The sequence below is a fragment of the Microbacterium oleivorans genome (assembly GCF_001691565.1).
Taxonomy (GTDB): domain Bacteria; phylum Actinomycetota; class Actinomycetes; order Actinomycetales; family Microbacteriaceae; genus Microbacterium; species Microbacterium oleivorans_B.
The window spans coordinates 1-54,785 of the sequence record NZ_MAYO01000001.1 but is presented as its reverse complement, the minus strand read 5'-3'; the positions used below and the strand labels follow the sequence as shown (position 1 = coordinate 54,785).

Annotated in this window: 61 protein-coding genes (1 of these 61 running past the window's edge); 15 read left to right on the top strand and 46 right to left on the bottom strand. The window is 66.9% G+C overall.

Translation table 11 applies throughout. The features are described 5' to 3' along the window. From BBA86_RS00290 to BBA86_RS00140, 31 genes are all read right to left on the bottom strand, one after another. Window positions 1-1,514: the 5' portion of an ATP-binding protein gene (locus BBA86_RS00290; protein WP_065569707.1), read on the bottom strand. It extends 211 nt beyond the left edge of the window; only the first 1,514 of its 1,725 coding nucleotides appear in the window; its start codon is at window positions 1,512-1,514; its stop codon lies off the left edge, out of view. 4 nt (window positions 1,515-1,518) lie between these two features. Continuing rightward, window positions 1,519-1,710: a hypothetical protein gene (locus BBA86_RS00285; RefSeq protein WP_141677809.1), complete on the bottom strand. Its 192-nt coding sequence runs from the start codon at window positions 1,708-1,710 to the stop codon at window positions 1,519-1,521. Further along, entirely contained in the window at window positions 1,707-2,426 is a 720-nt protein-coding gene (locus tag BBA86_RS00280; protein WP_065569705.1) for a hypothetical protein, read from the bottom strand. The genes BBA86_RS00285 and BBA86_RS00280 overlap by 4 nt, the downstream gene beginning before the upstream one ends. A gap of 74 nt (window positions 2,427-2,500) precedes the next feature. After that, entirely contained in the window at window positions 2,501-2,839 is a 339-nt protein-coding gene (locus BBA86_RS00275; protein ID WP_065569704.1) for a hypothetical protein, read from the bottom strand. A gap of 107 nt (window positions 2,840-2,946) precedes the next feature. Further along, window positions 2,947-3,522 (bottom strand): helix-turn-helix domain-containing protein, encoded by a 576-nt coding sequence (locus BBA86_RS00270; protein WP_065569703.1) that lies wholly within the window; start codon window positions 3,520-3,522, stop codon window positions 2,947-2,949. Then, window positions 3,522-8,582: a CHC2 zinc finger domain-containing protein gene (locus BBA86_RS00265; RefSeq protein ID WP_065569702.1), complete on the bottom strand. Its 5,061-nt coding sequence runs from the start codon at window positions 8,580-8,582 to the stop codon at window positions 3,522-3,524. Before BBA86_RS00265 ends, BBA86_RS00270 begins: the two co-directional genes overlap by 1 nt. A gap of 213 nt (window positions 8,583-8,795) precedes the next feature. Beyond that, window positions 8,796-9,071 (bottom strand): hypothetical protein, encoded by a 276-nt coding sequence (locus BBA86_RS00260; RefSeq protein ID WP_141677808.1) that lies wholly within the window; start codon window positions 9,069-9,071, stop codon window positions 8,796-8,798. Window positions 9,072-9,555: 484 nt separating this feature from the next. Further along, complete coding sequence (locus BBA86_RS00255) at window positions 9,556-10,602, bottom strand: ATP-binding protein (RefSeq protein WP_065569700.1); 1,047 nt, start codon at window positions 10,600-10,602, stop codon at window positions 9,556-9,558. A gap of 2 nt (window positions 10,603-10,604) precedes the next feature. Then, window positions 10,605-11,036: a hypothetical protein gene (locus BBA86_RS00250; RefSeq protein WP_065569699.1), complete on the bottom strand. Its 432-nt coding sequence runs from the start codon at window positions 11,034-11,036 to the stop codon at window positions 10,605-10,607. Window positions 11,037-11,094: 58 nt separating this feature from the next. Beyond that, window positions 11,095-11,454 (bottom strand): ribbon-helix-helix protein, CopG family, encoded by a 360-nt coding sequence (locus BBA86_RS00245; RefSeq protein WP_065569698.1) that lies wholly within the window; start codon window positions 11,452-11,454, stop codon window positions 11,095-11,097. Between the two features lie 3 nt (window positions 11,455-11,457). Further along, window positions 11,458-11,712: a hypothetical protein gene (locus tag BBA86_RS00240; protein WP_083199379.1), complete on the bottom strand. Its 255-nt coding sequence runs from the start codon at window positions 11,710-11,712 to the stop codon at window positions 11,458-11,460. A gap of 118 nt (window positions 11,713-11,830) precedes the next feature. Then, a complete protein-coding gene (locus BBA86_RS00235) occupies window positions 11,831-12,709 on the bottom strand; it encodes a hypothetical protein (RefSeq protein ID WP_065569696.1) in 879 nt (292 codons plus the stop codon). 39 nt (window positions 12,710-12,748) lie between these two features. Then, window positions 12,749-13,246: a hypothetical protein gene (locus tag BBA86_RS00230; RefSeq protein WP_065569695.1), complete on the bottom strand. Its 498-nt coding sequence runs from the start codon at window positions 13,244-13,246 to the stop codon at window positions 12,749-12,751. 20 nt (window positions 13,247-13,266) lie between these two features. Then, complete coding sequence (locus BBA86_RS14360; protein WP_141677807.1) at window positions 13,267-14,031, bottom strand: hypothetical protein; 765 nt, start codon at window positions 14,029-14,031, stop codon at window positions 13,267-13,269. A 23-nt stretch (window positions 14,032-14,054) separates the two neighbouring features. After that, the gene (locus BBA86_RS00220; RefSeq protein ID WP_065569693.1) at window positions 14,055-14,660 is read right to left on the bottom strand and encodes an A24 family peptidase; all 606 of its coding nucleotides are present in this window, start codon (window positions 14,658-14,660) and stop codon (window positions 14,055-14,057) included. Next, complete coding sequence (locus BBA86_RS00215) at window positions 14,657-15,133, bottom strand: macro domain-containing protein (RefSeq protein ID WP_065569692.1); 477 nt, start codon at window positions 15,131-15,133, stop codon at window positions 14,657-14,659. The genes BBA86_RS00220 and BBA86_RS00215 overlap by 4 nt, the downstream gene beginning before the upstream one ends. Window positions 15,134-15,144: 11 nt before the next feature. Beyond that, the gene (locus BBA86_RS00210; RefSeq protein WP_065569691.1) at window positions 15,145-18,426 is read right to left on the bottom strand and encodes a LysM peptidoglycan-binding domain-containing protein; all 3,282 of its coding nucleotides are present in this window, start codon (window positions 18,424-18,426) and stop codon (window positions 15,145-15,147) included. A 16-nt stretch (window positions 18,427-18,442) separates the two neighbouring features. Beyond that, window positions 18,443-19,438, bottom strand: a complete 996-nt coding sequence (locus BBA86_RS14645) for a hypothetical protein (protein ID WP_223246983.1) — start codon at window positions 19,436-19,438, stop codon at window positions 18,443-18,445. A gap of 17 nt (window positions 19,439-19,455) precedes the next feature. Further along, a complete protein-coding gene (locus tag BBA86_RS00200; RefSeq protein WP_065569690.1) occupies window positions 19,456-20,073 on the bottom strand; it encodes a hypothetical protein in 618 nt (205 codons plus the stop codon). A gap of 8 nt (window positions 20,074-20,081) precedes the next feature. Next, window positions 20,082-20,492, bottom strand: coding sequence for a pilus assembly protein TadG-related protein (locus BBA86_RS00195; protein ID WP_083199377.1), 411 nt, complete (start codon window positions 20,490-20,492; stop codon window positions 20,082-20,084). Beyond that, window positions 20,489-20,938, bottom strand: coding sequence for a hypothetical protein (locus BBA86_RS00190; protein WP_065569689.1), 450 nt, complete (start codon window positions 20,936-20,938; stop codon window positions 20,489-20,491). The genes BBA86_RS00195 and BBA86_RS00190 overlap by 4 nt, the downstream gene beginning before the upstream one ends. After that, window positions 20,938-21,348, bottom strand: coding sequence for a TadE/TadG family type IV pilus assembly protein (locus BBA86_RS00185; RefSeq protein WP_083199374.1), 411 nt, complete (start codon window positions 21,346-21,348; stop codon window positions 20,938-20,940). Before BBA86_RS00185 ends, BBA86_RS00190 begins: the two co-directional genes overlap by 1 nt. A 14-nt stretch (window positions 21,349-21,362) precedes the next feature. Beyond that, a complete protein-coding gene (locus BBA86_RS00180) occupies window positions 21,363-21,557 on the bottom strand; it encodes a hypothetical protein (RefSeq protein ID WP_065569688.1) in 195 nt (64 codons plus the stop codon). Between the two features lie 104 nt (window positions 21,558-21,661). Continuing rightward, window positions 21,662-22,543 carry a type II secretion system F family protein gene (locus tag BBA86_RS00175; protein ID WP_065569687.1) on the bottom strand — a complete coding sequence of 294 codons (882 nt, stop codon included), beginning with the start codon at window positions 22,541-22,543 and terminating at the stop codon, window positions 21,662-21,664. Continuing rightward, a complete protein-coding gene (locus BBA86_RS00170; RefSeq protein WP_083199373.1) occupies window positions 22,540-23,409 on the bottom strand; it encodes a type II secretion system F family protein in 870 nt (289 codons plus the stop codon). The genes BBA86_RS00175 and BBA86_RS00170 overlap by 4 nt, the downstream gene beginning before the upstream one ends. A 1-nt stretch (window position 23,410) precedes the next feature. After that, window positions 23,411-24,979, bottom strand: coding sequence for a CpaF family protein (locus tag BBA86_RS00165; RefSeq protein ID WP_065569686.1), 1,569 nt, complete (start codon window positions 24,977-24,979; stop codon window positions 23,411-23,413). Beyond that, on the bottom strand, window positions 24,976-25,806 hold the full coding sequence (locus tag BBA86_RS00160) for a hypothetical protein (protein ID WP_065569685.1): 831 nt from the start codon (window positions 25,804-25,806) through the stop codon (window positions 24,976-24,978). Before BBA86_RS00160 ends, BBA86_RS00165 begins: the two co-directional genes overlap by 4 nt. A gap of 6 nt (window positions 25,807-25,812) precedes the next feature. Continuing rightward, complete coding sequence (locus tag BBA86_RS00155; RefSeq protein ID WP_065569684.1) at window positions 25,813-26,505, bottom strand: SAF domain-containing protein; 693 nt, start codon at window positions 26,503-26,505, stop codon at window positions 25,813-25,815. 5 nt (window positions 26,506-26,510) lie between these two features. Further along, window positions 26,511-27,122 (bottom strand): hypothetical protein, encoded by a 612-nt coding sequence (locus BBA86_RS00150; RefSeq protein WP_141677806.1) that lies wholly within the window; start codon window positions 27,120-27,122, stop codon window positions 26,511-26,513. A 2-nt stretch (window positions 27,123-27,124) separates the two neighbouring features. After that, window positions 27,125-27,799, bottom strand: coding sequence for a ParA family protein (locus tag BBA86_RS00145; protein ID WP_083199371.1), 675 nt, complete (start codon window positions 27,797-27,799; stop codon window positions 27,125-27,127). A 724-nt stretch (window positions 27,800-28,523) separates the two neighbouring features. After that, window positions 28,524-29,288, bottom strand: coding sequence for a hypothetical protein (locus BBA86_RS00140; RefSeq protein ID WP_065569682.1), 765 nt, complete (start codon window positions 29,286-29,288; stop codon window positions 28,524-28,526). A gap of 309 nt (window positions 29,289-29,597) precedes the next feature. Here BBA86_RS00140 and BBA86_RS00135 point away from each other — a divergent pair, with 309 nt between their 5' ends. From BBA86_RS00135 to nrdH, 13 genes are all read left to right on the top strand, one after another. Further along, entirely contained in the window at window positions 29,598-29,825 is a 228-nt protein-coding gene (locus BBA86_RS00135) for a hypothetical protein (RefSeq protein ID WP_141677805.1), read from the top strand. Then, window positions 29,825-30,826: a conjugal transfer protein gene (locus tag BBA86_RS00130; protein ID WP_065569680.1), complete on the top strand. Its 1,002-nt coding sequence runs from the start codon at window positions 29,825-29,827 to the stop codon at window positions 30,824-30,826. The genes BBA86_RS00135 and BBA86_RS00130 overlap by 1 nt, the downstream gene beginning before the upstream one ends. A gap of 16 nt (window positions 30,827-30,842) precedes the next feature. Continuing rightward, on the top strand, window positions 30,843-31,103 hold the full coding sequence (locus BBA86_RS00125) for a hypothetical protein (protein ID WP_065569679.1): 261 nt from the start codon (window positions 30,843-30,845) through the stop codon (window positions 31,101-31,103). 9 nt (window positions 31,104-31,112) lie between these two features. Next, the gene (locus BBA86_RS00120; RefSeq protein WP_065569678.1) at window positions 31,113-31,688 is read left to right on the top strand and encodes a hypothetical protein; all 576 of its coding nucleotides are present in this window, start codon (window positions 31,113-31,115) and stop codon (window positions 31,686-31,688) included. Between the two features lie 2 nt (window positions 31,689-31,690). Next, window positions 31,691-31,870: a hypothetical protein gene (locus BBA86_RS00115; RefSeq protein ID WP_065569677.1), complete on the top strand. Its 180-nt coding sequence runs from the start codon at window positions 31,691-31,693 to the stop codon at window positions 31,868-31,870. A gap of 32 nt (window positions 31,871-31,902) precedes the next feature. Further along, window positions 31,903-34,413, top strand: a complete 2,511-nt coding sequence (locus BBA86_RS00110) for an ATP-binding protein (RefSeq protein ID WP_223246982.1) — start codon at window positions 31,903-31,905, stop codon at window positions 34,411-34,413. Then, entirely contained in the window at window positions 34,410-36,455 is a 2,046-nt protein-coding gene (locus BBA86_RS00105; protein WP_065569675.1) for a hypothetical protein, read from the top strand. Before BBA86_RS00110 ends, BBA86_RS00105 begins: the two co-directional genes overlap by 4 nt. Before the next feature lie 8 nt (window positions 36,456-36,463). Beyond that, window positions 36,464-37,717, top strand: a complete 1,254-nt coding sequence (locus BBA86_RS00100; RefSeq protein ID WP_065569674.1) for a M23 family metallopeptidase — start codon at window positions 36,464-36,466, stop codon at window positions 37,715-37,717. A 123-nt stretch (window positions 37,718-37,840) separates the two neighbouring features. Then, complete coding sequence (locus BBA86_RS14355) at window positions 37,841-38,446, top strand: hypothetical protein (protein ID WP_141677804.1); 606 nt, start codon at window positions 37,841-37,843, stop codon at window positions 38,444-38,446. A 580-nt stretch (window positions 38,447-39,026) separates the two neighbouring features. Further along, window positions 39,027-41,009 (top strand): FtsK/SpoIIIE domain-containing protein, encoded by a 1,983-nt coding sequence (locus BBA86_RS00095; RefSeq protein ID WP_065569673.1) that lies wholly within the window; start codon window positions 39,027-39,029, stop codon window positions 41,007-41,009. Between the two features lie 20 nt (window positions 41,010-41,029). Next, window positions 41,030-41,680, top strand: coding sequence for a hypothetical protein (locus tag BBA86_RS00090; protein ID WP_065569672.1), 651 nt, complete (start codon window positions 41,030-41,032; stop codon window positions 41,678-41,680). After that, complete coding sequence (locus BBA86_RS00085; protein WP_065569671.1) at window positions 41,673-41,954, top strand: hypothetical protein; 282 nt, start codon at window positions 41,673-41,675, stop codon at window positions 41,952-41,954. The genes BBA86_RS00090 and BBA86_RS00085 overlap by 8 nt, the downstream gene beginning before the upstream one ends. A gap of 50 nt (window positions 41,955-42,004) precedes the next feature. Beyond that, on the top strand, window positions 42,005-42,265 hold the full coding sequence (gene nrdH / locus BBA86_RS00080) for a glutaredoxin-like protein NrdH (protein WP_065569670.1): 261 nt from the start codon (window positions 42,005-42,007) through the stop codon (window positions 42,263-42,265). A 64-nt stretch (window positions 42,266-42,329) separates the two neighbouring features. Here the strand turns inward: nrdH and BBA86_RS00075 are convergent, their stop codons facing one another. From BBA86_RS00075 to BBA86_RS00045, 9 genes are all read right to left on the bottom strand, one after another. Continuing rightward, window positions 42,330-42,512, bottom strand: coding sequence for a hypothetical protein (locus BBA86_RS00075; RefSeq protein ID WP_223246981.1), 183 nt, complete (start codon window positions 42,510-42,512; stop codon window positions 42,330-42,332). Between the two features lie 54 nt (window positions 42,513-42,566). Further along, entirely contained in the window at window positions 42,567-42,800 is a 234-nt protein-coding gene (locus BBA86_RS00070) for a hypothetical protein (RefSeq protein ID WP_065569668.1), read from the bottom strand. After that, on the bottom strand, window positions 42,797-43,753 hold the full coding sequence (locus BBA86_RS00065) for a DUF3560 domain-containing protein (protein ID WP_065569667.1): 957 nt from the start codon (window positions 43,751-43,753) through the stop codon (window positions 42,797-42,799). Before BBA86_RS00065 ends, BBA86_RS00070 begins: the two co-directional genes overlap by 4 nt. Window positions 43,754-43,764: 11 nt before the next feature. After that, window positions 43,765-44,262: a hypothetical protein gene (locus BBA86_RS00060; protein WP_065569666.1), complete on the bottom strand. Its 498-nt coding sequence runs from the start codon at window positions 44,260-44,262 to the stop codon at window positions 43,765-43,767. A 124-nt stretch (window positions 44,263-44,386) separates the two neighbouring features. Beyond that, window positions 44,387-44,656, bottom strand: coding sequence for a hypothetical protein (locus BBA86_RS00055; protein ID WP_141677803.1), 270 nt, complete (start codon window positions 44,654-44,656; stop codon window positions 44,387-44,389). A gap of 216 nt (window positions 44,657-44,872) precedes the next feature. Beyond that, window positions 44,873-45,034, bottom strand: a complete 162-nt coding sequence (locus tag BBA86_RS14485; RefSeq protein WP_189318392.1) for a hypothetical protein — start codon at window positions 45,032-45,034, stop codon at window positions 44,873-44,875. After that, the gene (locus BBA86_RS14350; RefSeq protein ID WP_141677802.1) at window positions 45,031-45,612 is read right to left on the bottom strand and encodes a hypothetical protein; all 582 of its coding nucleotides are present in this window, start codon (window positions 45,610-45,612) and stop codon (window positions 45,031-45,033) included. Before BBA86_RS14350 ends, BBA86_RS14485 begins: the two co-directional genes overlap by 4 nt. Window positions 45,613-45,618: 6 nt before the next feature. After that, a complete protein-coding gene (locus BBA86_RS00050) occupies window positions 45,619-46,029 on the bottom strand; it encodes a hypothetical protein (RefSeq protein WP_065569664.1) in 411 nt (136 codons plus the stop codon). 15 nt (window positions 46,030-46,044) lie between these two features. After that, on the bottom strand, window positions 46,045-46,773 hold the full coding sequence (locus tag BBA86_RS00045) for an HNH endonuclease family protein (RefSeq protein WP_065569663.1): 729 nt from the start codon (window positions 46,771-46,773) through the stop codon (window positions 46,045-46,047). Window positions 46,774-46,980: 207 nt separating this feature from the next. Between BBA86_RS00045 and BBA86_RS00040 the strand changes: the two genes are divergently transcribed. Beyond that, a complete protein-coding gene (locus tag BBA86_RS00040) occupies window positions 46,981-47,718 on the top strand; it encodes a hypothetical protein (RefSeq protein WP_065569662.1) in 738 nt (245 codons plus the stop codon). Window positions 47,719-47,738: 20 nt separating this feature from the next. Here BBA86_RS00040 and BBA86_RS00035 read toward each other — a convergent pair whose 3' ends face one another. The 6 genes from BBA86_RS00035 to BBA86_RS00010 all read right to left on the bottom strand — a co-directional run bounded on the left by BBA86_RS00035 (window position 47,739) and on the right by BBA86_RS00010 (window position 53,544). Next, window positions 47,739-49,142 (bottom strand): hypothetical protein, encoded by a 1,404-nt coding sequence (locus BBA86_RS00035; RefSeq protein ID WP_065569661.1) that lies wholly within the window; start codon window positions 49,140-49,142, stop codon window positions 47,739-47,741. Between the two features lie 386 nt (window positions 49,143-49,528). Next, window positions 49,529-49,750, bottom strand: coding sequence for a hypothetical protein (locus BBA86_RS00030; RefSeq protein ID WP_065569660.1), 222 nt, complete (start codon window positions 49,748-49,750; stop codon window positions 49,529-49,531). Window positions 49,751-49,817: 67 nt separating this feature from the next. Beyond that, the gene (locus BBA86_RS00025; RefSeq protein WP_141677801.1) at window positions 49,818-50,120 is read right to left on the bottom strand and encodes a hypothetical protein; all 303 of its coding nucleotides are present in this window, start codon (window positions 50,118-50,120) and stop codon (window positions 49,818-49,820) included. Window positions 50,121-50,254: 134 nt separating this feature from the next. Further along, window positions 50,255-52,114: a DNA cytosine methyltransferase gene (locus BBA86_RS00020; protein ID WP_065569658.1), complete on the bottom strand. Its 1,860-nt coding sequence runs from the start codon at window positions 52,112-52,114 to the stop codon at window positions 50,255-50,257. A 207-nt stretch (window positions 52,115-52,321) separates the two neighbouring features. After that, window positions 52,322-52,762 carry a hypothetical protein gene (locus tag BBA86_RS00015; RefSeq protein WP_141677800.1) on the bottom strand — a complete coding sequence of 147 codons (441 nt, stop codon included), beginning with the start codon at window positions 52,760-52,762 and terminating at the stop codon, window positions 52,322-52,324. 11 nt (window positions 52,763-52,773) lie between these two features. Next, entirely contained in the window at window positions 52,774-53,544 is a 771-nt protein-coding gene (locus BBA86_RS00010; protein ID WP_065569656.1) for a hypothetical protein, read from the bottom strand. A gap of 430 nt (window positions 53,545-53,974) precedes the next feature. Between BBA86_RS00010 and BBA86_RS00005 the strand changes: the two genes are divergently transcribed. After that, window positions 53,975-54,481: a hypothetical protein gene (locus tag BBA86_RS00005; RefSeq protein WP_065569655.1), complete on the top strand. Its 507-nt coding sequence runs from the start codon at window positions 53,975-53,977 to the stop codon at window positions 54,479-54,481. Window positions 54,482-54,785: the final 304 nt, after the last annotated feature.

Below are 54,785 nucleotides of genomic sequence, written 5' to 3'. Positions count from 1 at the left end.
AGGCGTGAGAGCCAGTAGTCGACGAGCTGGGATCCGGTGGGTAGCGGGTCGTAGGCGCCAAGTGCGTCGACGCCTACGGGCGTGATCTCGAGTGCGTCCTTGCTGCCGGCGATCCGACCGGCGCTGCGGAGCTTGCCGAGGGCGTTGGCGAACCCGCCGCCCTTGCTGCTGTAGCCGGTGAGGAGAGCGATCTGCGTGCTGCTCTTCGTGCCGTGGGTGGCCAGGGCTGCGAGGATAGCGCGCTCGGCCTTTCCCACCGCGCCTGTCGAGGCGCCGGCGGCCTTGGGTGCTGAGGAGGCTTCGGCGGGCCGTGGTGTCGCAGTCATGGAAGGTGTCCGAATTGCGGGGGTCTCAGGCTGCGTCGGAGTGGTCTGGATGTGCTTGAGTTCGGCGAAGGCATGGGCGACGTCGTCGGCCGTGCTGGTGAGGAGCGTGTGTGTGCGCTCGAGAAGAGCGTGCACCTGATCGAGGCGTTCTCGGTCCTCGGCGGTCAACGTGGGTACGGGGACCTCAACACGGACCTCGACGGGATTGGTCGTGGTCTTGGCTGTGAGCTGTGCACGCAGTCGCGAGATCTCCGCGCGCAGCGCGGCGGGGTTCTCGGCCGCGGCTTTCTCGATTGTGGTCGCGATCGCGGCGCCGAGCTCGGCGAGGTCGATCGTGCTGCGCGCCTGTGGGATGAGCCGGTCGACCTGCCCGACCTTCGGTGTGGCGGAGGAGTCGAAGGTGTCCCGGGCCCGGACGTTGACGAGCTCGAGGATCTCAAGCCAGGAGGGTGACCATACCCAGGCGCGTCCGGTGGGGAGGCTGGCGAGGGTCTTCTTGACCTTCGCGGCCTGGTCCGTGTCCGCGTGAAGGCGTACCCACTCGTCGATCGCGGCGACGTCGCGGGGGCCGGTGAGGCCGTGCGCGATGAGGACTTCGATCTGGGTGAGGACGTCCTTGTTGAGCACGGCGGGACGCTGCGTGACGAGGGTGCATCCGAGTCCGCGGGCGCGGCCGCGGCGCACGAAGTCTTCCATCGCTCCCAGCAGTGGTGCGCCCTCGGCACGCGGGTTCTGGGGTGCGAGCTCGTCGGCCTCGTCGAAGACGACGTGCATGGGCTGCCGGTTGCGGTGGTACAGCTCGGTGACGAACGCGGTGAGGAAGCGGCGAGCAGCTGCTTTGGAGAGCAGGGAGGTGTCGATGATGGCGGAGATCCGGCGATCGACGATGACCTCGGCGATGACGCGGCCGGCGCCTTCCTCGAGGGGGACGTCGGCGTGGGATCCGCCGAAGACCACGACGGGCAGCCCCGGGCCGTCGCCCGCACTGTTGGAGCGGAGGCCCCACCACACCCCGACCGTGTCGACGACGCAGACGGGTACGCCGAGCTTGACGAACTCTTCGACGATGACGCCGGCGGTGTTGGTCTTGCCCTTGCCGCGGCGGCCGAGGATCGCGATCGCCTCGGTGACCAGGTCGACCGGGAGGGAGAGCTCGTCCCCGAGGCGAATGGGTGTGGTGATGGTCATGGCGTCACTCGTTGAGGCCGTCCGTGAGCGCATCGAAGTGGAGTTTCTCGAACCGAGCGGCGATCGCGAAATGCTGCCCCGCGCGGGCGGCGAGAGCGGCCTTCTCGGTGAGGTCGTCGGTGGTCACCGCGGTCCCGAGGAGGGTGTCGCCAGCGGCTCGCTGGAGGTGAGCCTCAGCGTTGTAGTCCATGGTCATCGGGGATCCTTCGTGGTCTTGCGGACGCTGGTGCGGGCCCGCTTCCTGTAGGAGGAGAGAGGTTTGCGGGGGGCGTCGTCGAGGAAGGCTTTGCCGGCGCCGCTGGCGAGCTTGGTGTTGCGCAGCTGGACTCGGTAGGGGTAGACGTCCTCGAGGAGTTCGCAGCGGGCGACGATGGCGGCCCAGTAGTTCGGGAAGGTGACGATCTCGACGATCTCGCCGCCGGCGGCGAGGCGACGGGTGGCGGCTTTGTCGCGGTCGGTGCGGGCCATACGGACGGTCTGCACGGGCATGTTCCGGATGTTGATGACGGTGAGATCCCACTTCTCGAGGTAGCCCTTGTATCCCCACAGTGCAGTTGCGTTGGTGGGGTCTTCGGCGATCTTCTTGACCGCGCCGCGGGCGTAGACGAGATCCTTGGTCTCTTGGTCGAAAGCGCCCTGCGGGGGGCGGACGAGGGCGATGACGCGGGCGAACCGGGTGGGAGGGACGCCGTTGCGGATCCAGCGTCGGATGGTGCCTTCGGAGACGCCGAGTGCCTGCGCTGCGGTGATGGCGTCGACGTGGCCGAGTCGGTTGTAACTGCTGAGCGTGGCGGCGAGGACCTGGCCGAGCTTCCGTGCTCCCCAGGCCTGCTCGAGGGCTTCGATGTCTGCGCTCTCGGGTGTGAACCACAGCGGTGCTGTGGTGTCCTCGAACTGTTCGATCGCGTCCATGACCCTCGAGCCTCGTTAGTGAATGTGACATTCACAGCATAGCGGCGGACAGGCATCGCCGTCCATCGCTGCGCCTACTTCTTGGGCTTGCTCGCTCGCTTCTCTGCAGCTGCAGACACCGCGGCTTCGGTAGTGCCCTTCCGATCGGTGGTGGGGCGCTTGGTGGCGATCTCGGGACGGTTGGCGTTCAGCCGGGCGGGAGCCTTGCTCTCGGCGATCCGGCGCTCGATGAACGCGTCCGCCTCCTCTTTCACGAACAAAGGGCTCCGGGACGTCTCGGGGGCGACGGACTTGGGGAAGCCCTCCTTGCGCTGGCTGCCCTTGGCCGTGGCGTAGACCCGCACGGTCTGCGCGGTGACATTGAGCTTCTCGGCGATGTAGGTGTAATCGACGAGCTCGGGCATGGTTGCCATCCGAGGTAGTCCTTTCGTTGACTCGAGTCGCGCCGCATAACAGCGTGACATTCACTGAGGTTATGGTAGCTAGTCGCGCTGGCGCGGTGCGATCCGGCTCGGCAGGTTCAGCGCCATTCGACGCCCTTGATGCCGTGGAACTGCCAGCCGTCGACGTAGCGGGAGTCGTAGAGAGCGGTGAGGAAATCGGTGGCGCCGGCGTCGCCGCCCCGGGTCCAGGCTTCGTAGAGCTGCTGCTGCTCGAACGGGGACATGTCGAGGTTGCTGTACCGCTCCGACACGTACTTCTTGTCGTTGGGGTCGGAGGACGGCCCCTGCAGCGCGTTGACGCGGATGGTGCGTTGCCGGGTGGGCTGCTGGGCCTGGATCCGCTTGGCGAGCTGCCCGCGGCCGCGCTGCGTGGTCACGGACTGCCGGACCCGCTTGGTGATCTCTTTCACCATGGCGGCGCGGGGGTTCTGCACGCCCTTAGCCCACTTCTGGATGGTGCGAGTGCTGACCCCGAGCTTCTCCGCGGCGAGCTTGGTTGCGATCGGGAAGCGGTCGCTGCTGCCGGGGAACAGGAACCGGAGCATCGCACGAGTGTCGGGGTGCTCCGCGCCGTAGTCGGGAATCTTCTGCCCGGTGAGGCCCTCGAACATCGCCTTCATCTGCCGGGCCTGAGCCTGCTTGCTGAGTGCCATCAGATCACCTCATCCAGGTGCTTCTTGCCCTTGTAGGTTCCGTCTCCGGTGAGGAACTGGGCGTGGTGCTCGAGGGAGTCGGACCCTTCGTACTTGTACTGGCCGAGGCCGCGGCCGAACCACTTCGCGTCCCCGGGCCACGCCTCGGCGGCTTCGACGGTGTCGCTGGTGTAGACGATCGTGTCCTTCTCGATCGCGACAGGCCACCGGCCGGTGCTCTCGGCGTTGCGCAGGACGCGTCGGATGATGTTCGCCCGGGACTTCGCGACGATCATGTCGTGGCGGTGGGGAGCCCATACGGCGAGGGTGTCGTGGTCGCCGCGGAAGTCGAGCATGCCGATCGCGGCGGCGTACATGATCTTGAGCAGGTCGCGCGCGGCCTGGTCGTCGGGGTCGTCGGTGTCCAGGGCGGTGCGGGCATCGCGGACCCGCTTGTACCAGGACTCGAACACCTTGCCGTGCTGATCCCACAGCCAGGCCTCGTGGATCTCGACCTCGATATCCATCTCGGCGGCGAGCTCCAGCGTGGGTGTGCTGACCCACATCTGGGATCCGGCGACACCTTCGCGGACGTTGCCGCCGGCGGCGAAGATGTGCGGGATCTGCCAGTTGTCGGATTCGGGGACGGTGATCAGCCAGTAGCCGGGCTTGTTCGTGGTCTTGGTGAACTGCAGGGGCCCGGCGTAGTGGGTGGGTGCGCCGATTCCGACGTCGGTGCTCGTGGCGGCGAGGTAGGAGCCGCCTCGGTCGAACCCGTGCACCCACTGGTGCTCGAGCTCGTCGCTGCTGAGGCGCCGCTGCCAGTTGAAGTCACCCTCGGCGATCATCTGATCCTTGACGGGCGCGGGCCGGTCCTGGGGGTAGTAGATCTCGTCGCGCTTGTCCTTGGGCAGCAGGGCGGTCATCAGCTTGGTGCCGGTGGTGCCGGCGCTGCTGCGGTAGGGGAACTTGAGTGCGGCGGTGAACTTGCCCAGGCGGCGGGCAATGGTGGCGGGGTCAGGGTCGCCGTCGAGGATCGTGCCCACGAAGGCGTAGTTCTGGGCGGCGAGGAGGGTGATGTGCGCTCCGACGCTGCGGTCGTCCTCGCGCCAGATGTCGATGCTGCCGGCCATGGATCCGTCGCCGGTCATGGTGAAGCCTGCCTCGGTGGCCTTCGCGACGAACGGGTGGCCCTTGGTGGCTTCGCGCAGCATCTTGGGGAAGTCGGAGTCGGTGCCGTCGGGGAGTGTGTCCAGCGGCAGGCCCAGAGCGATCGCCGCGTCGGTGGTGAGGTAGATCTGGCCCCGCTCGGTCTTGCGTGCCCCGTTGGTGCCCTGGTTGATGCGGGTGCCGAGGTTGATGTCGGTGGCCAGACGGGCGAGCTGCCCGGCGTGCTCGAGCTGCCCGTTGATGCGAATGAGCTCGCCGTTGGACAGCCACAGCCCGTCCGTGTGGAGGACACCCAGCGGGGCCCGGAAGGACTCGTCCCGGTTGGCCGGTGCGGCCGCGGAAGCAGCCGGAACCGTGTCCGCGGGCTGCGAACGAGTGGATGCCTCGGCCGCGGCAGGCGCCGCCGCCGGAACCACTGCCGCGGCAGCGGGTGCGGGCGCTTCGGGTGCCGCGGCGGGGTCTTCGATGGGGATCTCGGGGGCATCCGTGGGGAGGAGCTGGTCCGAGTTGTCGCCGTCGAACAGGGCGGGGAAGCCGCCTTCGGGGCTCTCCGGGTCTCCCCCATCGACGCCGCCGTTGCTGGGGCCGTTGTCGTCGGGGTTCTCGCCGAGCAGTGCGGAGAGCGGGATGTCCCAGACGCGCTGCTGCACGGTGCGTCCGATGCGGCGGTTGACGCTGCGCTTGCCGGCGCCGTCCGTGACGAGCCAGCCGTGCGACTGCAGTGAGGAGGCGAGGGACACCTTCGTCTCGCTGAACGCCTCGTCAGCACGCTGCGACATCTGGTTGGCGACGCTGACGACGGTGGTGGGCAGCAGGTAGAGCCGGTCGCCGTCGTGGCTGATGATACCGATGCGTTGCCCGTTCGCACGCCACTGCGAGTGCATGCCGGTGGATTGGTCGACCCAGCCGAGAGCGGCGGCGTCTTCGGGGACTGTGCCGTCGATGCCCGACAGGTGGGCGTTGCCGTTGGCGATCGCCTCGCGCAGGTAGTCCATCAGCTGCTCGGCGGGGTCGGATGCCGAGGAGTCCTGCAGGCTGATCGCGTCAGCGATGCCGTCGCGAGCCCAGCTGTAGAAGTCCTTGGCTTCGTCGGGGCTGATGACGTCGAGGTCGCGGAGCATCATCAGCATGATCACGATGCCGCGGTCCAGGGTCACGGCGGACTGGACGAGGCGGTCGTGGAGACCGTTGTGGCCGCTCTGACGGGGGATGCGGTTACGCCAGTACGTCTGGGTGCACAGGCGGTGGTCGACGTCTTCTTCTGCCTGGGTGAAGTCGTCGATGAGCTGCTCACGTCGACCGGCGATCCACTGCAGAAGCGCAGCGCCGATGGTGGCGCGGGCGTGCCGGTTGTGGCGTGACTCGAGGCGGCCGAATATCTCGCCACCGTTCTTGACGGTCGCGGGGTCCAGGGGCAGGTTCACGATGCGGGAGTCGGCGGAGCCCTGAGCGGACAGCTCGCCGGAGGTGATGATGCTCGCCACGATCGGCCGGTCTGCTTCGGCACCACCGCGCTGCTTGCCGCGCAGGCGTCCGATGCCGTTGAACACGGTGCGGCCCAGGGCGCTGATGCGTCGGATGGCTCCCTTCGCGTCTCCGTCCGGGGCGAAGTCATCGACGATGACGGGCATGTAGTTGATCGAGCTGAGGGTGCGCTGCAGACCGATCGTGGTGGCACCGCCGGCGGCGCCAGAGATCAGACCCTTGGTCATGTAGGTCAGATTCGGTGCGAAGTACTGCACCGCGAGGCGGCTGTGCGAACTCTTGTATGAGGCGAACCCGCCCACCAGGTGCAGGATGATCGGTCCCGGCACGACCGGGGCTGTCCAGGAGTGACCCAGCAGGGGTGCGACCACACGAGCGGGGAGCTCGGATTCGCGCAGCGACACCGTCCCGTCGATCCACGCCTGACGCAGCACGTCACGGTCGGTGGTCGGTTCGGGCATGGCGTAGATCTCGGAGGTCTTCTCGACATCCACCTCGACGTCGAGCGCACCGCCCTTGGCGATCGCGCCGGCGGCGTGGACGAAGTACGGACCGGTCTCCGCATCACGCCACCCAACCGTGGTGTGGACGATGCTGTTGTCCTGCGGCGGGGAGATGGAGCTCATCGCGTCCCACGCCTGGTCGCGGCCGCGGCGGCTCTGCGACTCGAGGAACCCGGGCCAGGGAAGTGCGGTTGCCCAGGATCCGTCGCGGATCTGGTCTTCGGTGTACTTGAGGGTCTTCGTCTCGGTTTTGATCTGACCGGTTTCGGCGTCACGCACCGGGTAGCCGCGCTGGTTGAGCACCCACCGGAAGAACTGGATGACGTACAGGTGCGGGGAACGGGCGATCTCCGAGTCGGTGCCGTCGTCCTCGATCGCGACGCTCTGCACCTCGGCCCAGCCGCGCATGACCCGGTAGTACTTCTCGGTGTAGCCCTCGCCGCTGTCGGCGGGAACGTACTTCACGAGCACGGTCTGTCCGTTGACGACGGCGTAGTCGTTGCCGTGGATGTGGGGGCGCTTCTCGGGCTGACCCTCCTCCTCGTTGCCGAAGAACACGCCACCGTTACCGCCCCCCGAGCTGCTGCTGGTGGGCGGGGTCGGGGTGACGTCGACGACCTCGGAAGGTTCGACGGGAGCCTCAACCTCGGGCCGCAGCGCAGTCAGGGCGCTGACGATGGTCTGTGGGACGTCGAGGCCTGCGGTGATGTAGGTGTCCCGGGCGATCTGGGCGCCTTCGACCAGCAGCGACTTGTAGCTGGCCAGCGCGTCGCGCCCTCGCTCGCTCAGCGTTTCCGGGTCCAGGTCAGGGTCGATCGCCCGGATGCGCTCGAGGCGGTTCAGCGACTCCCGAGCCCACGCCTCGGCGTGCTGTTCGGAGGTGCCCCGATCCTGCTGGGTCTGTTCGAGCTGCGCGATCGCTTCCTTGAGGCAGACGGCGATGCCGGTGCGGCCGGTGACGAGCTTTTCGGCCTCGGAGGCTGCGACCATGGCGCGGGCATCGTCAACGGAGATCTCGACGAGCGTGTCGACTCTGCCGCCGGCGTCCATGTGGTCGGTGAAGTCGGCTTTCCGGTCTGCGAGGTTGGGCAGCAGGATCCGGGCGGGAATGGTGAGATCGGCCAGCTGTGCGCCGACGGCGGCCGCGCGCTGCGCGCCGGCCGCATCGTTGTCGACGACCAGGTTGACGCGGCTGCCGCGGAATCGTTCGAGCAGCTCCGCGGGGAACGCTGTGGCACCGCCCGCATTGGTCGTCGCGGCCAGGCCCTCCTCGATAGCGCTGTCGGCGTCCTTCTCCCCCTCGAGCAGCCACACATCCTCTCCTGCAGCGACCGCGGTACGGACGGCGTCGAGGTTGTAGAGCAGTGGCGAGAAGTCAGCGGGCTTGCGCTTGACCCAACGGCCGTTGGCGCCGCGGTAGCTCTGCGTGAAGCGCTTGTGCCGCTTCCCGTCGACGGTGGTCTCTTCGCGGTGGACCCGCTGGCGGACGACGCCGTTGTCGTCGACGTACTCGTAGACCTTCACCTGGGTCCAGGTCGCACCGGTCAGATCCGGGGCCGTGGGCGCGAGCTCGTCCTTCGTGAGCCGTGGCGGGAGCGAGGGTCGCTTGGGTCGGGGCGTGGTCGACCGACGGCGGTCTGTGGGCAGAGGCGCGTCGAACAGGTCGCTGATGGTGAGCCCGAGAGCACCGCAGACGTCGTGGAGGTTGAACGCATCGCCGCAGCCGAAGCAGTGCATCATCACCTTGCCGGCGACCGAGTCGTACCGGATGCTCAGTGACGGCTGCGCGTCGCCGTGCACCGGGCACAACGCCTTGAACTGGTTGCCGCGGCGTGCAGGCTTCCACCCGCCCCGATCCAGCGCCTCCCAGACGCGATCGAGGGATGTCCGAGCCGCCGCGGCCGGCGTGTACTCAAGCGTCATCGCTGCAGCACACCTCCCCGGCGTGCGCAGCGGAGCATAGCGGGTGCGGCGAGTCGCCGTTCACCAACGCTAGACATCCGCAATAAAGCGGCTACAATCATGCACATACCCGGATTCTCAATAAGGGTTTCGCGATACGAGGTCTCTTGCCGGAGACCAAGACTCAGCACTTTTCACCCCCGCAGGTTTGCCGACCAGCGGGGGTTGTGCTTTCTACGCCGACTTGGGCATGTCGAGCATGTCGAGCTCCTGTTCTGTCTCTCGGGCAGCGCGCTCTCGCTCCGCCTTCTTGAGTTCGTCCTTGACGTAGTCGGGGATTTCGAGCCCAGCTTGCTGGGAGACAGCCAGCGCGAGCCAGCTGCTGAGGGGAAGTCCGGCGTCCGCTGCGATGCGCTCGAGGATCGGGTCGTAGTCCTTCGGATACCGCACAGTCCTGACCGCACGAGGGCCGTACGAGCGGCGTCCCGGCTTCTTTTCTGATGCAGGCATGCCCCTGTTCTAGCACGAAGCTGAATCAGAATCACGGATTCGCTTGGTGCGTCGCAGCTGCGGCGTGTTTCTCCCATGCAGGTATAGGCCCAGCCTCAGACACTTCGCGGACATCCCGATCGCAAGAAAGTTTCGACGCCCGCTGATACACCTTTTCCGCCCTCGCGCGCGTACGCATGTGTGAGGACTATTTTCCAAAAGGTGTAACAGGTGGTGGCGTCGAAGAAAACCCCAGTTCAAACGCCACTAACACGCCACCACCTCGGGAGAGCCAAGGTGGTGGCATCCAAAAAAACCCCAGGTCATGGCTGTTACACCTTTCCGGAGAGGTGGTGAGATTTGCGCCATGAGGGGCCCGAAAGTGTAGTCACGGGCGTGGGTGTAACGGCCGACCTGACGTGTGAGCGGCGTCGGGGTGCCGCTGTTCGAGCGAAGGTTCGTCGTCGATCGACGTCACACGCTGCGTGTCGGCTCGGCGTGTCGCCTAGTCGAGGATGCCGTGGGAGATCCGCCAGGTGCGGACGGAGCGGCCCTCTACGCGGATCGGGGTGGTGCCGGTCTCCGTGGTGAGCAGGCGTGCGCGGCGGAGCGCGGCCGCGATCGCACGGATGCTGAGCGTCTCGGTGCCGTGGGCTGCTCGGATGAACGAGAGGGCTTCTGCTGGGCGGAGGTAGATGTGGTCGGCGTTGATGCGGCCTATCGGCCAGGCGGCGCTTTCGTCGGATCCGGTGGTGAGCTGTCCCCCGCTTTCGAGGAGGTAGCGAATCGCGGAGCGCACGGCCCAGACGACCTGGTCGTCGGTGTGGAGCCAGGAGAGCTTGGGGGTGGTGGCGTTCTCGAGCTCAAGGGCGCGAAGGACCTCGTCGCCGACGTACAGGGCGGCGCCGAGGCGTCGGAGGTTGTCGAGTTCGCGGTGGCCGGCGAGACGTAGCGCTCGGGTGTCGACCTCGACGCTTCGGGCCCGCTGGCGGAGGTAGCTGGCGACGTATCGTCGCGCGGCGATCGCCGGTTCGCTCGAGACGCTGCGGAGGCGTTGAAGGCTCCGTGGCTTGGCCGGAAGTTCGATCGTGATGATCCGGGACGCGCTGAGCTCCCCGATGGGCTGACTGCCGGTGGCGACGAAGATCGACGCCTCATGCAGCCGGGAGTAGAAGGGCACGTAGGTCGCGCTCTCGAGTTCGTCGAACATGCGCGGATGCCGGGGAAGCCCCAGGGGTGCGGCGTCGTCGACGATCAGCGGTACGCCGGGGTGGACGGCCTTCTCGAACGCAGCGACGGTCGACTTCTCAACCAGGGGTCGCGTGGTCTCCCCCGCGAGATCTCCGATCGCTCTGGCGAGCGTGGTCTTGCCCGAGCTGGGCCCGCCGATGATGAAGACCGGCACCGGAAGCGGAGCAACGAAGGAGAAAGCGATCGCTCGCAGCAGCTGATCGACGTGGCGCGGGAACGCCTCGCGCAGCGGCTCGATCCCCGCGGCCCAGGCGCTTTGCGCGTGAGAGGCGGGGATGAGGTCGCTGGAGGGCGTGGTCACGGTCAGGTGGTCAGCTGCGGGAGTCGCTCACGGATGACGTTGACCGCGGTCAGGAGCGAGTCGGGTTCGTGACGGAGATCCTCGAGGTCGCTCAGCAGGGGGATGAGGCGGTCGTGCGGGGTCAGATCCCACGCCGGCCGGTTGTTGAGCTCGTCCGGGATGCGGCCAAGGAGCCAGACCGGTCCGTCGAAGGTGTACTCCCGGGCGAGCGGCAGCCGGCGCAGGACGGCGTAGATTTCGCCGGCAACGATGGAGATCCGCCACTCAGACTCTGGAGCACCAGGTATCTGTGTCTCGGCGAGGCGGAACCCGTCGGCGACATCCCAACCGGCGAGGTTGTCGTCGCCGATGCCGTGGCGAGCTTCTCGGTCGGGGTTCTCCGCCACGAAGGCGATCGGGTTCTCGTAGGCCGTGACGCCAACGGGCGGGGTCATGTAGCGAGGCTGGATCAATGTGTTCCCTCTCGATCGACGCGAATGATGGCGAGTGCGCTCAGGCGTTGGTGCGCGCGCGGGCGTACTCGAGGACGGCCGCGCGGATCAGGGCACTGCGGCTTCGTCCTTCATGGTCGGCGAGTTGGGTGACGATCAGGTCGAGGTCGCCGGTCGCGCGAACACGCCACGTCACGGTCTCGGCCCGGTTTTCGCCTAGCCGGGGGCGTCCGAGAGCGATCTGGGTGGCATCTTCGATCGTGCTCGCCCCGGTGGCTGCCAGGAGCATCGCGCGACCGGCGGCGGCAGCATCCTCTCCGTGGAGAGCAGTACCGGGGATCGGTGCCAGTTCGCCGGCCTCCGCGGCCGCGGCGAACTGGTCCCAGTCGTCGACCTTGCTGCGGTCATCTGTGCGGGTCATGGTTCACTCCTTGGTCTCGATCAGGTGGCGGTACAGGTCGCTCAGTGGCATCGCGTGGAAGATCACAAACTCGTCGCCTTTCATTGCGACGATGACCTCGATGTAGCGATCGGTCTGAGCGTGGGGGTGTCCGACCCATACCCGAGTCAGCCAGCCCGGACGGCCGGAGACGTTTTCCTGTCCTTCTGCGTGGGAGATGGCCCACAGGATGTCCTCGCGGGGAATCCCGTGCTTCGCTGCGCTCTTCTTCCACTCCACTCCCACAAGAAAAGAGTACTACAAAAAGGGTGCTACAAAAAGAGTGCTACAGGGCTTCGGTGTGAGTTCGACGCTCTGGGGTTACCGATGTCCATGCCTCTGCCTGGTGACAGGGGTGTTACTCCGATGGTGTGACGTCTATGAAGCGGGGCGTGACTGCGGGGGGTGCTGGTGTAAGCGGGTGCGGGTCGAAGACGGCCGGGTCAGCTGTCTGCCACACGATTAGCCGGTCGTCACACCACGAGCATTCTCCTGACCAGACGTACGGGTCTGCTGCATGCAACCGGGAACGCAGCGGCTGCGCGTGTTGGCTGACGAGGTCCGATGACCACCGGGTGCGGGGATGGAACGCCGCTGCGGCGAGGTAGAGACGTCGGCCGATGCCGAGGCCGACGTATCGCTCCCAACCCTGGCCTTGGTGGTCTGGGTCATCCGGGTCGATCGAAGCGATCGCGTATGGCTTCGAGAAGACCACTCCGCGCCCGTCGAGCGCACGGACAGTGAACCGCGCGCGAAGGCCGCTGGCTGCGTGCTGCACCACAGTCATCGGATCGCCCTCATTCGTGCCGTGACGGATGTAGATCTTGGGGTCGGTGACCACCTTCTGGATCTCGGCGACCTTGTGCGTCGCGATGGCCGTCACCGCTTGCTGGGTCAGGTGGCGTTGCACGAGGGTGTCCACGTTGGGCCGTTCGGATGCGGCTGCCACCACGGCTGGCGCAAGCTGGGGAAGGTGTGACAGCAATCGCGGGTGCCAGGCGTTGGCGCCCGGCGAAGTCTGCGCCCAAGCGCGCTCGAGCTCTTCGTAGATCAAGATCCGAGCCCACTCCTCCGCAGCTGCGGCGAGCCCGTCTGTTTCCTCGAGTTCACGGAGGGCCGCGGCCGCGCGTTTCCGCGACCACCATCCCCACGCCCGCTCAGCCTCGCGCTCGGCGTAGCGCCGGTCCTCTCGGATACGCACGTAGGTACCCTCCGTGCTGTAGTACTCGTCAGACATCCGACACCCTCAGTCGTCGCGGCCCGCGGAAGCTCCCGATCAGTTGTCGCCCTGGACGATGGTGATGGGGACCATCTTCATCTGATCCGGTGCGCCCGGCTGGGTCATCTTGATCCAGAAGTACCCGTCTTGCCGGAGAGGGATGGGCCCTGCCGGCTTGGTGCAGCTGGTGGGGACCGCGATGACATCCGCGACCCGGACAAGCTGGCGCGCCCCGGCTGGGCGGGAGGTGTCTGCAGGGATGACCACGGTCTGCTCAAGGCCGTCCACGGTGGGCTGTCCTGGTGAGTAGCAGCGGAGCCCGAAGGAGATCGTGACCTCGGCCGGTGTGGCGTTGGAGTTGTTGCCGAGGGCTGCGCTGACCGGGGTGATCATCCCCGGGGAGACGATGGCCGGCGCGAGGAAGAAGTGAGGCTCGTTCAACGCGAATGATCCCGCCGCTTGGGCAGGCGCGGCGAAGAGCAGCGAACTGCCGGTCAGGGCGAGTGCTGCCGTCGCTGTGGCGAGCAGCCGTCGACGTCGGGAGGACGAGGTCACAGGAATCCTTTCGAGGTCGACTACGAGTTCAGGCCGGCAATGTCGCTCGCTAAGACCCAAGCGACAGCGGTGTGCGGCGAGGTGAGCATCTGCGTCCGCTCCTCATGGGTCTGCGTGTGGTGCAGCAGGAGTCTCTCACTCGCCGCATGAGTCACTATCAGCAGCACTCCCCCTACGCGCCGGATCATGTTCGCGACACCGTAGGTGCCGGCGGTGCCGTCTGGGGGCTCTTCCACCCAGTAGGTCTTGGTGCCGTCGATGGTGACACTGAACCTCGGATTTGCCCACTGGGCTGTGACGGTGGAGGGGGTGGTGCCAGAAGCAAACGTCATGGGGTCGAAGCTGGTGAAGCCCTCCAGAAGCAGGTCTTGGACCGGACTGCGCCAGCCACCAGCGGCTGATCGAGACAGGTAGAAGACATCGCACGTCGGACTGATCACCAGGCAAGGCACGTACGTCTGTGACGTCGTTGTCCCCTTTCGCCCCCACCACCTCCGTCGAGTGCGTTCCTCCACGCTCTCGAGACCAATTACTTCCGCGTGCCAGCTCTGATCCGGGAAACTGGTGAAAATGCCTCGCCTGAGTTCCAGCGGCCCGCATGCGGCATGAGTGGCAGCGATCACCGCACTGTCTGGCAATTCCTCGAAAGACCAGCGAAGCGCCCCAGATCCGAGTGAGTTGCCGCACTTAGCGCACTCCCCTTCCGGGAGTACAGCGTCTTCCAGGGTGGACAACAGGTCGGCGCCGACCTCACGGGCGATCGCAGGGTCTTCGACGAAGTGCATGTGTAGGGAGAGTCTTTCTCGAGTCAGAGGGAGAGGGCAGCTGCAGCTACCGCCGCGGCGGCGCCGCCGGCGAGCATGTAGGGCCCGAAGGGCAGGTCGTGGATGTCTCGGCCGCGTGTTCTGAGGATTGCTGCGGTGATCGCGTGCGGGAGTGCGAGGACGTACGCGATCGTGATCGCCAGGAGCGGGAGGGACCAGGTGTGCCACCCGGTGAGGAGGCCGATGCTGAGGGCGAGTTTCACGTCGCCGAAGCCGACTTGGCCAGCGAGGCCGATGCAGCCCATCACCACGGCGAGGCCCAGCCCGCCGGCGATCGCGGTGACCGCGGCCACGCCTTCACCAGTGGTCAGTGCGAGGGCGAGGACAGCGCCGGTGAGGATGGCGGCGAGGGTGAGGTTCAGGGCGTCGGGGAGCCGCTTGTAGCGGATGTCGTGGCGGGCCAGGAGCACACCGTAGGCGGCGTAGACGGCGAGCATCGCCCACTCGCCCACGGCTGGGCGCAGATCGGCGCTGAGGGGCGCTGTGAGCGCCAGGAGAGCGCCGAACCCGCCGATGAGGGCGGTCAGGTAGCGCAGAGCCGCCCGCGGCCGCGTAGGCGCGTTCTCGAGAGCGGTGGCAGGGGCGGTCACGCTGTGTGCTCCACCAGGAGGACGTGCAGCGGTGCGGTCGGGTCCAGGGCGTTCAGGATCGTGGTTCGTGACGCTTCTGAGCTCATCCCGCCGTGGCCGGCGCCGATCAGCGGGATGGCGAGGCTTGCGAAACCATGGGCGCGTGCTTCGGCTACGGCGTTCACTGTGGACAGTCGGACGCTCTCTGTCGTCGCGGTCCATCTCAGGGTCAGGCCGGCGACGTGGATGAGCGCCTTCGCCGTAGGGAGGTCGCCGGCAGAGGTAGTGACGGCTTGGCCGAGCTCGAGGATCCCGTGTCGGGCGAGTTCCTTCCATGGTCCCGGACCGGTCTTGCGCTTGAGCGCTCCGCTGACTCCTCCGGGCACGAGGAGCCACCGTGGCACGACGTTGCGGTTCCACGGGTTCACGATCGCGTCGACGGGGATCGAGGTGATGTCCCGGTCGACCTCCGAGACGGTCAACGCGCTCTGCATGGGTTCGGGGGTCAGCTCGCGATCGCGTGCCGGCGGCGCAGCTGCGCGATGAGCGCCTGGGTCTCAGGCTCGGGCTCGTAGTCCTCGTCGATGGCGGCGAGGTTCTGCTCGAGCTGGGTGATGAGCCGTTCGACGCCGGCGAGATCTCCAGCCTGGTGTTCGGCGCGGAGGCCGTCACGCCAGTAGATCTCGTTGACGGGGTCGACCATGCGCCCGATGGCGGATGCCATGCGTGCCTGCCGGACCTGCCCCGCCGTGAGGCCGCGGGTGGCGGCTTCGTGGGCGACGTCGCCGATGAGCGCGATCATCTCGTGACGGAGACGGTCGGCGAACACGTACCGCTTGTCCTGGACGCCGGTGATCGGCGGGCCCTTGACGAGGTCGAGGGCACCGAGGAGGCGGTCGGTAGGTGCAGCGGAGAGGTCGTCGCCGACGAGCTCGAGGAAGTCCTGCCAGTCGGTGCGGACGTCTTCGTGGAGGCGGTACTCGCCGGTGGTGATGAGTGGGAGGTACCACTCCCCCTCATCGTTCTGACCGAGCCAGCGCCGCGTCTTGGACGCCAGTCCGTTGCGGTCGCTGGCTGCCTTCTTGCCGCTGGCGGGCTGTCCGGGCCAGAACACGGCGTGGACCTGCTCCGCGGTGGCGTTGGGTGTGACGGACAGGAACGCGACGAGCTCGGTCCCTCGACGGATCGCCGAGCGCCACTGCGCTGCGGTGTTGGGGTTGACGGGGGCTTCGCCGCGGGCGCCGCGGACCTCGACGGTGCCGAGCATCTGCAGGTACGGGCCACGGTGCAGAGGCACGACCGACGCCACCGCGGCATCCGCCTCATCGTCGGCTGCGACGTCGGGGATCGGTGCGCCTTCCTCGTCGACGACGTCGCCAGCGATCGTCTCGTCGCCGTCGATCGTTCCGTCGATCGCGTCCGCCTCATCAGCCACCAGCGCAGGGATGTCTTCGGCTGCGGCCGGTGTCGGCTCGTCGATCACAGTGGTGTCGCTCTCGGCGGCGGCCGCGGGGATGTCGTCGAGAGCGAGCTCGTCGTCAAGAGCTGTGCCGGTGGCTTCTCCCTCGGTCGCGACGTCAAACAGCGCGAGGATCTCGTTGTACTCCTTCGCGCCGATCGTCTGCGGCGTGATCGGGATCGCGATGTCGGTGCCGGGGACTTCCAGCTCGGCGCGACGGCCGTCACGGAGGGCGAGGTTCCAGCTGCCGGTGAGGTGGCCGGCGCTGACGGCGGCGATCCCGACCCGGGGAAGACGAGTCACGAGTTCGCTGATCGCCTCGCGGGTCGCGTCGTCAGGGTTGTCGCCGAGGATGATGATCTCCGGCGACCAGGCCTCGGCGTAGGCGCCGGTGGTGCGGGCCTGCTCAAGACCGTCGACACCGAGCTCCTCCAACGCCTGCTCGACCTCTGCCGCCTGCCCGCGCAGATTACGCAGCAGGGTCTGGGTGTCGCTGACGTGACGGACGCGGCCGCTGCCGAGCGCGAGCGGCAACCGGTCCCCGACGCCCACGAGGGTGACCTGCACGTCCTCCGACCAGGTGTTGGCCGCGAGTTCGATGGCGATCGCCGTCAGCACGCCGCGGCGCATGTCGCTGTCAGCGCCCACAACGTTGAGAGCGCCGAGACGCTCGAGGTCGACGAAGATGTGGCCGTTGTTGTCGTCGTGGCCGAGCATCACCAGCGCGGGGTACGGCGCCGAAGGGATGCGCTCGAGCGGTTCGATATCGGTGAGGGCGACCATCCATGCGAGCTTGTCGTCGGGGTCGTACTGGGTGAACGGTGCCGGTAGGTCCGTGGGCTCGTCGAGGTAGACCGCGACCGAGTTCTCGTCCAGGCGCAGCGCGTACAAGGCGGGGAGTCGGCTGCCGGTGTCCTGCGCCCACACGGCCAGGTGGCGCAGCGCGGCGTCAACGGCTTCGGCGCCGACCGGGTTCTCGACGGCTCGCAGCTCGAGCTCCACGCTCGACACCGTCTCGTCGGGCATTGCGATCCGCTGGCGGGGCTTGCGCTCACGCCGCTGCCGCAGACGTCGCCACCCCAGCAGGGTCAGCAGACCAGCGGCGAGCGTGGCGCCGATGCCGCCGACCGTGGCCACGTTGAAGTAATCCTCAATGCCGGTTTCGTCGACCGAGTCGTCAGCGGCATCAGCTGCTGCGGGTGCCGGAGCCTGCGCCTCGGGCGCCGCCGGGGCTTGAGTGGTGAACCCGAGTCCAGCGCTCGTGGAGTCCTCGGGGGTCTCCGCATGTGCGCCGCCGGCCTCGGCCTGGTCTGCTCCTCCCCCAGCACCCGTCTCGGCAGCAATTGCGCCCTCGTCGACGTTGGGCGCGGCGCTGGTCGACTCGCTGTCCTCAGGAGCCGGCGCAGGCGCCGGTGCAGGCGCCGGAGCGGGAGGGGTGACGGCTTCGGTCGCGGCGGGGATGCTGACCGTCTGGCCGGGGTAGATCAGGTCGGGGTCGGTGATCGTGGACCCGTCCGGCTGGACGATGTTCTTGGACGCCTCGAAAATCTCCGGGTAGCGGGCTCCGTCGCCCAGCTCGTCGGCCGAGATGTCCCACAGGGTGTCGCCGGATTCGATCGTCCGCTGCTCGTAGGAGGCCTCGGGTGCAGCCTCCGCCTCCGCGGCTACGGCCGGGGCAGGTGTCGAAGGTACGGCGGCATCCGCTGGAAGGGTCAGCACCCATCCCTCGTGCAGCCATCCAGAGGCATCCAGCGCTCCGCCATCGGCCTGAGTGACGCCGACGTTGAGCGCGGAGATCTCCGACGCTCGAGAGCGATCGCCGAGTGCCGACTCTGCGATCCGCGCCAAGGTGTCGGATCCGGTCACCGTGTACTGAGGACCCGCCTGAACGGGCGCAGCCTCTTCCGCCGTGGCGGCCGCCGGCGTCGAAACGACCGAGGCGCTCATGGGAGCTGCGGAGGTCGTGGGGACTTCCGCAGCGAACGCGGCGGTCGGTGCGAACAGTGCGATTACCGCGGCCAGCAGGCCGCCCATCACCTTCTGCTGCATCCCGAGCCCAGGGATCCGCGGCCGCGGCACGCCCCGCAGCTGCGAGGGGAGCTCCGCGAGGAACCCGACCGCGAAGCTTGCCCAGGCGATCCACGCCGCGATCGGCATGATCGTGCCGACGAGGAAGGAGCCGGTGTAGTCGGGCAACGTGAACGCGCTCACGAGCTCGTCCCACGATGGGATCGGGTTGCCGGCGAAGAACACGAGACCCGCGGGGATCCCGATCAGCAGCGCGGCGAGCAGGATCAGAGATCCGAGGCCCTTTCCGATGCGGTTCATGATGCCTCCCAGGGGGTCAGGGGACGATGACGGTCTGCAGCTCGTTGACCTCGAGGTCAGTGGAGCTGTCGGTGGTGAGGTTGATGGTGCCGCCGGGCCCGGCGAGCGAGGTCCACGTCACGGTCCAGCTGGTGGTCGCGGTGACGGTGAAGCGATCGCCGGGGGTCCGGCTCGAGGTGGTCGTGTACTTGTAGCCACAGGTCGGTGACGTCGTCATGCCGTACCCGGTGTTGTACGGGGTGCCCGTGTTGCCGCAGGTCGTGGATGCGCCGTCGCCCATTTGCCAGCGCACTGACGTGGCCTTCGCGGTCGCGGTGATGGTCTGACCGCCGAGAGTTGCCGTCTCCGTGTACGGCCCCCAGGTGAGCGGTTCCGGGTTGTTGACCCACAGCCAGATCGGGACGCCGACGTAGCCGCGGCGGTGCCCCCACTCAGGGTTCACCTCGGGGGCCATACCGATGTCGATCCCCCGCAAACCGAAGGTCGAGATCAGCTGCTCCGCGGCGCTGCCCGGAGTCAGGACTTTCAGGCCCGGGGGGATCGTCTCGGACCAGAAGTAGGACGTGATCGTGGCGCCCTGGTCGATGAAGGGTGCGCAGACGTAGTAGCCGGCTTCCTGGCTGTAGCTACCCGGCCGCGCTGGCCACTCCCCCTGGACCATCGAGACGAAGCACTGCCGGCTGTTCGACCAGTACCGCATCCCGTCACCGCACCCGATCTTCACGTAGAAGTACCGCACCCCGCTCGCCTCATAGGTGACGACGTCCTCATTGGGGTAGTCGTTCACGTAGTTCGGGTCGATGCGCGAGTAACAGGCGGGTGCGCCTGCGGTCCATCCGTTGCTGTCCGGGTTCGGTGCCGGATCCGATGGCGCGGAGATCGTCAGGTAGCAACGTGACGACTCCGGGTCGCACCAAACGTTCTCGGCAGCACTTGCTGGCGCCCCTGTGGCCACCAGGGCGCCTGCAGCCAGGACCAGGGTGACGAGAGCGGTGACAAGTCGTTTCAGCATGCGATCTAGAGCTACGGTCAGCAGCTCTCCCCCAGACTGATCAGGTCGTAAACCAGCCACTTTTGGCTGTCGGCGTCGTAAACGACCTGGTAGTCGAACGTGCTGCGCGCTTCCGGGCGCATGGCTTCGGAGCCGTCGCTGGCGTAGATCTTGTACTCGCTGGAGTCCTGGCAGGCGTTGATGGTGATCAGGCCGTTCTCAACGCCCTCCCATTCCTGCCCGTAGGAAGCCGTCGTTTCGTACTTGATTGCACCCTCGGTCTTTCCGGGGCCGTCGATGTTCTTCTGGTCCGTGTTGAGAATTGGGCCCTTGGCGATCCCGGCTGCATCGTTGACGGCGACTTCGAGGGCTCGACCCGTCGCCCAGGCTTCGAGCGGCGCGGTATCCGTTCCGCCAGCGGCGTTGACCTCGCCGCGTACGACGAAGTACTGAGTCAGCACCGTCTCCGCATCCGTGATCGCGTCATCCTCGCTCTCCGGTGGTGAGACCTGAGGGTTGGAGGCGGTAGCCGACGGAGAAGGCGTGCTCGTGCTTGTCGTGGGAGAGGGCACAGGAGTGGTGTTGGTGCAGCCGGCGAGGAGTGCCAGGCCTGCGGCGATCCCCGCGAGTGCGGTGAGGGTGCGCTTGGTGCTCATGGGGGCTCCTATTGGGTGATGAGCTCAGCGGTGGCGCTGGCTTCGACGGGGAGGGCGGCGGGGAAGAAGATCGGGTTGTAGTCGGTGGTGACGGTGACGGTGATTCTGTCGCCGGCGACTGACACGTTGCCGCCGACTCCGGCTGCGGAGAGGTAGCCGTTTGCGGCGTTCACTGCCCGGTTGGTGTCGATCGCGGTGGTGCCGTCGATGATCGCGGCGCCGCTGATGGCGTTGGCTGCCGCTCGGGATGCGCCGGCTGCGGTGGTGTAGGCCTGCTGGTTGGCTTGCACCTTCCCTGCGCCGTCGAGGACGAGCCCGATGATCGCGAGGAAGACGGCGGCCATGATGACGAAGTAGAGCGTCGTGACGCCGCTGTCGTCGCGGAGCTTGTCGCGCAGCTTCTGGATGATGGTCTTCATCGCCGCTCCCGGTATGCGTCGACGGGCGAGATTGCGGTGCCGCTGAGGTCGCGGGTGCCGGGCATCCCGATCAGGGCAGCGTCGCTGAGCTCAACGGTGCAGGTCACACGGGCGCTCACCTGTCCGGTGGTTCCGATGGCCGTCGCCAGCCCGGACGTGTCGATGCTGACCTCGAGGTCGGTGCAGTTGACGTCGGACTGGGCCATTGCGACTCGGGCCATGTCTTCGGCTGCGGCTTGAGCTTCGGCGGCGTTGCGGGCGAGGGATGCTTCGCGGGCTGCGGCGGAGGCTGCGGATTCGACGGCGTTGCCGGCGAGGCTGAGACGCCCGGCCGCGGCGAGGAGGACGAGGAAGCCGAGGAGCGCGGGTGCGAGGATGACGATTTCGAGGCCGGCGGATCCGCGGTCGTCGCGGAGTTTGGTGAGGAGGGTGCGGAAGCGCTGCATCAGTCAACCCACCTTTCGACCGGGCCTGTCACGGTGACGTCGACGGCGGTGTTCAGGCCAGGGACGAAGCTGGGGGCAGTCCCGGTGACGGTGACGGTGACGGATTGCGCTCCGCGGTTGACCGAGACGGATGCGCCGCTGACAGGGGTGCCGTTCTGGTTGATGACGGCGAGGCCGGCGGTGGTGCCGTCGTTGCTGCTTGCGTTGTACGAGCGCGCAGCGTTGTAGGCGCTGGTCGCTGCGGCATGGGCGATGTTGTTGGCGTGAAGGATGATCCCGGCGTGTAGGAAGATCGCGAGGAACAGCAGCAGGATCGGGGCGACGACGACGTTCTGCAATGTGGTGACACCTCGATCACCGGTCAGCGCGTGAAGCAAGCGCTGCCGGTGATCGAGGGTGTCCGTCTGCATGATCGTCGCTCGTCTCAGCCGGTGGGGACCTGCGAGAGGAAGTTGTTGATCAACACGACGAGTCCGGTTGCCACGGCGACTGCCGCGACTCCGATGATCGCGTACCAGATGACCTGCTCGAGGGTCACCGACCCTCGTTCCGGCTCGCTGATGAGACGGGCTGCTCTCCCCCGCATGCGGGAGAGGAACTTCTTGCTCAGTGTCGACATGTCAGGCGTTCCTTTCGTGTGTCGTGCTCGGTGTGGATGGTGCGTGGTCTGTCAGGTATAGGCCTCGATATGGGCCCTTCGCGGACATGTGGCTTTTCAGGTTTTCAGCTAAACGCATCCAGTGCGAAGGGTGTCCCCAGGAGGAGCATGAAGAGGACTCCCGTGAGCGCCATCGGGATGGTCATCTTGTTGGTCGCCTTATTCGCCTCCGCTGCTTCATCGTTCAAGAGCCGGTCGCGGAGGTTCTGCCCCCGTGCCCTGAGTGTCTCATATACTGATGCGCCCTGCTCCCCTGAGAGCCTGATCACGTTGGCGATTTCACCGAGGTCGGGGACGCCGGTTTCCTTCGACAGCTGCTCGAGCGCGTCCCAAGGTGCGACGCCGGCGTAGCGGGCTTCGGTGAGGGTTTGGCGGATGCGGACGAAGGCCCAGTTGCGGCCGACCTGGGCGGCGGACTCGAGCGCCTTACCGGGAGGGGCACCGCTGATGCGCTCTGAGCCGACGAGCTCCATGTAGACGGCAATGGAGCGGGAGAACTCGGTGCGCGCTTCCTGGGCTTGGCTGCGGATGAGGAGGTTGGGGATGAACCAACCGCCGGCCGCGAGAGCGATTCCGAAGAGCGCGGGGACGTAGAAGGCGCCGAGGCCGAGTACCTGGGCGACGAGGCCGAGAGCGAGGGGTGCGACGAAGCCCAGCGCAGCGCAGAGGACCTTCTGGTACAGGTACCGGTTGACGCTCATCCCGATCAGTCGAAGGTCCGTGTTGGGGATCTTGAGTGCAGAGCTATCGCTGAACCGGCGGAGCACTGCCGATCCGACGCGGTTCTCGAGGGTTGCCGCGTAGGCGGTGTCGGTGGCGACGGATGTGGTGCCGATGCGGTCGAGCGCGGACGCGAGCCGGGGCTGGGTGGGGATGAGGGCTGCGACGATCACGGCGATACCGAGGCCGAGGATGAGCCCGGGCAGCACGATCAGGGCGAGGTTCATTTCGCACCAGCTTTCTCAGTGGGAACCAGGAGCCGGGGGGCTTTCACGCCTCGGCTGATGCGCCGCATCCAGAGGAGCACGACGGCGTAGATGATGAGGTACACGGCGAACAGGATCTGTCCGACGGGGGTCCCGTAGGGGGCGGAGTACTGCTGGGCGAGGACCAGGAGCACCAGGAGCGCGAGGGTGAAGTAGACGACGAAGCGTGCTTCGTTGCGGGGGGTGGCCCGGTCCGCTTCGATCTGCCGGCGCATTTTCACTCGCTCGAAGATGCTCTTGGCGAGGTCCTCGAGCGCGGTCGCTAGGCCGGAGCCACGGAGTTCCGCTTTGCGCAGCAGGTGCATCACGAGGACGTCTGCGGTTTCGTCGTCGAGGTCGTCCGCGAATGCCTGCAGCGCTGCCGTGGTCGTCCATCGGGCGTTCATGCGAGCGACGAGCTGCGTGACCTGCGGCTTGATCGGTTCGGGGCAGCTGCCGAGGGATGCGGCGATGGTGCGTTCGAGGCCAGCGCCGGAGACGGTGAGGCCGGCGAGACCGCGAGTCCAGGACTCCAGGGCATCCAGTTTGGCGATCGCGTCCTCCTCGGGCCCCTTCTGCAGAAGCCAGGGGAGGCCGACCGCAGCGAGGGGCACGGCGACGACGAGGATCCACCATCCGGTGATGAGAGCGAACAGCAGGCCGATGGCACCGCCGATGAGCAGCTGAATCTGTTGCGTCCGGTTCAGGCGTCGCCTTTCGCGGGCTTTGAGCAGCCGCCGGGCGGGCAAGCCGGTGTCCTCGCCTCGGCCGGCAAAGCCGAGGATGACGAGGATCGCGCCGGCCACAGCCGCGATGATGCACAGGGCGAGGGTTGCGGTGGTCGCCATCTCACACCCCCAGGTTGCTGGGATCGAAGCCGTGGAAGACGAGATCTTCCAGCAGGCGCGGGGACGGCATCTCCGCAGCGATCAGTGACGTCGTCGACCGGTCGAAGCGGAACACCTGATTCGCCACGGGGCGGAAGTTGTTCTTCTCCTCGCCGCGCTCGATTTCAGCGATCTCGGTGACGATGCGCCGCGGCTTGCCGTTGGCGGGGTCGATGATCTTGGCGATCTGGACGACGATCTTGATGTTCTGTTCGATCATCCGATACGCGTACACCGGGGTGGTGTTGTTGCCACGGGAGAGCATCAGCGCGGACATGCGGTCGATCGAGTCGTCGGCGCTGGCGGCGTGCAGGGTGGACAGCGAGCCGACACCGGACTGCATGGCCTGCATCATGGCGTAGATCTCGGGACCGCGGACCTCACCGACGATGAAGCGTTGGGTGTCGAGGCGGAGCGTGTCGTAGACGAGGTCTTCGGGGGTGATCTCTCCAGGAAGGCGCCCGTCGGCACCGCGTTCCCCCTCCCCCGGCTTTGCTTCGAGAGCGACCACGCGGGGGTGGCGGTCCTTGATCTTGTGGAGGTAGAGCTCCCTCTCCATCTCGATCGTGACGATCTTCTCTTCCGCGGGGATGCAGTCGGCCAACGCGCGAAGAAGGGTGGTCTTCCCAGCCCCGGGGAACCCGCTGGTGACGATGGAGACACCAGCGACGACGGCTGCTCGCAGGAACGCTGCAGCCGGGCGGGTCAGGGTGCCGTGTTCGACGAGCTGGTCGAGGGTGACGTCGACGAGGCGGTGGATGCGGATGACGACGGTGGGCCGGGTAGCGACCGGTTCGGCGACCGCTGCCAGACGTGCCCCGCCGGGGAGGTCCATGTGAAGGCGCGGGCGGGCGCTGGTGAAGGATCGTCCTCCCTCGCCAGAGCGGGAGGCCAGCATGTTGATCTCTCGCTCGAGCTCACGGTCGTTCGCGGCGATGGGGTAGTCGTACTTCTGCACACGGCCGTCTGCGTAGGAGATCCAAACGTCGTCGTACCCGTTGATGTGGATGTTCTCGACGCCGGGCTCGTCGACGAGCGGCTGCAGTCGGCCGAGGCGGAACAGCTGATCGAACACGGCTTGCCGGATGGCGTCCTGCAGGGGCGCCTCCCACCGCTGCTCCCCCGGTCGCCGGGTCTGCTCGTCGACGCGGGCACGGACTCGGTCGACGATGTGGTCCTGAGCGAGCTGCTCTCGCTGCTCGGCGTCGATGTCCATCGACTCGCTGAACAGCGACGCGAGCTCACGCGACACCTCGTCGCGGATGATCGCGATGTCTTCCCAGGGCAGGTCGCTGCGGAACTCGAGGGTCGCGGCTGGAGCGGCTGCGATCGGAGTGCTGGGGGCGGCCTCGGTCAGTGGCGTGGGGGCAGCTGGGGCATCGGCGGTTTGGCGCTGCGCAGCGCGGGTGAGGCGCGCGGCGGCGTGCTCGATGTTCGGCAGTCCGGGAGACGGCTGCTTCGCGGGCGATGCGGGTGGGGTGAAGAAAGGCAGGTTGCTGATGTCGGCGGGGTCGGGCGTGGTGTCGCTCATGACTGTCCCTCCCAGGTGTCGGCGGTCGAGTAGGTACGGGCGTTGAGCACGTCGCTGTAGCTGTGCAGCAGGGCCCCGATGGCGCGGGCGTAGGGCGTGCGATCGCTGCGGAGGGTGGGTGCGCCGAGTGCGTAGACGGCGGCCCCCTTGGGATCCCACGGGATGGTCCCGACGAGGTTGATACCGATCTGCTTGGTGATGTCTTTGGAGGGCCAGGTCTCCTGGGTGGTGGCTCGCTCGACGATGGCCAGGTCGACGTAGCTGCTGTGGCCGATCTCGTCGAGCGCGGTCATCAGCCACTCCGGCACCGGGTTGCGACTCTCATCGAGCGAGCGCCAGTGGGAGAGGATGCTGGCCACGGCCGGCAGCGTCCGGTCTGAGAACAAGGTGACGCTGTCCGCTTCCCGGATCAGCGGGAGGCGGGAGTCGGCTACGTGGAGACGTCCAGCGTCGATGAGGATGTCGTAGCCGGCGGTTTCGTAGGGCCGCAGCGCGTCGACGAGGGAGCGCCAGAAGTGCGGCCCTGCGCCGGCTGCGCCTTGGAGGCTCTTGAACCCGGGGATCACCACCTTGTTCTCGCCGAGCTCGATGGTCTGCTCCCAGAGCTTGTCTGCGGTGAGCGCGCCGTACTGGTCGGCGACGGCCGCTTCGGTGAGTCCGGTGTTGTGGTACACCTGGCCGCGCAGCGCGCCGGGGATGATGCTGCTCGTCTTGCTGGTGTCGGCTTCGACGAGGATCGTCGGCTTGGGCCAGTTGAGGGTGAGCGCGGTTGCCGCAGCGGTGACGCCAGGGGCACCCGCTGTGCTCGCGAGGAAGATGATCGCCATGGCGGGTTACTCCCCCGTCGAGTCGATGACCAGGGCGACGCGCCCGGTGGCGGCGCGTGCGGCGATGTCAGCTGCTTCGCGGTTCGGGACGATGAGGTCGACGACCCACACCTGTGTCTCGGCGACGTAGCTCGAGGTGAACACGGTGGCGTCGAAGCTCTGCGGCGTCTCGACGGGCGGGTCGCCCTGGGTGACGGGGGTTTCGACGATGCGGACGGAGTCGCCAGCGGCGAGCTGATAGCCGGGCATCTGCGCCTGCGTGAGGGTGACGCCGACGATCGAGGACCCCTCCGGCACGGGCAGGGTGTCGCCCGTGTTGGCCGAGGTGATGAGGGTGCCAGCGGGCAGGTCGACCAGGGCAGTCGTGCCAACGATGTCGGCAGCGTCGGCAGCGGGGATCGCATCGACTTGCTGGCCACCGGCGAGCTGGATGGTGGTCAGGTCGTCGGCGGTGATGGTCTCCCCGCGGGCCACGTCGGCGTCGGTGGCCATGACGCTGACCGTGCGGGTGAGGTTCGTGGTGACCCACCAGACTCCGACGCCTCCAAGGAGTGCCAGGGCGACGCCGAGAGCGATGAGAACGGGCCGGCGCCGCGACTGGGTGGGGCGCAGCACTGCTGCCTGTCGAGCGGCGGGCTGTTCTGTCGTCTCGGCGTCCTTCTGGGATCGCTTGGACTTGCGGTCGGAGGTGGTGGTCATGATGGTCAGCTCTCGTTGATGGACGGAAGGAATGCCTCGTAGGCGGTGATGATGAGCAGGTTCCTTGAGGGCGCTTGGACCTCAGCGGTGATCTGATCGAGGATCTTGCGGTTGGTGGGGCTGACTCGCACCGTGTGCTTTACGCGGGGCTCCCCCGAGCTCATGGGTGCGGGACGGCTGGGGCGTGCGAATAGCGACGCTCGTTCCTGCGGCTCCTCGGCGGCCTCGCCGGAGATTGCCTTCTCCACGAGGTCGGGCAGCTGGTGATAGGTCGCCTCGAGTGCGTCGAGCAACACGGTCTGGTGGCTCTTACGGGTCTTCGACATGTACGCCTGCAGGCGCTCGTTGAGCGAGGTGGGAAGGTGCACCGGGACGCCTTTGCTGGCGGTCTCACGAGAGTCCTCTGCTCCTGTCGGTTCGGCTATCGGCTCGGCGATCGCCGAAGGCGGGTCGCTCTTGCGTGCTGCGGGCGTCTTGGCCTCGGTGCGGCTCGTCACTGCCGGAGCCGGGGCAGGAGCGGGATTATCTTGGGCGAGCTGGTTCTCGTCAGCGCTGGGAGTGGGGGTTCCTGCTGCAGGAGCCTTGCGGGTGAGTTTGGAGAGATCCTGACGAGCCATGATCAAGCGCCCTTCTTCTGGTTGGCCCACAGCGACGTCAGCTCGAAGGCGACGCTGCTGTAATCGAAGATCGCGGCCTGGTTGGCTCGCGTGTCGGTGTACTGCGTGACGACCTTCCCGTCGAAAGGAGCGTCTTCGACGCTGGCCGACAGGCGGATGTGGTTCTTGAACCGGGGCAAGCCCTGAACCCCGTCGATGAACTCTCCGTTGTCGAGAAGGTCCTCCCAGTCCTCCAGGCGCCGTCCCCCGCGGCGCCGGTCGATCTTGTTCAGCAGCAGGCGGTAGTCGAGGCCAGCGGGGATGACGTGCTCGACGAGGGTGTCGGTGACGGACTCGATCGCCATGGTGGCTGCCTCGAGAGGGAGAACGACGAAGTCGGCGACGCGGAGCACGGCGGAGAGAACACCGGTGTTCTCATGGCTGCCGGGAGTGTCGATAAGGACGACGTCGTAGTCGTCCAGGTTCCGGAGACCGATGATGTTCTCCGGAACCACATCGGCTGCGAAGTCGAACGGCAGGTTCTCCCCCGCGCGTTCGGCCCAGCGGGCGGCGGACTGCTGCGGGTCGACGTCGACCACGATGACCTTGTTGGCCCGTGCAAGCGCAGCGGCGAGGTTCATGGCGGTCGTGGTCTTTCCGACCCCGCCTTTCTGCCCCACAACCGCGATGACCCTCACGAGGGACTCCCGGCGGGGCTGAAAGCTGCCTTAGCGGCGCTATGAGGGCGGAGTTCACGCGCAGGGGCTGCGCGATAAGAGTGCAACGTCAGCGGGTACATAGGTGCAAGTATAGCGTCACATTCACGCTGTAGTACAGCTCTAACAGCGTCAGACGTGCGCGTTACGTGCGCCAGGCATGCGCAACGTCGGCGTTTGATGTGCCGCATGCGCCGCGCATGACAGACGCTGTTCGTGCGGATGGATGACGCAAGCGTGCCGGAAGCAATGCGCAATGTAGGCGCCGGATATGGCGGCTGTACTGGCGCAAGTAGAGCGGGTATCCGCCGCAGGTACAGCACAGTTAGGACGCATGTAGAGCGCAAGATAGGCGGCAGTATTGCAGTGTTATTGCGCCTGGTATTGCACTCGACAATGCGCATGTTGTTGCCGGGGGTATGGCGGCGTGGATGCGCTCGATGTGTCGAGGGTATCGCTGGGGAGTGACGGGGTCGGTGTGCCGCGGCCGCGGACATGACGATGACTCGACCGCGGGGCGGGGGAGGGGAGGTCGTCGGGCTCATGGGCGCTCTGAGGGCGCCTGTGAGGCTCTCTGGGGGGATTCTGGCCATGACTCTGCGTCTCAGGTGCCGGGGAGGGATGACAGGGCCCCTGGGGGCCATCCAAGGGCCCTGTCGGTTTGGGGGAAGTGTGGGCTACGCCGTGTGCCGGGTGAGGGGGTGGCTCAGCTGCGGCGAGGCGCGTAGGAGACCTTCGCGTCCAGGTCGCCCGAGACGGCGTGCATGAGCTTCGTGCGGATGCGGCAGACCCGTCGGTTGAGGGTCTCCCGGGAGACGCCGAGCTGTTCTGCTGCTGCGTCGCGGGCGTCACCGGGGTCACCCTCGGCGAGCTCAATGCGTGCGAGGAGCTGGACTTCGTCGCGCCGGAGCACGTTGGTGTCGATCGCCCAGGTGAGGATCGTCACGAGGTCGCGGAAGACGTCATCGCTCTCGTCGGCGCCGGCGATCTTCTCGAGTACTTCGTCCTCGACGGCGAGGGAGTCGACGCTTGCTTCGTTGCCGTATGCCCGGCCGAGCGCCTTGATCGTCTCGAGACGGATGTTGCCGCTGACGGAGTTCACGCGGTGCAGCGGGTAGGTGTGGATGACCTCCCAGAGCACGCCGATGGTGGCGGTGCGAGCGTCGGCGGGGGAGTGCTGCCACAGCGGGCGCATGGCGGAGACCGTAGAGGGCAGTCGCAGCGCGAGGGGCATGAACGACTTGAGGAGTACTCGGCCGGCGAAGGTGTCGCCGGCGTGCTCGAGGCGGAGCAGCGTGATCAGGATCGCGTCGCGTTCGTGCTGCTCCTGGGGGTGGCGGATGAGTGCCACTGCCTCGTCGCCGGTGAGCTCGCCGAGCTCGCCGAACGGGTGGGTGGTGTGGGAGTGGGTGGCGTTCCACTCGTCGAAAAGCTGGTCGGCAAGAGGGGAAGTCTTCGCCCAAGCAGTCATGAGAAATGGCCCTTCGTCGTGACGTCGGTTGACGAAGGGCCACGTTCCTCAGCACCCCTGGTTCAGATCCTGGAAAACGGGAGAGGGGGTACCGGCCGGTGAATCGATCTGCGCGCTGTTCCTGTGTTCTGGCGAGTCCTCAGCCTGTAAAAGACCCGCTCAACCGTCATTTCCTCAACGGCTGCACGCCTGCAATATCCGCGCAAGATTTCTTCGTCTCGCGATGTCCGCGAAGGGCTGGAAGTCGGGCCTATACCGATATGCCACCCAGCCCGGGTGGAGGTTCAGGCCGTCGGAAGGGACAGGGACGTGAGCGAGAGCAGCAGCGCGGATGACGCGATGTGGGAAGGGTTCAAGCCGGATGCGGCGCGCGCCATTCGCGCCCGGCAGGGCTTCGAGGAAGCCGTCGCGGGAACCCTGGATCGCCCCTTCGACCCGTCCACCCACGGCCGTGTGATCGCCGCTGTTGAAGAGCTTCGTGACGCGGCCCCTGCAGCAATGCGGGTCGCTCAGCTGCAGCCCCGAGGAGGTGTGTGATGGCGCGGGAGAAGCGACAGAAGACACCGAAGGTGGCGAAGCAGAAGCAGGCCCCTGAGGCGAAAGGCAGTACCTGGACGCACGGGCGCCAGCTCAGCGGCATGGTGGTCTCCGGAGTGCTGTTCACTGCCATCGCCTGCGGACCGATCGCGTTGCTCGTCACGAGCATGCAGCCCGCTCCTGTGGCGGCTTCGTCGACGCAGGCTCAGACCGCTGGACTCAATGTCCGCGAGCAGACCGCCGGGGACTATGCCCTCGGGTTCGTGGGTTCCTGGCTGGGGGCGACCAAGAAGGAGCCGGGCGACCTCGGCACCTATGTCGACCTGGGATCGCTTCGCCAGATGTCAGAGCAGCGGTGGGAGTACCGAGATCTCGGTGTCGTGTCCATCACCCCGATCGCTGGAACCAGCTTCGTCAACGTTGTGGTCGCGGCGAACGTCAAAGAGCTGTCCGTGAGCGACGCTGCGGAAGAAAGCACCACGGCGTGGCCGCGTCGCTACTACCAGGTCGCGATCGCGGTCGGCAGCGATGCGCTTCGCGCTGTCGGGTTGCCGGCGCAGATCGCCGCCCCTCAGCAAGGCTCCGCCACCGCACTGGTGTACAACCAGCTGGTCAGCGGGTCTGATCCTGCTGCGGAGACTGTCAGCGCGTTCCTCGGCGCCTATCTCGCGGGATCCGGGGAGCTGTCCCGGTACACGTCTCCCGGGACCGACATCGCCCCGATCACCCCAGCGCCCTACGTCGACGCGAAGGTCGACGAGCTCCGTGCCGATGTCATGCCCAAGGGATCACCCGACGACGGGGACACCGTCCGGGTGCTCGCGACCGTCGCGCTCCTGAGCCCCCTCGAGCAGCAGCTGACGTCGACGTACTCCCTGACCCTCACCGCCCGTGCCTCCCGCTGGGAGGTCAGCGCCATTGATCTTGCACCGCAAGCGGCTCCTGGCAAGGAGTCGAACACCCCCACCCCCACGCCGACACCGTCCGGTGCCGGCAACTAACGAGAGGAAAGCTCCCATGGGATTCTTCGATTTCATCAACGGGCTCGTCGCCGATGGCACGACGGCCTTCCGCGGCGTCGTGGTCCTGGCCGCCGTCATCGTGTTCTTCGTCGTTGCCGTAAAGGTGAAGTTCGCCGTGGCAACGACACTCATCACCGGCCTCATGTGCGGGGTCGCGATCTTCATGGCCACCATCGGCGGCCCGTGGGTGATGACCCTGATCGAGGGCGAGACCGTCAACGCTCTCGGCACCACCGTCTCCCAGCTGGCCGTCTAAGGGGCAGCTGTGGCCGAGCACGACGAAGAGAGAGAGGTTGCGCGGTTCTACACGCGCAGCCGCCGGTTCCCGAAGTTCATCGGCCGTCTCCACGACGGCACGAAGATCCCCGGGGGCCCCTACACGCTCGCTCAGGGAGTGGTCCTCGCGATCTTCCTGATCGGCACCCTGGTGACCCAGGGACTGTGGGGGACTGGCTCTCCGATCGTCGACATCCCCATCGCTGCAGGCGTGTCCTGGGCTGCAGCTTGGGGAGCCGGACGGATCCCCGCAACACGTCGGAACCTGCTCAGCGTGATCAGCAGCGGCCTCGCCGCGATGACGCGCCCTGCCGCAGGCCGATACCGCGGGACCACGCTGCGGGTACGCCCTCCGCATTTCGCGGGAGGTAAGGCCACGATCGCCGAGCCCGTCACGATCGCACTCGCCCTGGACGAGGACACCACCACCGCGCCCCAGCCGGCCCCGCCCGCCGTGGTCGAACCGGTCATCTCGCAGCGTTCGACGCCGCTGCCGGCACGCACTTCCGCGCATGCGGTCAGCGGCGTCGAACGGCTGCTCCAGCAAGCCCGAGGAGACAACTGACCATGCAGCGCACCAGCATCCTGCTCGGCGTCATCGGCCGCGGCCGCGGCTGTGTCATCAAGGCACTCCTGCTCGACGCAGAGACGAGCTATGCACCACTCCTCCCCGTTCTCGGCGGCACGCCGATCACGGCATCCCTCGGCGGCGGTCACGATCTGCTGCTGGCCACACCGACCGACTGAAAGGCGAGACGATGCAGATTCCCGCGACAGCCATGACAGACAACCTCATGTGGACCCGTTCGGGCGTGGTCTGGGCGACGTGGCGGTTGCAGCCGCTTCCGTACGGCTACGGCACTGCGGCGACCAAGCAGCTCGTCAAAGCCCACCACCAAGCTCTCTTCCAGGCCCACCGCGGCGAGGGGCTCCTGCTTGGCCTGTGTGCTGACCTCGACCCTGTCGCGATCGTCGACCGGATGCTGGACGGGATCTCAATCGAGGAATGCCCCGACTGGAAGGACGAGGTCATTCTGACGCTGGACGCCCTCGAACAGATCCCCCTCGGCACCCGCGCGTTCTGGTTCTCCGTTCCGCTGTCCGCCGGGTCGGTGAAGGGCCGGACGATGTCAGCGCTGCGTGCTGCAGACAGCAAGCTGCGCGACAGCCTCGCTCTTCCCCGGCAGCTTCCCTCCGATGCCGAGATCCGTGAGGCCGCGCAGATGGCGAAGGAAATCGAAGTGCGCATCCCCTCCGCCTTCCGACCTACTCGGGCGACGCCGGCTGAGCAGATCTGGATCGCCCTGCACTCCCAGCAGCGCGGACTCGCCGCAGATGTCGCTGCTCCCGTCCCGCCGGCTCAAAGCGACGTCGTCGACGGGTTCCCCGCCGATGAGCTCGCGCACTTCCAGATGCCGTCGTCGATGCCCAACCCCTGGATCGACGAGGGCGGGCAAAGCGACATCAACCCGAAGACCGGCCAGCAGTTCCTCCCGTTCAAGCGCCGCTACGTCAAGGTGCACAGCCCCTACTCCGACGAGTCGTCCTCGTACCAGGTGATCCAGGCTCTCGTGGGTGCTCCCCGGGCAGGGTGGGTGTCTCCCGGCGTTGAGTGGATCTCTCACGTCGACCAGTTCCCGCTCGACGTCGACTGGGCAGTGCGGTTGACCGTCACCGGCGCTGAGGAAGTCAAGCGCCGCAACAAGAAGGCCGAGTCCGCGCTCGAGGAGCAGTACAAGCACCAGGAGGGCACTGCCACCATCACCGGTGGCGGGACCGACCTCAGCGAGATCGCGGAGACGCTCGCGGCCTACCACGCCTCTCTCAACCGCTCCGACAAGGAGGTCGAGGTTCAAGCGACCGTCCTGTTCGCTGTCGGAGCCGACACCCCCGACGCCGCGAAAGCCAAGGCACGATTCGTCGCAGACGAGTACAAGCGCGCCGACTTTCTCCTCGAGGCACCGCTGGGGGCGCAGGAAGAGCTCTGGTGGGCGATGCTGCCCGGCGTCGCCACCGGGCGAATCGCTCGCGAGCTCACCCAGATCACCACTGGTCGCGAGTTCGCTACAGGTGTCCCCCTGGTCAGCAACGAACTCGGCGACGAGAAGGGCGCCCGGTTCGGCGAAAACATCTCCACCGCCCGCCACACCCCGATCCTCAGAGACGCTGACGGCAGCATTCAAGCTGACACGAGCGCCAGTTTCGGCGTCGTCGCTGAGCTCGGCGCGGGCAAGAGCGTGCTCCTCAAGTGCGACATGGGGGACACCGTCGACCGCAACGGCCGCGTGGTCGCCATCGACCGCACCGAATCCAAGGAGTACGCGGCCTTCGCGCAGAGCCTGCGCCCCGACACCACCGCGGTCGTCGACCTGATGTCGCCGGAGTACTCACTGGACCCGCTGCGCGTGTTCGGACCCCGTGTGGGCGCGCGCATGGTGCAAAGCCTCTTCGCGGTCATGCTCGGCATCCGGGCGCGAGACTCCCGCGGTGTCGCTCTGTCGCGGCTCCTCGAACCGGAGTACGTCGCCGCTCACGACATCACAAGCCTCGGACGGCTGACCGGCCACCTCAAGACATTCACCTCGCCCGAAAGCGACGAGCTCGCCGGCCTGATCAACCTCGTCGCGTCCAAGGACATCGGCGAGGTCCTCTTCGATGACGGTCTGCCGGCGGTGGATCTCCAATCACGCGCCATCGTGTTCCTCACCCACGGCCTCGCGCTTCCGGATAAGACCGAGCTCGAGCACGCGCACCTGTTCGACGAGATGCCCCTGGAGAAGATCTACGGCCGCGCCATGTACGCGATGCTCATGGGGATCTCCCGCGAGGTCTGCTTCATGAACCCGCGCGAGCTCGCCGGCGCCTACTTCGACGAAACCCACCACATCACCCAGTCGCCCGAAGGCGAGAGGGATCTGCGCATCGGGATCCGAGACGGCCGCAAGCACCGCGCCTACTTCGCGCTCGGCTCGCACGACCCGGCCGACTTCGGGGAAACCCAGACCCGCGGTCTCCTCAAGACCCGGTACGTCATGCGACAGACCGACAAGGACCTCGCTCGCCGCGCGATCGAGTGGCTGACCGGTGAACCCGCCGACGCAGCGATGGTCAAAGTCGTCACCGAGGAGCTCTCCCCGCTAGGACCAGACGGCCGAGTCGCAGCTGATCGTCGAGGAGAGGGCCTCGTCCGAGACCAGCGCGGTCGAATCGGCAAGTTCCGTAAGACCCTCCCCGAGCGCCCCGAACGCCGTCAAGCAGTGCTCTCGACCCCCTCCTTGAAGGCATCATGATCACCTTCTACCGACACACCTTCACCACCTTGGGCGGCGCCTTCTGGCGCATCCGCCACTTCGCTCGCGAACACCCCTGGTGGGCTCGCATCAGCGCAATCGTCCTCGTCGACGTGTTCCTGATCGTCTTCGGCAACACGTACTGGGCGTTCGCTGCAGACGGCTCTGGCGCCGCCCCCTTCCTGCTGGGAGGAGACATCACCGACAGTGGGGGAGTCCCGCTGTCCTCGTACACCGTGCTCCCCCTCGACCGCGGCGACGTGTTCACCTGGGGCAAGGCGTTCATCGCCGCCTGGCTCGACCCCATCTGGACCGGCCATCTGGGGTTGGTCGGCTGGATGATCTGGTTCTGCAACTGGCTGCTGTCCTTCGAGTGGGTTGAGGTCATCGCCGCGCCCTTCGCCGGGCTGGCGGATGTCGTCGAAGCAGTCCTCGGCCAGATCCACTGGATCCCGTTCGCTTTGATGATCTCCGGCGGTGTCGCCGGGATTGCGATCATGCTCGGCCGCCACTCCACCGGATGGGCCGAGATCGTGATCTCCGCAACCTGCGCTGTCCTGGCCACCAGCATCCTCGCCAACCCGGTCGCCACCCTCACTGCCACCAACGGCGCACTCGACCAAGCCCAGGAGTACGGCGGGCAGATCGCCGCGGCCGTCGTCAGCGACGACATCAACGACACCACCCTCGACTCCGAAGACATGCTCAGCGCCGCCGTCTCATCCCAGCTGGTGGACATCTTCGTGAAGGTCCCTGCGCAGACGATCGCGTTCGGGCACGCGCTCGAGGGAACCTGTGCCACCACTTTCACCGAGACGATGACCACCTCAGCGCCCATCAACACCGGCGGCAACGAGGTCCGCGACGCAGTCGGCGCATGTGACGAGGCTGCCAAGAGCTACAACCAGAACCCGAACTTCGGCCAGGTCGCTACCGCCGTCACCATGACCCCCGGGGCGTTGGCATTGTTCCTGCTGCCGGTGGCGTTCGGGGTGTTGTTCCTGGTCACGGTCATCGGATTCCTCATCGCTGCGCTCAAGGCGATGTGGAACGTCTACCTCGGCATCCTCCCGGTCAGCCGCTACCCGCTGTGGCGCTCGCTCGCGGACACATTCATGGGACTGGTGGCCATCGTGCTGATGGCGGTGCTGATGGCCGCGGTCCTCAAGCTCACCGTCGCCATGATCACCGGCCTGAGCGGCCTCGGGATCCCCGTTGTGGCGCAGATGACTTTCGCGACCTTCACGATGTGCGTGCTCCTATTCCTGCTCGTCCGGGCGCGGATGGCGGCGAAGAAGGCAGGCCGCTCTATGGCCGAGCAGCTGTCCAAGTTCGGCATGGGCAAAGCAGGCGCGAAGGAGCGCGACAACGTCAAAGCTGTTGCCGCAATGGGAGCCGTCTCAGCCGTCGCCTCCGCAGCCGTCCGACGACCGGACCGGAACGTGGATGCCCGATCCATCAACTTCCTCGGAAGCGACCTTGGCCCAGCTGGCGGCTCAGGCCCGGGACCCGCCTCCTTCGCGGCTACCCGTGGCCCTGCCGCACCTACACCGCCTGCGCCGTCGTCCGGTGGACCTGCGGCCCTTCCGCCGGCTCAGCGCGGCCCAGGTGGGGCCGGGGCGGGGGCAGCAGCCAAGGCCTCCAAGACCGCCGACCTGATCTTCACCAGCGCACGGATCGCGAAGGGTGCGGGCGCCGGCGGGCTAGCGGGTGCTGCCGGAGCTGCTGCGCTCGAGGTGGGCGGCCGAGTGACTCGGAGGGGCGCGGGCAAGGCGATCTCCTCCGGGGTGAGCGCCGTTCAGAGCGCCTCGGGCCGATCGGGCGAGTCGAGGACCTCGCCCGCCCCGGTGGTTATCGAGTCCGTCGGAGCTCAGCAAACCCCCGACGCTCCTCGCCGGATCGTCGTGGACGCCTCAGGCGTCGGTCATGTCGAGCGTCGCCCCGCTGGAAGCGCAGTCGACATCTCGACGCTGGCTCCGCGCGGGGCGCGATCGCCGCGGAGTCTCGAGCTGCGCAACCGGCTCGCTCTCAGCCAGGGGTGAGCTGACAGATGTCCACCACCTTCGATCGTCCCGTCGACGCAGGCCCTGCCGGCGTCGACGGGGTCGGCGAGACTCCGGCCTCGCGCAAGGTGATCCTCTGGGTCGTCGCGATCGTGCTGGTCCCCGTGGCGATCTTCGCCGGATACACGATGTTCGTCGTCATGTTGCTCGGCAGCAGCATGGGGGCAGGGTCGGGGTCCGGATCCCAGTGCACGACCACAGGCTCGGCGTCGACGAGCTCCCTCGCGGTGCAGACCACGGGTGGCTCCAAGCGAACTCTCGGGACCACCGAACTGAACCACGCGGCGACGATCCTCGCGGTCGCTCAGTCACTGGGCGTATCGGTCAAGGGACAGCAGATCGCGATCATGACGGCCCTGCAGGAGTCGGGGCTGAAGATGTACGCCAACTCCACCGTCCCGGCTTCCCTGAACTACCCCCATGACGCGGTCGGAAGTGACCACGACTCGGTCAACTTCTTCCAGCAGCGGGTTTCCGGGTGGGGGACGCTCGAAGACCTGATGGACCCGACGTACGCGGCCAAGGCGTTCTTCGGAGGGCCCGAGGGCCCGAACCAGGGAACCCCGCGGGGACTGCTGGACATCCCCGGGTGGGAGAGCATGCCCCTGGGCGAAGCTGCACAGAAGGTGCAGGTCTCCGCGTTCCCCGACGCATACGACAAATGGGAGACCGCCGCGCAGCAGGTCATCGGCGCCGTGAGCGGGTCGATCAGCTGCGGAGGCAGCGGCACCGTCATCGGAAAAGCCGCCTACCCGCTCGCGCCCGGCTATCAGATGACATCCGGCTACGGGCCCCGCAACATCAACATCCCCGGCACGTCGACGTGGCACCCCGCCCTGGACTTCCAACGGTGGCCCAACCCGTGCGGGGATCCCGTCTACGCGACGCTTCCCGGAACAGTCACCCTCAGCAGTGCGCTCTTCCTCACCATCCGGCACCCGGACGGCTTCCTGGTCGAGTACCTCCACATGTACAAGAGCCAGCGCCTCGTCGACGTCGGCGACACCGTCCAAGCCGGACAGCAGATCGGGGTCGTGGGCAACGTCCCCCCGAGCAGCGGCTGCCACCTCGACATCCGCATCAACAAGAACGGCACCACCAACCAGGCCGTCGCGCAGCTACGCGACGCCACCGCCCTCGGAGCCCCAGCCCAGTACGCCGGCTACGTGGAGCCCGAAGAGTTCTTCCGTCTCTACGGCCTGGAACTCTGCCCCGCTGACGGCTCGTGCCGGCGACTCTGACCCCTGGAAACACCGGAATCACGGGCGCTTACCCTTATCGTCCGACGGCCGTCGAGGTTAGGGTGGGGGAACCCGCCGCCCCCTGAAAAAGGGGCAACATCCTCCATCTCCAGTCTGCGATTCGTGCCAACAAGAGACGTCAACGCCGCCGAGGAGACTCCCCGCCCACCGGGCAGGGCCTCCGCCACCGGATATCGGTCGTTCTCCTACTTCATCCCCACAGCCCTGCACATCCGGCTCAAAGCCGCGTGGTGGGCAACCCGGGATGAAGTCGACGGCGCGCCCTCTCTTGCAGGGCTCGTAGAGGTCGCGTTCGCCCGTGAAGCGTGCCACCTCGAGAAGACGTACAACGAGGGAAACCCGTTCCCTGCGCCGCCACCTCGCGCTCGAGGAGCGAACCCACGCGGTGCATCCGGACTCGGCCATCAGGCCTACTACCTCCCCGTCGACCTGCATTCACGCCTCAAGGCAGCGTGGTGGGCGACGCGGGATGAGAACGACGGCGCTCCGTCTCTGGCCGGTCTCGTCGCGGCTGCCTTCGAGCTCGAAGCCGATCGGCTCGAGAAGACATACAACGCGGGCGAACCCTTCCCACCGGCGCCAGCTCGAGCGCGGGGGAGCAGCCGGGCTGCAGCTCAGCGGCAAGGGGAATGGCTACGGGGTGAGTGGGAGCGGCGCCGCGAGATCCAGGCGCAGCAATCGAGCACCCCTCTCGACGTCGACCAATAAGCGTCTCCGCTTCGCGACCTGGAGGCAGCCGGTCCCGAGGATGTGCGGCGCGATATTCCGCTGTTATGCGCCGCGGTATTGCGCAATAACTGCGCCGGGTCGACGTCTGGAAATAGCTACATGGGGGAGGGGTTCAGCCCGTCCGACAACCGTGCCTGCGGCAGAACGCCGTTCGGGCTGATCCTATCACCCGTGTCAAGCGGGGGCATGCGCGATAGTGGCGGGGTTATTGCGCCATTGCGTCCGAGGATCTAGCGCAACACTCGATCTCGCCACGTAGATTGTCAGCGCCGTCACCGGCTCGGTCGCTCTCTCTCCGCTATCGCTGAGCGCCGTCGGGTGTGGGGGACATCACGAGTGCGGCGCGCGGGGGGATCTCGCGATGTCCGCGAAGGGAGAGAACGCAGGCCTATACCTCGCAGAGGGTTGCGACCGTCGCTGCCCCTCGAGGAGGTAACCGATGGCAACTCGTGTGGCGAACCGACCGCCGGCGCGACCGACTCCGCCGGCGGGGGTCGCCCTGGGCGTTCTTCCGCGCCGGCAACTGACCGGGGTCATCCCCGCGCTTCTTGCTTTGGCGGTGGCCACTGCAATCACTGGGCTCAACACGGTCCGCCCGTTCACCACCCTCATCCCTCTGGTCTGGGTCGGTGCCGGTTTGCTGGCCGCGGCGTCGCTCGCCGCAGGGGTCCGGGCATTCCAGCGGGCCGGTCGGATGGACCCGGCCATCGAAGCGCTGCTCCCCTTGCTGGGTGCCTCGCAGCCGTCTCGTTCTCTCGTCGAACCCGTGAAGTGGACGCGGGGGTGGGTGGGGTCTCCCGAGCGGATCAAGATCCGGTGGGCATCTCACGTCGACGACACCGATCCGCGTTTCGTTGAGCAGATCCTCGCCGGTCTGGGACGACGGCTCGGTGAGGAGTATCGGATCCGCAAGCACAACTCGCGACGCTGCTGGCTGGTCGCGGAGATCGCGCCTTCCGCGGATGCGGTCTCCCGGGAACACCAGCGCGCCGTCGAGGTCGTCAAGAAGGTCGTCGATCCGGGGGCGAACGTTTCGGTGACCAGCGCCGAGGACGGATCGGTGTCCAAGATCGAGGTCAAGCACGACGTCGGCCCAAAGCTTGCTCACGCGGCACGGCGGTCCTCGATCGAGAAGGTCATCTCCTCGATGCTCGCCGGCCGTTGGCGGGCTCGATGGGATCTCGAAGGTGACAAGGTCGTATTCGAGGTCCGCCCCGACATGCCCGATCTCGTGCTCCACGAGGTGAAGCCGGCCGCGCCACTGACCCATGCCGCTTACAAGGGCTTCAAGATCCCGATCGGCGTCGACGAGGACGGCGGGATCCAGCACTGGCACCCCGCCGTCTCGCCGCACTGCCTCGTCATCGGTGGCACCGGTTCCGGTAAGACCAGCTTCCAGCACACCGTGTTGACGCACCTGGCTCACGCGCATTGGCGGGTGTGGGTGCTCGATGGGAAGCGGATCGAGTTCGCGGGGTTCCGCGACTGGCACAACGTCGAGCTCGTCGGGGCTCGGGTCGAACACCAGGTGCGGATGCTGCACGCGGCCCACGAGCTGATGGAGCAGCGGTACTCCCAGCTCGAAAACGGGACGGCAAGACTCGAGGACTTCGACCCCCTCGCGTTGATCATCGACGAGTACGCCACGTTCAAAGCTCGAGTGCAGCGTTGGTACAAGACCGTCAAGCCCAAGGGTGCCCCCGCTCAGGCTCCAGTCCTGGATCTTCTCTCCGACCTCGCCCGCCTCGCTCGTAGCGCGAAGATCCACATGCTCTTGGGGCTCCAGCGCCCCGATGTCGAGTTCCTTGGCGGTGAGATGCGCGACAACTTCGGTGCCCGCGTCAGCTTCGGCCGGCTCTCCCCGCAGGGCGCCAACATGATGTGGGACTCGTTCGTCGTCGGAGTTGCGATCCCTCGCAACAAGCGCGGCCGCGGCGTCACCCTCAACAACGAGTCGACGCCTGTGGAGATCCAAGCGTTCTACACTCCCGACCCCGCCAAGCTCGACTCCACCGACACCGCTGACTGGCAGCACCTCGACACCCTCCGCCCCGCGGAACCCGACTACAGCCGGATGATGGTGAAGGATCCCGACCCGATCATCAGCGATGACGGCGAGGGGGAAGATCTCGAGCCGGACTACTACCAGTGGGCCACCGCCGAGATCGTCCCGTGGGATCCGGCCGCTGCCGCGGCTCGTCTCGATGCTCCCCGCCCGTCCACCGTCACCCCCCTCGCTCGTGCCGCGGTCAGGTTCGTCCCCGATCCCGTCGACGAGGACAGCGACGACGATGCAGTCGGCGATCAGGGCGACGGATACGGCTCGGCCATCGATGGTCCCGCTGCCGAGCTCGAGGTCGGAGATCTCCTGCAAACCGACGAAACCCTCGGCTTGTGGGGCGTCATTGAAGGCGTCGAAAACGACGTCGTCGACGACGAGCAGCTCGCGATCGAGTACCGAGATCTCGAAACCGGCGAAGAAGGGCTCCTGACGATGTCCGACACCCAGGTCATCACCTATCGCCGCCCCGACGCCGAATGACGCAACCAGGAAGGACCATCATGAACTCCGCCCAGCTGAGCCCACTGCGAGACGGCCGTCGTGGCGACCCCATCCCCGTCGCGCGCCATCAGACCCTCATCAACCCTGAACGTCGCGATGAGGCAGAAGCGATCCTCGCCAGCTACGACCAGAAGTACCGCATCGTCGACCGGGCCGCCGTGGCACTGCCTCTGTTGTTCATCGTCGAAGTGCTGGGGGCGGTGTGGTCCGCCGCCAACGGACTTCCCCCCTGGGTGGGCTACATTTTCGCAATCGTGGGAGTCCTGGCACTGACTCAGCTGTTCCCTGATGTCAGTGTTCTGCGACGCTGGGAAAGGAGGCTGCGCGATGACCTGTCCCGCAGCCTCGCTGATCACTCCCTTTTTCGGCCCGTGGATCTCCTCGAAGGCTTCTACGTCAGCTGGCACTCAAGTGACGAAGCTCGGTGGGAAGCGGCTGGCCTCGCGTTGGAGTTGAAGTCGCTGCAGCAGCAGCTCCAGGACATCGCGCCCTATGACGTGGTCGCACCGCGGCGGGGGAAGGAGAAGCGCGCCGCGACGCGCCGCGGAGCTGAACTGCGTTCCGCGATCGCGGCGCTCCTGGACCCACCTGGCTCGCCGGAGCGAACCCAATCTGGAGCCCTCCCGGCGGAGGGTCGGATCGATGCCTAACTCGCCGTCGACGACCGAAGATGACTGGATCGCGATCCTGGTGGTCGTTGTCATGGCCTTCGCCAGTGGGATCGTGTCGGTCGGGATGTTCCTGGACCCGATGCGGGTCTGGATGCTGCAGCACCACCTGCTCGAGCAGGGTGAGTCAACCGTGATCCCGCTCGTCGACGGCATCGGGTTCGGTTGGGGCCAGATCCTCGTCATCGCGGCGATCATCCTGTCGGTGATCGCGCTTCTGGTCTGGCTTCAACGTCGTGCCGCTGCGCGTGTCTGAACCGCCCGCCATGCTCAGCACCGAGACCCAGGAAGGAGGAGAGAACAACCATGACCACCACACTGACCAACGGTGAAAAGACGATCACCCTGTTCACCAAGCCGTCGTGCGTGCAGTGCAATGCGACGTACCGTGCGTTGGATGCGAAGGGCATCGACTACGACGTCGTCGACCTCAGCGAAGATCCCGTCGCGCTCGAGCACGTCAAATCGCTCGGCTACTTGCAGGCACCGGTCGTCGTCACCGACGAAGACCATTGGTCCGGGTTCCGTCCGGACAAGATCGACGAGCTCGCGCAGCGTCTCGTCTGACACCACAAGTGCCCCGCCGGGATGATGCCGGCGGGGCACTTCTCTGCGCGCACTGCGAGGGACATCAGGAGTGCGGCAGGTGGTCGATCGCCCACCTTCGCAGCAGCTCCTCACGGAAGTGCTGGTTCCGCTCGAGCAGACGTCGAAGCCCCGGCAGGTCAGCGGCGACGGGATCTCCAGAGGCCAGGGCACGCACCCCACCTGAGTCCACAGCCCACTGCGCGAGCTCGTCGAGGTCGACGGTCACGGTGGCAATGACCTGAGCTGGCTGCTGCCATGCCACCCGGTAGGCGGGCATGACTCAGTCCGGGCTGCGGAAGAAGTCGACGACGACCACCACGACCATCGGTAGCAGGATCACCGCCAGGGCGCTGATGATGACCCGGTCGAGGATGGGGGCGATGAGCAGGCCAAGGAAGCCCGCCCCTGCTGCGGCGGCCGCGAACGTCACGAGAGTCATGATTCGGCGCAGCCTGCTGATCATCTCGACGGAGATCTCGCGGGACACGGCGTGAGGGCGGGTGGTGATGCTCACGATGAGGCCCCGTTCCCTGTCGGCCGGTGGTGATCGCGGATATGGGTGTACGGGACGGTGCCGCGGTGTCCGTAGGCGTCGATGATGCTGACGCTCTTCGCGTTCGCACGAGTGACTGTGCACCAGGTGCCGACGTAGCGGATCCGATCACCGGGCTGGATGGTGTCTCGAGAGTGGTTGATGACGAGGCCCGCCGCGATCTGCTCATCGCGGACGGCCTGCCAGTAGGACCGCTGCTCCTCGACATGGGTGAGCTCGCCGCGAAGCCGCTCGGCGTAGGCGCCGGTCGCCGGCTGCGTGATGTCGAGGTATCCGCCGGGAAGCGTCCGGCTATATCCCTCGAGGCGCCGGCTGATCCTGGCGTGCTCGGCGCGGAGCTTCTCGATGCGGTTGGCGACCGTGACGGGCGCATAGCGTGCGTCGTTCGCGCCGGCGGCGATGTCCGCCCGTGCGCGAGCGCGCCGAGCGCTGTCGTCCGCGTCGATCGAGCGTCGGATCGCCGCGTCGGCCTTCGCGATCGCGTTGCGGTGGGCGCCTTCGGAGTAGTGGCCGACGTGAATAGGCTCGCCGCCCTCGGGCAAGTGTCGGAGGGCTCGCGCGGCTCGGTCGGCCTCCGCGGCCGCCAGATCTGCCCGCCTGTTCGCTTTCGCGTCCAACGCCTCAGCTCGACCTTCCCGCCGGGCCATGAGGTCTGCTTCAACGGTCGCGGTGCTCCTCTGCGCGGAGTCGATCGACACCGCCACAGTGAAGCCGGCTGCCTGCAACTGGGCGACAGTCCGCTCGATGACGTGATGCTTCGCTTCCCGGTCGCGGGAGTGGGGCACATACCAGGAGCCCAGGGCGCGGCTCCACCGCCACCCATTGCTGCGCAGAGCGTCGGCGGTGCCGTCTCCCTTCGCTGTGCCGTCGATGAGGGTGCCTTCGGCTGCAGTGTGCGTGATGGTGAGTGTCATGGCGATGCCCCTCACGCGGCCGCGTCGTTGGTGAGCGGGTGACGGAAACCGATCTGTCGCTCCCAGAGCTCCGAGACGCGGTGGAGGCCGGCGTACTCCATGACACCTCGATGTTCAGGGGACGGGACGAGTGTCCAGTGCGCGAACCGCCGAGCGATCGCTGCGCCCAGCTGCTCGAGCAGCTCGCGGGCGGGGGAGTCATCCCATCCGTCGTGATGGCACGAGACCTCGGCGAGGAGGAGCCTGCTCCGTTCGATCTGCAGGACTTGCTCATCGTCGGCGCACGGAACGATCTCGGCGACTGGCTGCCACTCGTATCGGGGAGCGGTGATGTGCTCACCGATAGCGAAGCCGACGCTGGTGTGGTTCTCGTCCCAGAGCAGCTGCCCCATGCGGTCGGCCTGCTCGACGAGCTCCCGGGGGTGGGTGATGCGGTGGACAGGGGTGCTGACGTAAGCGGCGGTGACCAGTAGGTCGATGGTGTCGCGGTTCACGGGGAACGCACGCATAGCGGGACCTCCTCAACGGTAGGTGAATGTGACATTCATAACGCTAAGCCCGCGCAGTGCCTGTGTCAATCCCTGCGTGCATGCACAAGACGATGCTCCGCACCTTCCACGGCGTGCATGGTCGCTAGCGGCGATTACTCGTCGACGGCCCGGTGTGCTTGATGTACTCAGCCCAGGTGCACTCGACGGCGAGGCGCATCCCGTCTTCGGGGAAGTAGCCGATGAGTTCTCGCTGGTCTGGGTCGGTGTGGAACGTGACCGAGCGCAGCAAGCGCCGGCCGCGGATCTCGACGTATCTCACGATCGCGATCCGGCGGCTCTTGTCGTAGACGTACCAGACCCCCCGCTCGGGCGAAGCCTGCAGCTGCGACATCGGAGACCAGTGCTGCACCACGTCAGCGACATTACAAGCAGTCGAATATTTGTTCTATTCGCTGGCGGTCGCTCGGAGAACGAAACGGCACCCGGCCGGAGCGGAGGAAATTGTCACATTCACCATCACGCAACCGAGGGAGGATCATCGCCCCAAAGGGGCGGAATGAACTCCTGCTCGAACGGCCGGGTGCCGCGGCTCAGTGTACCGCGGGAGGGCGGCGCCCCCGCGGGAGCTCTATGTGGGGAGGGTCTTTGCTCGGCGGATCTTGGAGCTGAGCTCGAAGATCGCGTGCTGGTCTCGTTCTGAGTCTGCGTAGCCAGCAGCCAGCTCGAGCGAACGCTGCAGAAGTCTCACCTCGTCGGCCGACAGGCTCATCGTCGTGCTGGATTCGGTCATGCGGCGATGCTCCCGGGGGATTGGCGCCGGCGCCGCTCGGCGGCGCGGGCTGCGTCGGGGCATGTTGTCCCGTCGTCGTTTCCGGGGCAGCTGCCGCGATCATGGCATCCGTACGAATAGCCGGTGGGTGTGCCGTGGGTGATCTGCTCCTCGCTGCGGACCCGTCGCCGATAGTCGCGGTAGTAGCTGCGGTGAGCGTCCGCGCAGGTCTTCTGCTCGGTGCCGTGGTTGGGGCATCCGTCGACGGTCTTGCACCCTCGGTTGAAGCCGTGGGGTGTGCCGTGCTTGATGGGGGTGTTGGGCCTGGGGCGCTTTCTGGGTGAGGCTGTAGGTGGCTGTTCGGCGGCGGGGGATGAGGCCTGCGAGGGGCGGGTGAGGCGGCGGGCTCGCTTCGGGATCGCCTCGTCTCGGGGGAGCTTGGACAGGGACCAGTCGGACCCGGCTGCCGCGTGCGCTGCGGCACAGGTCATGAGGTTCGGGTGCCCGTGGTTGGCGCATCCGCCGTTGCTGCGGCATCCCAAGTCGTATCCCTGGGGGCTGCCGTGGATGATCGTGCGGGCGATGTCGTCGGGGATCATGGTGTGTCACTCGAAGGAGGGCTCGATCAGCAGGTCCAGCGCGTCGGCGAGCTCGCGGAGACGGTAGGCGCGACGTCCTGCGATGACGTGGCCGAACAGGTTCACGAAGTGCAGCTCGCGGGTGGTCGTGTTGGCGATCGCGACGGTGTGGATGTCGTGAGCGTCGATGTACTGCCAGCTGATGATGTCGCTGGGGCCGTCGATGTGCGCCTGCGCCCAGCGAAGGATCAGGGCGCCGAGCGGTCCGTCGGAGGAGGCGCGTGGTGCGAAGGGGTCGGCCGGCACGATCGCGTCGACGCCGAGGATCCCGGTGGAGGTGCGGAGGATCTCGTAGTCGTGGAGCGAGATGTCGTTGAACAGGTCGGTGTAGCGGGTGCCGGTGTCGTCGGTGATGGTGACGCTGCGGAGAATGTTCATGAGGGCTCCTGGGCCTCAGCTGCTGCAGCTGGTCAGCTTCGTGGTCAGCGCTGACTGGTCGGGGGTGTTGATGGTGAGGTCGTAGGCCGCGAGGATCTCGACGAACCGTGCGGAGTACTCGCAGTCGTAGGAGTTGTCCGGCGGCATCCATTCGCTGGGGCCGCGATCGCTCTTGGAGGCGTTGGTGCTGCCATCGGTGGCCTGCAGGTTCAGAGGGTCGTTGGCGAAGCGTTCCCGCTCGTCCGCGGTCCACTCGTCTGCCCCCTGGCGCCACGCCCAGGCGAGGGGCACGATGTGGTCGATCTGGACGAGCTCGCTGGTTCCCTGCCCGCGCTCGAAGGGGATGATCATCCCGGTGTAGGGGTCGTCGAGAGTGCCGGTGAGGACGACGCAGTCCCGCGTCCCCGGCTTCGTGGTGACCTCGGTGAGATCGCGGGCGAGGACGTCGTTGCGTTGGTCGCATCCGTTGCGGTCGATGTCGGCCCATCGTTGCCCGAACTCGTCGCGTTCGTAGGAGTCCTGGTTCTCCGGTTCTGAGAGGTCGAGCTCCTCGAGGAGCTTCACCGCGGCCGCGGCATCCGGGCTGAGCTGCTGTGAGGGGCCTTCGCTGGGGAGGGCGACTTCCGGCGTTGGCGCGACCTCAGTGCGTATCGGCGGCGAAGCCGGAAGGAACATGATCCCCACGATCGTCACGAATCCGGCAATGATCACTGCGACGAGAAGGGTGCGGATCTGAATGCTCATGGGGTGGGTCCTCCGGGGTCGTGTCATGGGTATAGGCCGTGCTCGGCGTGTTTCGCGGACAGAGCTCCCGTCCGCGCCGCCGAGTGGCGACTGCTCGTCGAGGCTCGCTTACGTGAATGTGACATTCACAACCATAGGAGAAGGGATCTCCAGCCGTCAACCTCGCTGCTGCTGTCTGCTGTTGACGCGACTCGGCATGATGGACGGATGAGCGACCTGGTTTCCGCTGTCCCCCCGCACGAGCCTTCCGAAGACGCCCTCGCGTTTGCGGGCAAGGCCGCCCTCGGGGCTATCCCGCTGGTGGGGTCGATCGCCGCGGAAGCTGTCGCTCACGCACTCGATACCCGTCAGGCCGCCCGGCAACACGACTTCAACATGCAGGTCGCGTACGCCCTCACGGAGGCGCTCAGCCGCCTCGATGACAGTCTCACCGTGGAGGACGTTCTGGGCTCCGACGAGTTCCTCGCTGCGATCACGCGCGCGCAGCGGGCAGCTGCCGAGACAGCCAGCCAAACCAAGCGGCGCCGGCTCGCGTCCGCGGCCGTCAACGGCGGCAGTTGGGCACCGTTCTCTGAGAGCGAGCGGGAGCAATTCACCCGCCTCGTCGACGAGTTCAGTGAGCTGCATGTGTTCTTGCTGCAGTACTTCACCGACCCCAAGGGATGGCTGGAAGCGCACGGCCTGTACGAGCAGCACTCCAACATCTACATGGCCGGGGTGAAGACCCCCCTCGCAAGCGCGTTCGGGGCTCCGCAGGCTGAATGGTCCGCACCGGTTGATCAGGCTGCGGCGGATCTGGACCGTGCAGGCCTCGCCTACATCCCTCTCACCACGACGATGTCGGCGGACGGCGTCTTCTCCCCTCGCACGCATCAGAAGGGACGCCGGTTCCTGGACTTCGTGGGGGAGCCTTCGTCCGTCGACGCGGAGCCGCCCGCCTTGTAGGGCTGCCTCGGAGGCGCGGGTCAGGTCAGAGCGCTGGGGACGCGGACGCACTTCTGCTGCGCATAGGGTCTGCGGTTTACGGGTTCCCAGCCGTCCTCACCGCGTCGCTTCAAGCGGAGCTCACCATCGGGGGCGTCGGCCACCATGTGAGGCCCGGCGTTGGTCCAGCAGTTCTGGGCCCGGGTCTCGCACCACAGGGCGAGGCGAGCGTCGCGGGGCAGGCACGAGCGGTGGGTCCACCAGGCTCGTTTCTCGCCGTAGGGCCCGAACTGGTGACCTTCGCTGTGGGCGAGCGCGTCGTGGACTGCGCGGAAGACGTCGTTGGCGACCATCGGTGAACGCTCGCCAGAGGGAAGAGTGACGGTGACCGTTGTGGCCATCGGGTGGTCGGGTGGCAGGGCACCCTCGGTGTGTTGGGAGACGTCGGTGCGGAAGTAGAACAGGTGCTTGTTCTCGCGCAGATCTCGCAGCATCGCCGCGGAGTCGGCATAGGGCTGTTCGCTCTCACCGTGCCAGGGCTCGAACCGGTAGCCAGCGTCGGTGAGCATGTCCCACTGCGCGGCGATGTGCTGCCGGAAGGTGCGGTAGGAGCGCGCCACTCGCGGGTGGTTCGGTTCGTGAGGTGCGGCGTCGTAGGCGCGTGCGGCTGCGATGTCGTCGATCTCGGTCAGGTGGGGGATGCCGCGTCGGCGGGGGAGCCCGTGCGCATCGGCGTACCTCTCGCGGAGGGACTGGATCTCCTTGATGGGGGTGTGCTGCAGGTAGCGCGCGTCTCCTTCGATGAACGCGACGCGCGCTCGAGCGAAGCTGGGCGCAACGCCCAAGCGTGAAGCGATCGCGTTCACTGCGGCGGGTGGCAGCGGGTACTCGCCTGGTTCCGCGATCTCGAGCTTGCCGTCATAGAGTCGCCCGCCGGATACGCCGGCGTCGCGGAGGATCTCGAGGGTGTCTTGGACGCGGCTCTGTTCGTCGCCGCTGGCAGGGAAGGTGTAAACCCGGTCGGGGCCTTCTGGGTCGTAGTAGCCGGCCATGACGCTGTCCTGGTTGTAACGGCCGGCGATCTCGCTGGCCCAGGACGTGATCTGCTCAAAGCTCTCCGCGTGCACGATGTAGGCGCCGGCGGGCTCCGACTCGCCCTCCCAGAGGCCGTCCGCGTGATCAGCTTCGGAGATCTCGATCCCGTGCCGTTCTGCTGACGCGCGCAGTGTCTCGTCGTACTCGATCCACTCGTCGGTGTCGTAGTAGGTGGGCCGTGAGCTCATCCGCATCAGGTCGACCGACTCGGGGCGGAACGGTGTCGCTCCGATGAATGCGCGCACCTGATCGTCGGCAGCTGCGGCACGCTGGTTGGCACGCCGGCGTCGCTGCCCGTCCGCTGTCGACGATGGGCAGCGACGCCCACCGTGGTCGATGTCCTCGCACATGTGCCCTCCCCAGGGATGTCTGCTGGGTATAGGCCGACTCCGCCGGGCTTCGCGGACAACGAGAACGGGCCCCGGCGTGGTCACCGGAGCCCGTTTGGGAGGGGATTCGTTAGATCGGTTGGTTGCTCAGACAGGTGCATCAGGTCCTTGGGCGATTCTCGGTGCGCGGTCCGCCCTCGAGGCGTGCCTCGTAATGGTCGGCGAAGTCTCGGGCGCTCATCGTGGAGAGACCTGCCTGCAGCGCGTGCGAGAACGCCCGATGCCAGACGTCGGATCTCGGACCATCGGAATGTGCGGGTTCCCGCGCGGCAATGCCTCGACGTCGGAGCCGTGCGGTGACCGTGGCGACGATCGTTCGGAAACTGTTTCTCAGGGCGGCGAGTGGATCAGCCATCGCGATCACTGTCTGCAGGCGGGTTGGCGATGATGAACCCGGTGCCGGCGGGTGGCTGCTCCTGGTGCAACCCGACAATCGCGTCGCCGGAGGGTGCCTGGTCCTGCAGGGCCAACTCGAGCAGCTCGCGGTACTCGTCGGGCGTGAGTGCCTGCACTGCGGCGACATCGGTGACATCGACGTCCTTGCCGTTGATGTGGAACGTGTTCGTCATGGCTGGTTCCTCTGTTGCGCTCGGCGGAGTCATCAGATTCCCATCCTGATGCGCCGTGGGTGCCGGCTCACCAGAAGTGGAGTTCAACGCCGTCCGCCTCGAGGTCGGGGATTGTCTGATGGGGGTGGCAGATCGTCGTGCAGGGTGCGTGCACGGTGACCCGGTCACCCTTGTGGAGGGTGAGGCGCAGCAGTTCGGCGCGGGACCCGGTCGTGTGGACGTTGTACGGGCCATCCTCTCCGTCGACGCGGAAGCTGATTCGAGCTTGGCGGTCGGAGATCCGCCGGACGAGCATCAGCGGGCTGCGGACGGTCCCTGTGATGGTGACCTCGGAACCCTGTCGGGTTTCCATGGTCGGCGCGATAGTCATGATGACTCTCCTCTGATAGATGAATGTGACATTTACGGACAATACACCCGGCTGATCAGAGGTGGAACCCCGGATCGGGCCTGTGCAGGTATAGGTCGGCTGCCTCGGTCTTCGCGGACACTTGAGTACTCGTCTCAGGCGGCGAGAGCCCAGCCCATGTCGTATCCCAGCGACTCGACGCAGGCGGCGATGAGGTCACGCGCAGCGTTCGGGGTGACGGCGTTGCCTGCCATGCGGACCTGCTCCCGCTTGTTGCCGAGCAGGACGTAGTCGGTTGAGAAGGCCATTCCTCTCTTGATCTCGTCGGGTTCGAGCATGCGGAACTCGGCGTCATAGACCATCTGCCAGATCTCGTCATCGGTCAGCGTTGCTGTCGGCGCCGGCAACGGAGCGGCCTCAAGGAGGGACTGGTGCCCTGCGGTCGTCAGCGTCGCGAGGGGTTCTTGCACGGGGACGGACTGCCAGCCGCTCTCACCGCCGCCGTTGTTGCGCATGACGAGGGCGTGGTGGTTCCCGGATGCTGCGATCGTGTCGACCGGTGAGGCGGGGGTCTTCGCGGTGCCGTGGTTGCGCAGCGGGACGACAAGTGCCTGAGAGACGGTGCCGGCGACGACCGTCTTCATCGGCTCTGACGTCGGCGCTGCGGTGCCATGGGTGCGCAGGGGCACCAGTAGCCCCGTCTCGTTCCGGGTCGACTGGGTGCGCATTGGCTCGTTCGCGGGGCGGGCTGTCTTCCCGTCGCGTCCTTCCACCGGGACGAGGAGGGAGTGGGTCGAGGAGGCGGTGAGCGCACCGATGGGTTCGCTGACGGGCTTGGACATCTGCCCTTGGTCTCCCCGCGCGGTCATGTTGCGCATCACGAGTGGGGGTGTGGCGAGGAATTGCGATCCGGCTGCGGTGATCGCTCCGATCGGCTGCTCGACTGCGCGTGCCGGTGTGGTGTTGCCCTCGCCGCGCACGATCAGTCCTTTCGACGTGGACGTGTGCAGGGTGCGCAGCGGCTCGTCTGCGGGCCAGGCTCGGTAGTAGGCGTCGGGATCGCCGTGCTGCGGGTGTCGGGGGCTGGTTGCGTCGTAGGTGTTGCCGGCGGCTTCGATGACCAGCGGCGCCCAGTGTCGGCGTACGCCGTGGAAGGTGCGGAGCATCGTCTTGTGCTCGAGCTCGCGCATGCCGAGCGACTTCCGGTCTCCGATGCGGATGCCGCGGCGCGACCAGTCGATGATCGTGTCGGCGCCGGCGACGGCGGGGAACACTTCGGTGTTGCACGAGGTGTGCGGGCAGCGGAGCGTGTACTGCGCGCCGTAGGTCTTCATGGGGGAGCCTTTCGGCTTGAACACCTGGGCGGAGCGGATCAGCCCGTGCTCGGGGCAAGTTGCCTCTGGCCGGAGCCACTTGTCGAAGTCGGGGCGGTGGTTGCCGGTCTTCCAGAACACGATGTAGACGCGGTCGCGGGACTGCGGCGCGGCGGGTCCGGCGGAGCCGGCGTGCATGCTGTTGAGCCAGATCACCTCGTGGAGGTAGCCGAGCTCGTGCATGCTGCGCAGCCACGGCTGCCATTGGACGCCCTTGACGACGCGCGGCACGTTTTCGACGATGACGATCTCGTACTGGTGGTGCGCTGTGAAGCGGGGCACGTCCCACATCCCCATCCGGGACCGGTCGGCGGCTTCGTTGGGGAGGCTGTCGCCGAAGAAGTCCCATGCGAGTTGGCCGTCGGGGAGCTTCTCTCCGCGGGCGGAGGACCAGTATGTGCACTCTGGGGAGAACCACCCGATCGTGGTGCGCGGGTAGCGGGCGGGGTCGGCCTTGTTGATGTCGGCCTTGTCGTGGTCGGTGCGGGGGTGGTTCGTCCAATGGGTCTCGATTGCGAGATCCCAGTGGTTGACGGCCATCTTGACGGTGACGCCAAGTGCGACGGCTCCCGTCGACGAGCCCCCGGCGCCGCAGTAGTAGTCCGACATGGTGACTTCGCTGGTGTGAAGACGCGGAGTCATGCGGCACGTCCTCGAGCGCGGACCTCGCGTCGATGCAGGGGCGTGTGGATTGTTGGGGGGAGCGGCCGGCTGGGGCGCTCGAGAGGGCTTTCGATCTCGAACCCGCATGCACCGCAGCTGTAGAGACCGACGTCGTCGACGTCGTCGGAGGGGACGTACATCATGTCCGGTTCTTCGCACATCAGGCAGCGCATGGGGTAGGTCCTTCTACTGGTCGCGGAGAGGTGTGACGTCGGCGGTGTAGTGGGTGTTGCTGCCCCACGCATCGGCGATTCGTTGGGCGCGATCGCGGTCGTCGCCGACGTAGGGCTGGTACTGCTTCCCGGATCCCGTGTGGGTGATGACGACTCGGACGAGCTCGCTGGTGTCGCGCACGGTGATCGTGTCGACGGTGAGGGGGTGTCGGCGCACGCGGCCGCGGACGATGAAGTGAGGGTAGAGTCCCCGTGCCTTCTCTGGGCTGCTCAGTGCTTCGTGCGCCCACAGAGCGATGGGGATCTGGCCGGGGGCGCTGAACCCCATGAGCCGGCTGGGCTGCTCGAGCCCGGAGTGCACGAGGTAGAGGTTCCCCACGAGGATCGGCTCCGGGGGAAGCGGGTTTCCTTCGCCGGGGGTCAGATAGATGGTCAGTAGCGTGCGTCCGGCCATGACGTTCCCGTTCATGCGCTGCGACGCAGCCCGGCCGCGATGACGTGCGCCTTCGAGGGACGGGAGTAGAAGCCGAAGCTGGGGTCGTCGTCGCTGGCGGAAATGGTGGCGGTGAGCTCGACGACGTCACCACGCCGGGCCGTGGAGATCTCCGAGGGCCGACTTCCCCAGACGCGCCACCCGACGCCCTGGATGAGGATCTTCACCGTCACGCCCCACTTGGTGTCGATCGTCTTCGTCGCGAGGATCTCGCCGCGGATGATCGTTCGTCCCGTGGGAACGGGGCGGCTGGCTGCCGTCTCCTTCCCGAGTTGGTCGAGCAGCTCGAGCGCTTCGGTGACTTCTTCCTCCTCGAGGGTGCCGGCGTACTCCTCGAGGCGGTCCAGCAGCTGGCCGATCCGTACCCGAAGAGGATTCCCGTCCCGCACAGACAGGTGCGCCTCGGTGAGCTGGTCGCGCAGCCCGGGGTGGGCGAGCTCGAAGGTGGCGCGCCGTGCGGCGAGAGCGCGCATCGTGTTGGCATGCTCGGCGCGGGCCTTTGCGTGGGCACGAGCGGTTGCGCGGGCGCTGCTGACGAGCCGGCTGTGGACGCCGGTTCCCTTGCAGGCGAAGCAGAACGGTCGACCGAGACCGTCGGTGATGTGAGTGGGTGCGGTGTAGATGCCGGTGCCGGAGCACGCTCCGCAGGTCTCCTGGATCCGCTCGGTGCTCTTGAGGCCCGGGTGGGGGTCGACGTAGTACTCGCGCCAGTCCGCGGTCGGCTGCGTGGGAATGGTGTCCATGGGTTTCCTCCAGAGGTCTGTGCTGGGTATAGGCCGCAGCTGGCGTGATTCGCGGACAGAGAGGGGCGGAGGCGGCGATGTCACGGCGCCGCCTCCGCCGACGTCGGCCGAGGGGGAGGAGGGCGGTCGACGTCATGGGTGCGGGCGGTTGCATGTCGCAGCCCGTCAGGCCGCGGACATGGGCCTGTCCCGCGAGGGGGAACGGCAGCGAGCGGTTCCCCTGTCGGTGAAATCTGGGTGGTGGTCTCCTCGGTCTCGCCTAATGAGTGAATGTGACATTCATGACTATAACGACAGTCGCCCCCGCGGTCAAGCTGCCTCGAAGGTCGAGGGCTCGGGATTGGTTTCACTATTCCCGCATCATCAGTCGAAGATGCGGTATCTTCGTATCAGTGAAGATGCCACATCAAGCATCGAAGAAGGAGCAATCATGATCGTCGTCAATCTGCGGAAGTCATACCGCGACGTGCTGTCGGGTGATCGCGACATGGACGATGCGACGCTGGGCTGGTGGGCTGACGTCAACGACGAGGCGATCGCTCGCTACGGCGACGTCGTCGTGGGCGTCTATAAGGACCAGGTCGTCTCGGTCTACGACGTCACCGGCCATGAGCGCCGCGACGACGGACGGGTGTACTTCGATGCGGAGCCGTCCGTCGAGTTCGCGGCCCTGCTGAACAGGAGAAGCCCGGTGAAGCCCTGGGTGAGGGGGCAGGCGCGTCCGATCCAGTACATCGACACCGACCAAGTCCGTCACGGGGATGCCCCCGAGGAGGTCCTCGACAATGGCTACCGCCGCGCCGTGGTCGCTGGCTACGTCCTCACCGTGGACGCCGATGGGATCGCGACAGTGGAGCCGCCGGAGGGCGGTGTGGTGACCGTCATGGCTGCGGGACGCACCGGCGCTCTGCCCACGGTCCTCCCTCGGCAGCCATGAGCCGCGTGCCGGCGCCGCAGCACGCAGGGGCAGGCAGGGAGACGTTCGTGCGGTACCAACTGGGAAAGCTCGATCGAGACGTCGCTGATCTGGTCAAGGTTCCGCCTGCAAAGGATGCCCAGTGACAATCCTCGAACCGCCGGCGCCGGCGTCGTGGGATCGCCGCGGACTCGAGGCGGCCGGGTTCGAGGGGTTTGTGACCTTCGGCGAACTCGCCGCGGCGAAAGTTCCTTCCGAGGCGGGAATCTACGTTGTCATGCGGACGTCAACAGCGGCTCCGGAGCTTCTCGATTCCACGCATGCC

What these genes read in the sequence shown, in the direction of transcription:
- BBA86_RS00285 (WP_141677809.1), bottom strand. Translation starts at nt 1,710, where the DNA reads ATGACCATGGACTACAACGCTGAGGCTCACCTCCAGCGAGCCGCTGGC.
- BBA86_RS00280 (WP_065569705.1), bottom strand. Translation starts at nt 2,426, where the DNA reads ATGGACGCGATCGAACAGTTCGAGGACACCACAGCACCGCTGTGGTTC.
- BBA86_RS00275 (WP_065569704.1), bottom strand. Translation starts at nt 2,839, where the DNA reads ATGGCAACCATGCCCGAGCTCGTCGATTACACCTACATCGCCGAGAAG.
- BBA86_RS00270 (WP_065569703.1), bottom strand. Translation starts at nt 3,522, where the DNA reads ATGGCACTCAGCAAGCAGGCTCAGGCCCGGCAGATGAAGGCGATGTTC.
- BBA86_RS00265 (WP_065569702.1), bottom strand. Translation starts at nt 8,582, where the DNA reads ATGACGCTTGAGTACACGCCGGCCGCGGCGGCTCGGACATCCCTCGAT.
- BBA86_RS00260 (WP_141677808.1), bottom strand. Translation starts at nt 9,071, where the DNA reads ATGCCTGCATCAGAAAAGAAGCCGGGACGCCGCTCGTACGGCCCTCGT.
- BBA86_RS00250 (WP_065569699.1), bottom strand. Translation starts at nt 11,036, where the DNA reads ATGACCCCGCCCGTTGGCGTCACGGCCTACGAGAACCCGATCGCCTTC.
- BBA86_RS00245 (WP_065569698.1), bottom strand. Translation starts at nt 11,454, where the DNA reads ATGACCCGCACAGATGACCGCAGCAAGGTCGACGACTGGGACCAGTTC.
- BBA86_RS00235 (WP_065569696.1), bottom strand. Translation starts at nt 12,709, where the DNA reads ATGTCTGACGAGTACTACAGCACGGAGGGTACCTACGTGCGTATCCGA.
- BBA86_RS14360 (WP_141677807.1), bottom strand. Translation starts at nt 14,031, where the DNA reads ATGCACTTCGTCGAAGACCCTGCGATCGCCCGTGAGGTCGGCGCCGAC.
- BBA86_RS00215 (WP_065569692.1), bottom strand. Translation starts at nt 15,133, where the DNA reads ATGCAGAGCGCGTTGACCGTCTCGGAGGTCGACCGGGACATCACCTCG.
- BBA86_RS00210 (WP_065569691.1), bottom strand. Translation starts at nt 18,426, where the DNA reads ATGAACCGCATCGGAAAGGGCCTCGGATCTCTGATCCTGCTCGCCGCG.
- BBA86_RS14645 (WP_223246983.1), bottom strand. Translation starts at nt 19,438, where the DNA reads ATGCTGAAACGACTTGTCACCGCTCTCGTCACCCTGGTCCTGGCTGCA.
- BBA86_RS00200 (WP_065569690.1), bottom strand. Translation starts at nt 20,073, where the DNA reads ATGAGCACCAAGCGCACCCTCACCGCACTCGCGGGGATCGCCGCAGGC.
- BBA86_RS00195 (WP_083199377.1), bottom strand. Translation starts at nt 20,492, where the DNA reads ATGAAGACCATCATCCAGAAGCTGCGCGACAAGCTCCGCGACGACAGC.
- BBA86_RS00190 (WP_065569689.1), bottom strand. Translation starts at nt 20,938, where the DNA reads ATGCAGCGCTTCCGCACCCTCCTCACCAAACTCCGCGACGACCGCGGA.
- BBA86_RS00185 (WP_083199374.1), bottom strand. Translation starts at nt 21,348, where the DNA reads ATGCAGACGGACACCCTCGATCACCGGCAGCGCTTGCTTCACGCGCTG.
- BBA86_RS00180 (WP_065569688.1), bottom strand. Translation starts at nt 21,557, where the DNA reads ATGTCGACACTGAGCAAGAAGTTCCTCTCCCGCATGCGGGGGAGAGCA.
- BBA86_RS00175 (WP_065569687.1), bottom strand. Translation starts at nt 22,543, where the DNA reads ATGAACCTCGCCCTGATCGTGCTGCCCGGGCTCATCCTCGGCCTCGGT.
- BBA86_RS00170 (WP_083199373.1), bottom strand. Translation starts at nt 23,409, where the DNA reads ATGGCGACCACCGCAACCCTCGCCCTGTGCATCATCGCGGCTGTGGCC.
- BBA86_RS00165 (WP_065569686.1), bottom strand. Translation starts at nt 24,979, where the DNA reads ATGAGCGACACCACGCCCGACCCCGCCGACATCAGCAACCTGCCTTTC.
- BBA86_RS00160 (WP_065569685.1), bottom strand. Translation starts at nt 25,806, where the DNA reads ATGGCGATCATCTTCCTCGCGAGCACAGCGGGTGCCCCTGGCGTCACC.
- BBA86_RS00155 (WP_065569684.1), bottom strand. Translation starts at nt 26,505, where the DNA reads ATGACCACCACCTCCGACCGCAAGTCCAAGCGATCCCAGAAGGACGCC.
- BBA86_RS00150 (WP_141677806.1), bottom strand. Translation starts at nt 27,122, where the DNA reads ATGGCTCGTCAGGATCTCTCCAAACTCACCCGCAAGGCTCCTGCAGCA.
- BBA86_RS00140 (WP_065569682.1), bottom strand. Translation starts at nt 29,288, where the DNA reads ATGACTGCTTGGGCGAAGACTTCCCCTCTTGCCGACCAGCTTTTCGAC.
- BBA86_RS00130 (WP_065569680.1), top strand. Translation starts at nt 29,825, where the DNA reads ATGGCGCGGGAGAAGCGACAGAAGACACCGAAGGTGGCGAAGCAGAAG.
- BBA86_RS00125 (WP_065569679.1), top strand. Translation starts at nt 30,843, where the DNA reads ATGGGATTCTTCGATTTCATCAACGGGCTCGTCGCCGATGGCACGACG.
- BBA86_RS00115 (WP_065569677.1), top strand. Translation starts at nt 31,691, where the DNA reads ATGCAGCGCACCAGCATCCTGCTCGGCGTCATCGGCCGCGGCCGCGGC.
- BBA86_RS00110 (WP_223246982.1), top strand. Translation starts at nt 31,903, where the DNA reads ATGACAGACAACCTCATGTGGACCCGTTCGGGCGTGGTCTGGGCGACG.
- BBA86_RS00105 (WP_065569675.1), top strand. Translation starts at nt 34,410, where the DNA reads ATGATCACCTTCTACCGACACACCTTCACCACCTTGGGCGGCGCCTTC.
- BBA86_RS00100 (WP_065569674.1), top strand. Translation starts at nt 36,464, where the DNA reads ATGTCCACCACCTTCGATCGTCCCGTCGACGCAGGCCCTGCCGGCGTC.
- BBA86_RS00090 (WP_065569672.1), top strand. Translation starts at nt 41,030, where the DNA reads ATGAACTCCGCCCAGCTGAGCCCACTGCGAGACGGCCGTCGTGGCGAC.
- BBA86_RS00085 (WP_065569671.1), top strand. Translation starts at nt 41,673, where the DNA reads ATGCCTAACTCGCCGTCGACGACCGAAGATGACTGGATCGCGATCCTG.
- nrdH (WP_065569670.1), top strand. Translation starts at nt 42,005, where the DNA reads ATGACCACCACACTGACCAACGGTGAAAAGACGATCACCCTGTTCACC.
- BBA86_RS00065 (WP_065569667.1), bottom strand. Translation starts at nt 43,753, where the DNA reads ATGACACTCACCATCACGCACACTGCAGCCGAAGGCACCCTCATCGAC.
- BBA86_RS00060 (WP_065569666.1), bottom strand. Translation starts at nt 44,262, where the DNA reads ATGCGTGCGTTCCCCGTGAACCGCGACACCATCGACCTACTGGTCACC.
- BBA86_RS14485 (WP_189318392.1), bottom strand. Translation starts at nt 45,034, where the DNA reads ATGACCGAATCCAGCACGACGATGAGCCTGTCGGCCGACGAGGTGAGA.
- BBA86_RS14350 (WP_141677802.1), bottom strand. Translation starts at nt 45,612, where the DNA reads ATGATCCCCGACGACATCGCCCGCACGATCATCCACGGCAGCCCCCAG.
- BBA86_RS00050 (WP_065569664.1), bottom strand. Translation starts at nt 46,029, where the DNA reads ATGAACATTCTCCGCAGCGTCACCATCACCGACGACACCGGCACCCGC.
- BBA86_RS00045 (WP_065569663.1), bottom strand. Translation starts at nt 46,773, where the DNA reads ATGAGCATTCAGATCCGCACCCTTCTCGTCGCAGTGATCATTGCCGGA.
- BBA86_RS00040 (WP_065569662.1), top strand. Translation starts at nt 46,981, where the DNA reads ATGAGCGACCTGGTTTCCGCTGTCCCCCCGCACGAGCCTTCCGAAGAC.
- BBA86_RS00035 (WP_065569661.1), bottom strand. Translation starts at nt 49,142, where the DNA reads ATGTGCGAGGACATCGACCACGGTGGGCGTCGCTGCCCATCGTCGACA.
- BBA86_RS00030 (WP_065569660.1), bottom strand. Translation starts at nt 49,750, where the DNA reads ATGACGAACACGTTCCACATCAACGGCAAGGACGTCGATGTCACCGAT.
- BBA86_RS00025 (WP_141677801.1), bottom strand. Translation starts at nt 50,120, where the DNA reads ATGACTATCGCGCCGACCATGGAAACCCGACAGGGTTCCGAGGTCACC.
- BBA86_RS00020 (WP_065569658.1), bottom strand. Translation starts at nt 52,114, where the DNA reads ATGACTCCGCGTCTTCACACCAGCGAAGTCACCATGTCGGACTACTAC.
- BBA86_RS00015 (WP_141677800.1), bottom strand. Translation starts at nt 52,762, where the DNA reads ATGGCCGGACGCACGCTACTGACCATCTATCTGACCCCCGGCGAAGGA.
- BBA86_RS00010 (WP_065569656.1), bottom strand. Translation starts at nt 53,544, where the DNA reads ATGGACACCATTCCCACGCAGCCGACCGCGGACTGGCGCGAGTACTAC.
- BBA86_RS00005 (WP_065569655.1), top strand. Translation starts at nt 53,975, where the DNA reads ATGATCGTCGTCAATCTGCGGAAGTCATACCGCGACGTGCTGTCGGGT.